At 64.1% G+C, this 57,671-nt stretch carries 46 protein-coding genes, 1 tRNA gene and 2 rRNA genes (1 of these 49 running past the window's edge); 18 read left to right on the top strand and 31 right to left on the bottom strand.

The annotated features are described in order from the left end of the window. The 9 genes from ispB to DOD19_RS00970 all read left to right on the top strand — a co-directional run. Window positions 1-731 carry the 3' portion of an octaprenyl diphosphate synthase gene (ispB, locus tag DOD19_RS01010; RefSeq protein WP_050775659.1) on the top strand. 199 nt of this gene lie to the left of the window's left edge, so 731 of the gene's 930 nt are visible here — the last part of the coding sequence; its start codon lies beyond the left edge, outside the window; its stop codon occupies window positions 729-731. Window positions 732-756: 25 nt separating this feature from the next. Then, a tRNA-Pro gene (locus DOD19_RS01005) sits at window positions 757-833 on the top strand. A 191-nt stretch (window positions 834-1,024) separates the two neighbouring features. Continuing rightward, the gene (locus DOD19_RS01000) at window positions 1,025-2,299 is read left to right on the top strand and encodes an HlyC/CorC family transporter (RefSeq protein WP_024979163.1); all 1,275 of its coding nucleotides are present in this window, start codon (window positions 1,025-1,027) and stop codon (window positions 2,297-2,299) included. A 259-nt stretch (window positions 2,300-2,558) separates the two neighbouring features. Beyond that, window positions 2,559-4,286 (top strand): type IV-A pilus assembly ATPase PilB, encoded by a 1,728-nt coding sequence (gene pilB, locus DOD19_RS00995; protein WP_112183596.1) that lies wholly within the window; start codon window positions 2,559-2,561, stop codon window positions 4,284-4,286. Between the two features lie 44 nt (window positions 4,287-4,330). Beyond that, window positions 4,331-5,596 carry a type II secretion system F family protein gene (locus DOD19_RS00990; protein ID WP_024979165.1) on the top strand — a complete coding sequence of 422 codons (1,266 nt, stop codon included), beginning with the start codon at window positions 4,331-4,333 and terminating at the stop codon, window positions 5,594-5,596. A gap of 4 nt (window positions 5,597-5,600) precedes the next feature. After that, on the top strand, window positions 5,601-6,482 hold the full coding sequence (locus tag DOD19_RS00985) for an A24 family peptidase (RefSeq protein ID WP_112183594.1): 882 nt from the start codon (window positions 5,601-5,603) through the stop codon (window positions 6,480-6,482). Between the two features lie 13 nt (window positions 6,483-6,495). Then, a complete protein-coding gene (gene coaE / locus DOD19_RS00980) occupies window positions 6,496-7,110 on the top strand; it encodes a dephospho-CoA kinase (protein ID WP_112183592.1) in 615 nt (204 codons plus the stop codon). Between the two features lie 135 nt (window positions 7,111-7,245). Next, window positions 7,246-8,004 (top strand): cell division protein ZapD, encoded by a 759-nt coding sequence (gene zapD / locus DOD19_RS00975; RefSeq protein ID WP_004633038.1) that lies wholly within the window; start codon window positions 7,246-7,248, stop codon window positions 8,002-8,004. An 8-nt stretch (window positions 8,005-8,012) separates the two neighbouring features. After that, window positions 8,013-8,216 carry a DNA gyrase inhibitor YacG gene (locus tag DOD19_RS00970; RefSeq protein ID WP_112183590.1) on the top strand — a complete coding sequence of 68 codons (204 nt, stop codon included), beginning with the start codon at window positions 8,013-8,015 and terminating at the stop codon, window positions 8,214-8,216. Here DOD19_RS00970 and DOD19_RS00965 read toward each other — a convergent pair. The 5 genes from DOD19_RS00965 to DOD19_RS00945 form a co-directional block, all read right to left on the bottom strand. Beyond that, on the bottom strand, window positions 8,209-8,658 hold the full coding sequence (locus DOD19_RS00965; protein WP_024979169.1) for an NUDIX domain-containing protein: 450 nt from the start codon (window positions 8,656-8,658) through the stop codon (window positions 8,209-8,211). The genes DOD19_RS00970 and DOD19_RS00965 overlap by 8 nt on opposite strands. After that, window positions 8,648-9,532, bottom strand: coding sequence for an ATP-binding protein (locus DOD19_RS00960; RefSeq protein WP_112183588.1), 885 nt, complete (start codon window positions 9,530-9,532; stop codon window positions 8,648-8,650). The genes DOD19_RS00965 and DOD19_RS00960 overlap by 11 nt, the downstream gene beginning before the upstream one ends. A gap of 16 nt (window positions 9,533-9,548) precedes the next feature. Continuing rightward, window positions 9,549-10,778: a bifunctional glutamate N-acetyltransferase/amino-acid acetyltransferase ArgJ gene (argJ, locus tag DOD19_RS00955; RefSeq protein ID WP_112183586.1), complete on the bottom strand. Its 1,230-nt coding sequence runs from the start codon at window positions 10,776-10,778 to the stop codon at window positions 9,549-9,551. A gap of 74 nt (window positions 10,779-10,852) precedes the next feature. Further along, window positions 10,853-13,657 carry a preprotein translocase subunit SecA gene (secA, locus tag DOD19_RS00950; protein ID WP_024979172.1) on the bottom strand — a complete coding sequence of 935 codons (2,805 nt, stop codon included), beginning with the start codon at window positions 13,655-13,657 and terminating at the stop codon, window positions 10,853-10,855. Between the two features lie 240 nt (window positions 13,658-13,897). After that, on the bottom strand, window positions 13,898-14,863 hold the full coding sequence (locus tag DOD19_RS00945) for a M23 family metallopeptidase (RefSeq protein ID WP_112183584.1): 966 nt from the start codon (window positions 14,861-14,863) through the stop codon (window positions 13,898-13,900). 69 nt (window positions 14,864-14,932) lie between these two features. Here DOD19_RS00945 and DOD19_RS00940 point away from each other — a divergent pair, with 69 nt between their 5' ends. After that, on the top strand, window positions 14,933-15,454 hold the full coding sequence (locus DOD19_RS00940; protein ID WP_024979174.1) for a DciA family protein: 522 nt from the start codon (window positions 14,933-14,935) through the stop codon (window positions 15,452-15,454). A gap of 49 nt (window positions 15,455-15,503) precedes the next feature. Here DOD19_RS00940 and lpxC read toward each other — a convergent pair whose 3' ends face one another. The 18 genes from lpxC to coq7 form a co-directional block, all read right to left on the bottom strand. Then, complete coding sequence (gene lpxC / locus DOD19_RS00935; protein ID WP_024979175.1) at window positions 15,504-16,421, bottom strand: UDP-3-O-acyl-N-acetylglucosamine deacetylase; 918 nt, start codon at window positions 16,419-16,421, stop codon at window positions 15,504-15,506. A gap of 245 nt (window positions 16,422-16,666) precedes the next feature. Further along, window positions 16,667-17,167, bottom strand: a complete 501-nt coding sequence (locus DOD19_RS00930) for a peroxiredoxin (protein WP_112183701.1) — start codon at window positions 17,165-17,167, stop codon at window positions 16,667-16,669. 389 nt (window positions 17,168-17,556) lie between these two features. After that, window positions 17,557-18,756 carry a cell division protein FtsZ gene (gene ftsZ, locus DOD19_RS00925; RefSeq protein ID WP_024979177.1) on the bottom strand — a complete coding sequence of 400 codons (1,200 nt, stop codon included), beginning with the start codon at window positions 18,754-18,756 and terminating at the stop codon, window positions 17,557-17,559. Between the two features lie 140 nt (window positions 18,757-18,896). After that, the gene (gene ftsA, locus DOD19_RS00920) at window positions 18,897-20,129 is read right to left on the bottom strand and encodes a cell division protein FtsA (RefSeq protein WP_024979178.1); all 1,233 of its coding nucleotides are present in this window, start codon (window positions 20,127-20,129) and stop codon (window positions 18,897-18,899) included. Further along, window positions 20,126-21,037 (bottom strand): cell division protein FtsQ/DivIB, encoded by a 912-nt coding sequence (locus DOD19_RS00915; RefSeq protein ID WP_024979179.1) that lies wholly within the window; start codon window positions 21,035-21,037, stop codon window positions 20,126-20,128. Before DOD19_RS00915 ends, ftsA begins: the two co-directional genes overlap by 4 nt. Window positions 21,038-21,074: 37 nt before the next feature. Further along, entirely contained in the window at window positions 21,075-22,070 is a 996-nt protein-coding gene (locus tag DOD19_RS00910) for a D-alanine--D-alanine ligase (RefSeq protein ID WP_045204764.1), read from the bottom strand. Further along, window positions 22,067-23,518, bottom strand: a complete 1,452-nt coding sequence (gene murC / locus DOD19_RS00905; RefSeq protein ID WP_112183582.1) for a UDP-N-acetylmuramate--L-alanine ligase — start codon at window positions 23,516-23,518, stop codon at window positions 22,067-22,069. Before murC ends, DOD19_RS00910 begins: the two co-directional genes overlap by 4 nt. Before the next feature lie 14 nt (window positions 23,519-23,532). Then, on the bottom strand, window positions 23,533-24,633 hold the full coding sequence (gene murG, locus DOD19_RS00900) for an undecaprenyldiphospho-muramoylpentapeptide beta-N-acetylglucosaminyltransferase (protein WP_112183580.1): 1,101 nt from the start codon (window positions 24,631-24,633) through the stop codon (window positions 23,533-23,535). Then, window positions 24,630-25,871 (bottom strand): putative lipid II flippase FtsW, encoded by a 1,242-nt coding sequence (gene ftsW / locus DOD19_RS00895; protein WP_112183578.1) that lies wholly within the window; start codon window positions 25,869-25,871, stop codon window positions 24,630-24,632. Before ftsW ends, murG begins: the two co-directional genes overlap by 4 nt. Next, on the bottom strand, window positions 25,868-27,367 hold the full coding sequence (gene murD / locus DOD19_RS00890; RefSeq protein ID WP_204360016.1) for a UDP-N-acetylmuramoyl-L-alanine--D-glutamate ligase: 1,500 nt from the start codon (window positions 27,365-27,367) through the stop codon (window positions 25,868-25,870). The genes ftsW and murD overlap by 4 nt, the downstream gene beginning before the upstream one ends. Window positions 27,368-27,510: 143 nt before the next feature. After that, on the bottom strand, window positions 27,511-28,680 hold the full coding sequence (gene mraY, locus DOD19_RS00885) for a phospho-N-acetylmuramoyl-pentapeptide-transferase (protein WP_024979185.1): 1,170 nt from the start codon (window positions 28,678-28,680) through the stop codon (window positions 27,511-27,513). Window positions 28,681-28,695: 15 nt separating this feature from the next. Further along, window positions 28,696-30,132: a UDP-N-acetylmuramoyl-tripeptide--D-alanyl-D-alanine ligase gene (gene murF / locus DOD19_RS00880; protein ID WP_112183574.1), complete on the bottom strand. Its 1,437-nt coding sequence runs from the start codon at window positions 30,130-30,132 to the stop codon at window positions 28,696-28,698. Further along, the gene (locus DOD19_RS00875) at window positions 30,129-31,673 is read right to left on the bottom strand and encodes a UDP-N-acetylmuramoyl-L-alanyl-D-glutamate--2,6-diaminopimelate ligase (protein ID WP_112183572.1); all 1,545 of its coding nucleotides are present in this window, start codon (window positions 31,671-31,673) and stop codon (window positions 30,129-30,131) included. Before DOD19_RS00875 ends, murF begins: the two co-directional genes overlap by 4 nt. Then, window positions 31,670-33,457, bottom strand: a complete 1,788-nt coding sequence (locus tag DOD19_RS00870) for a penicillin-binding protein 2 (protein WP_112183570.1) — start codon at window positions 33,455-33,457, stop codon at window positions 31,670-31,672. The genes DOD19_RS00875 and DOD19_RS00870 overlap by 4 nt, the downstream gene beginning before the upstream one ends. Next, the gene (gene ftsL, locus DOD19_RS00865) at window positions 33,454-33,798 is read right to left on the bottom strand and encodes a cell division protein FtsL (protein ID WP_112183569.1); all 345 of its coding nucleotides are present in this window, start codon (window positions 33,796-33,798) and stop codon (window positions 33,454-33,456) included. Before ftsL ends, DOD19_RS00870 begins: the two co-directional genes overlap by 4 nt. A gap of 19 nt (window positions 33,799-33,817) precedes the next feature. Then, window positions 33,818-34,777, bottom strand: coding sequence for a 16S rRNA (cytosine(1402)-N(4))-methyltransferase RsmH (gene rsmH, locus DOD19_RS00860; RefSeq protein ID WP_112183567.1), 960 nt, complete (start codon window positions 34,775-34,777; stop codon window positions 33,818-33,820). 9 nt (window positions 34,778-34,786) lie between these two features. Beyond that, entirely contained in the window at window positions 34,787-35,215 is a 429-nt protein-coding gene (gene mraZ, locus DOD19_RS00855) for a division/cell wall cluster transcriptional repressor MraZ (RefSeq protein WP_024979191.1), read from the bottom strand. Between the two features lie 382 nt (window positions 35,216-35,597). Further along, window positions 35,598-36,248 carry a 2-polyprenyl-3-methyl-6-methoxy-1,4-benzoquinone monooxygenase gene (coq7, locus tag DOD19_RS00850; RefSeq protein WP_112183564.1) on the bottom strand — a complete coding sequence of 217 codons (651 nt, stop codon included), beginning with the start codon at window positions 36,246-36,248 and terminating at the stop codon, window positions 35,598-35,600. A 380-nt stretch (window positions 36,249-36,628) separates the two neighbouring features. Between coq7 and DOD19_RS00845 the strand changes: the two genes are divergently transcribed. Then, window positions 36,629-37,810 carry a porin gene (locus tag DOD19_RS00845; RefSeq protein ID WP_024979193.1) on the top strand — a complete coding sequence of 394 codons (1,182 nt, stop codon included), beginning with the start codon at window positions 36,629-36,631 and terminating at the stop codon, window positions 37,808-37,810. Window positions 37,811-37,996: 186 nt separating this feature from the next. Further along, the gene (locus tag DOD19_RS00840) at window positions 37,997-39,313 is read left to right on the top strand and encodes an MFS transporter (RefSeq protein ID WP_112183562.1); all 1,317 of its coding nucleotides are present in this window, start codon (window positions 37,997-37,999) and stop codon (window positions 39,311-39,313) included. Window positions 39,314-39,334: 21 nt separating this feature from the next. On the opposite strand, the gene arfB is transcribed toward DOD19_RS00840, so the two are convergent. Continuing rightward, complete coding sequence (gene arfB, locus DOD19_RS00835; protein ID WP_009241618.1) at window positions 39,335-39,769, bottom strand: alternative ribosome rescue aminoacyl-tRNA hydrolase ArfB; 435 nt, start codon at window positions 39,767-39,769, stop codon at window positions 39,335-39,337. A gap of 43 nt (window positions 39,770-39,812) precedes the next feature. On the opposite strand from arfB, the gene DOD19_RS00830 reads away from it, so the two are divergent. Beyond that, complete coding sequence (locus DOD19_RS00830; protein WP_024979196.1) at window positions 39,813-40,430, top strand: hemolysin III family protein; 618 nt, start codon at window positions 39,813-39,815, stop codon at window positions 40,428-40,430. A gap of 56 nt (window positions 40,431-40,486) precedes the next feature. Here DOD19_RS00830 and DOD19_RS00825 read toward each other — a convergent pair whose 3' ends face one another. From DOD19_RS00825 to DOD19_RS00810, 4 genes are all read right to left on the bottom strand, one after another. Beyond that, entirely contained in the window at window positions 40,487-42,196 is a 1,710-nt protein-coding gene (locus DOD19_RS00825; protein ID WP_024979197.1) for a long-chain fatty acid--CoA ligase, read from the bottom strand. Between the two features lie 150 nt (window positions 42,197-42,346). Continuing rightward, entirely contained in the window at window positions 42,347-43,444 is a 1,098-nt protein-coding gene (locus DOD19_RS00820) for an aminopeptidase (protein ID WP_112183560.1), read from the bottom strand. A gap of 10 nt (window positions 43,445-43,454) precedes the next feature. Then, window positions 43,455-45,551 carry a molybdopterin oxidoreductase family protein gene (locus DOD19_RS00815; RefSeq protein WP_112183558.1) on the bottom strand — a complete coding sequence of 699 codons (2,097 nt, stop codon included), beginning with the start codon at window positions 45,549-45,551 and terminating at the stop codon, window positions 43,455-43,457. A gap of 82 nt (window positions 45,552-45,633) precedes the next feature. Beyond that, entirely contained in the window at window positions 45,634-46,629 is a 996-nt protein-coding gene (locus DOD19_RS00810; RefSeq protein ID WP_112183556.1) for a LacI family DNA-binding transcriptional regulator, read from the bottom strand. Window positions 46,630-46,845: 216 nt separating this feature from the next. Between DOD19_RS00810 and ptsP the strand changes: the two genes are divergently transcribed. From ptsP to DOD19_RS00790, 4 genes are all read left to right on the top strand, one after another. Beyond that, window positions 46,846-49,386, top strand: a complete 2,541-nt coding sequence (ptsP, locus tag DOD19_RS00805; protein ID WP_112183554.1) for a phosphoenolpyruvate--protein phosphotransferase — start codon at window positions 46,846-46,848, stop codon at window positions 49,384-49,386. Then, complete coding sequence (gene pfkB, locus DOD19_RS00800; RefSeq protein WP_112183552.1) at window positions 49,383-50,339, top strand: 1-phosphofructokinase; 957 nt, start codon at window positions 49,383-49,385, stop codon at window positions 50,337-50,339. The genes ptsP and pfkB overlap by 4 nt, the downstream gene beginning before the upstream one ends. 50 nt (window positions 50,340-50,389) lie before the next feature. Further along, window positions 50,390-52,105 carry a fructose-specific PTS transporter subunit EIIC gene (locus DOD19_RS00795; RefSeq protein WP_112183550.1) on the top strand — a complete coding sequence of 572 codons (1,716 nt, stop codon included), beginning with the start codon at window positions 50,390-50,392 and terminating at the stop codon, window positions 52,103-52,105. Between the two features lie 148 nt (window positions 52,106-52,253). Then, window positions 52,254-53,411, top strand: coding sequence for an ABC transporter substrate-binding protein (locus tag DOD19_RS00790; protein WP_112183548.1), 1,158 nt, complete (start codon window positions 52,254-52,256; stop codon window positions 53,409-53,411). A gap of 53 nt (window positions 53,412-53,464) precedes the next feature. On the opposite strand, the gene argE is transcribed toward DOD19_RS00790, so the two are convergent. Further along, window positions 53,465-54,661, bottom strand: coding sequence for an acetylornithine deacetylase (argE, locus tag DOD19_RS00785; RefSeq protein ID WP_024979205.1), 1,197 nt, complete (start codon window positions 54,659-54,661; stop codon window positions 53,465-53,467). Between the two features lie 267 nt (window positions 54,662-54,928). On the opposite strand from argE, the gene DOD19_RS00780 reads away from it, so the two are divergent. Next, entirely contained in the window at window positions 54,929-56,119 is a 1,191-nt protein-coding gene (locus DOD19_RS00780) for a M20 aminoacylase family protein (RefSeq protein WP_112183699.1), read from the top strand. Between the two features lie 179 nt (window positions 56,120-56,298). Here the strand turns inward: DOD19_RS00780 and rrf are convergent. Both rrf and DOD19_RS00770 read right to left on the bottom strand, forming a co-directional pair. Beyond that, window positions 56,299-56,411 (bottom strand): 5S ribosomal RNA (gene rrf, locus DOD19_RS00775). A gap of 117 nt (window positions 56,412-56,528) precedes the next feature. Then, a 23S ribosomal RNA gene (locus DOD19_RS00770) occupies window positions 56,529-57,671 on the bottom strand; the annotation flags it as partial.

Below are 57,671 nucleotides of genomic sequence, written 5' to 3'. Positions count from 1 at the left end.
CGCTGCTGCACGACGACGTGGTTGACGAATCCGACTTGCGCCGCGGCCGAAAGACCGCCAACGCCGTGTTCGGCAATGCGGCCAGCGTGCTGGTGGGCGACTTCCTGTATTCGCGCGCCTTCCAGATGATGGTGCAGGCCAACAGCATGCGCATCATGCAGATCCTGGCCGACGCAACCAACATCATTTCCGAAGGCGAGGTTCTGCAGCTGCTGAACATGCACGACCCGGACGTGACGGAAGAGCGCTACCTGCAGGTCATTCGCTACAAGACCGCCAAGCTTTTCGAGGCGGCCGCACAGATTGGCGCAGTGCTCTCAGGCGCAGACGCCGCCACCGAAGAAGCCGCCGCCGAATACGGCCGCCGCATCGGCACCGCGTTCCAGATCGTCGATGACCTGCTCGACTACACTTCCACCGCGGATCAAATGGGCAAGAACGCCGGCGACGACCTGCGCGAGGGCAAGCCAACCCTGCCGCTCATCCACCTGCTATCGAATGGCACGGAAGAACAACGCGCACTGGTGCGCCAAGCCATCGAGCAAGGCGGCACGGAACATTTCGATGCGATCTTCGCCGCCATTCAGGCTTCCGGCGCATTGGAGTACACGCGCCAAGCCGCCGAGCGCGAAGCCGCCGCAGCTGAAGCAGCAGCAAACGCATTACCCCCTTCCCTTTTCCGCCAGACGCTGATAGACTTGTGTGCTTTCTCGCTGCAACGTCAGTCCTGACACGCACGAGACTGCGAAGAAGCATCGGGGTGTAGCTTAGCCTGGTAGAGCGCTACGTTCGGGACGTAGAGGCCGGAGGTTCGAATCCTCTCACCCCGACCAGTTTCTCGTATTCAAGTCATTCCTGCGGCACGGTTTTCAGCATCGCCGCACAGCAATTCCCAGGCATTTTCCGCATCGCGTCCGCTCAATCAAGCGGGGTGTTGCGCTGTCCGCGCGGCCAATGGCCGTGTGCGCAGAAGCGGCAAACCCCTCTGTTATAGTGGGCGCTTCGCCGCCCTTCCCCTCCCGCTTTGGACTCTTGGCCGCTCTGGGCACAAATCGGCGCCGTCGTGCTGCTGTTGTGCTGCTCCGCCTTCTTCTCGATTTCCGAAACCGCGATGATGGCGCTCAACCGCCATCGCCTGCGGCATCTTGCCAAGTCCAACGTATCGGGCGCGCGCAATACGCAGCAGTTGCTCGGTCAGACCGACAAGCTGCTTTCACTCATCCTGATCGGCAACAATCTGATCAACACCGCCGTGCCGGTGCTGATCACCACCTTGGCCATCCACTACTTCGGCAACAACGGAACGACGCTGTCGATTGCCACGGCCATCGTCGCGTTTCTTATCATCGTATTCGCCGAGATTGCCCCCAAGATCGTGGGCGCGACCTACCCCGAACGCGTGGCCTTCCCGGCCAGCTTCATCATCAAGCCGCTGCTGCAGATTTCGACGCCGCTGGTCGCGGTGGTCAACGCGTTTGCCATGGGTGTGCTGCGATTGGTGCGCATCAACACGCGTAAGGCGCCAGAGCAGCGCATGTCGACCGAGGAACTGCGCACGCTGGTGCTGGAATCAGGCAACTTCATTCCGCACAAGCACCGCAGCATCCTGCTCAACCTGTTCGATCTTGACGTCATCACCGTGGACGACGTGATGACGCCGCGCGCGCGGGTTGAATCGCTCGATCTGTCGCGCCCGATTGAAGAAGTCATCCAGCAGCTCGAGACCTGCTATCACAACAAGCTGCCGGTGTTCGAGCAGGACAGCGATCAGGTGATCGGCATCCTGCATGTGCGCAAGGCGCTGTCGCTGCTCGGGCACACCGAACTTACGCACGACGATTTCCGCGGCCTGCTGGCCGAGCCTTACTTTGTACCGAGCGGCACGCCCGTTTTCCGTCAACTGCAGTACTTTCAGGAGAATCGCCGCCGCATCGGTCTGATCGTCAATGAGTATGGCGACATGCTGGGGCTGGTGACGCTCGAAGACATCATCGAAGAGATGATCGGCGAGTTCACCACCACGCTGCCCAACGCCGGCAAGCTGGCCTGGGACAAGGAAGGCACTTATCTTGCGGATGCGGGAATGTCATTGCGCGATCTGAACCGGCGCCTCGGCCTGAGCCTGCCGACCGACGGCCCGAAGACGCTCAACGGGCTGGTACTGGAAGTGCTGGAAGAGATTCCCGAGGCGACGGTCAGTGTGAAGATTGCGGGCTGCGTGATGGATATCGTCCAGATGGACAGCCAGTCGATCCGCACGGTGCGGCTGCATCAGCCGCCGCAGCCAAAGCGCAGTTGACGCCACACTCGAGAGCAAACGCTTCAGTTGGGGCGGTTTTCTGCCGATATGGCACAAATGCAAGCTGCGCTTTGATGTGCGCTTTACAAATACAGGGGCGGTCGGCAAACTGCCCCGGTTCCGGACACCACCCCCCACGAATGGGTGGGGCACCGGCTGCAGAACATAAAACAATCGCCTTGGGGGGCGAGCGCACGCTGGAGGCGGTGGGGCCCGGCGCACGCTGAAATGGTCAGCTTCAGCCTGACGGACTGGACTCATGACACTCGGACTCGCTCTAGCGCAGAGCCGGCGGATCGCGCCGACGTTACTCACCCAGCTCGAACAGAGCGCGCGTGAAAAACGCACGCAGTTGATCGACGAACTGGTGAGCAGCGGGATCATGAGTGCGCACGACCTTGCCGTGTTTGTCGCCGGCAAGTATCAGATGCCGCTGCTGGACCTGGCGCAGTACAAGCTCGACACCGTACCGGCCGTGCTGTCGGCCAACAAGCACTTTGCTCAGTTGCGCCTGTTGCCGCTGGGCCGTCGCGAAAACCGTCTCATCCTGGCCACGTCAGACCCGAGCGATCCGAAGCCAATCGAAGAGCTGCGTCAGAAGATGAACGTGGCCATCGAAACGGTCATCGTGGAGCACGACAAGCTGGTGCGGCAACTGAGCATCGCCAATGAAGCGCCGGCCGAGATCAAGTCGCTCTTCCCCAAGCAGGAAGCTACGCAGATCGAGTACGACCCGGGCGCTGCTGCCGCCACGCGTCGCACCACCACCGATGGCATCGACGATGCCCCCGTGGTGCGCTTCCTGCAGAAGCTCTTCACCGAGGCCCTGTTGCGCGGCGCGTCGGACTTGCATTTCGAGCCCTTTGAAACGTTTTACCGCGTGCGTTTCCGTATTGACGGCATCCTCGCGCAGGTCGCGCAGCCGCCGCTGGATATCCGGGACAAGATCGCCACCCGCATCAAGGTGCTCTCGCGCCTCGACATCTCGGAAAAGCGCGTGCCGCAAGACGGCCGCATGAAGCTGCTCATCACCGTCCCGAAAGACCGCAAGGACAAGGACAACAAAGAGATGATCGAGCGCGCCATCGACTTCCGGGTGTCGACGCTGCCGACGCTGTTCGGCGAGAAGATCGTGATCCGGATTCTGGAGTCGTCCACCGAGCGGCTCGATATCGACCAGCTCGGCTACGAGCCGGAGCAAAAGCAGTTGCTGCTCGACGTGATCAAGCGCCCGTATGGCATGGTGCTCGTGACGGGACCAACCGGCTCAGGCAAGACGGTGTCGCTGTACACTTTCCTGAACAGGCTGAACCAAGGCGACATCAATATCTCTACCGCCGAAGATCCGGCGGAAATCCAGTTGCCCGGCATCAACCAAGTCAACGTGAATGACAAGGCGGGCCTGACCTTTGCGGCGGCGCTGAAGTCGTTCCTGCGGCAGGATCCAGACATCATCATGGTGGGCGAAATCCGGGATCTGGAAACGGCCGACATTTCGATCAAAGCCGCACAGACCGGTCACTTGGTGTTTTCCACGCTGCACACCAACGACGCCCCGACCACGCTGACCCGCCTGATGAACATGGGGGTGGCGCCGTTCAACATCGCGTCGTCGGTGCTGCTGATTACGGCGCAGCGTCTGGCACGCCGGTTGTGCAAGGATTGCAAGAAGCAGGGGCCGCTGCCCAAGGAAACGCTGCTCGACGCAGGCTTTACCGAAGCGGACGTCGACGGCTCCTGGCAGCCGTATCACCCGGTCGGTTGCGAGACCTGCAACGGCAGTGGCTACAAAGGCCGGGTCGGCATTTACCAGGTCATGCCGATCACCGAAGCGATCCAAGAGATCATTCTCACGCACGGCACGGCGCTGCAGATTGCCGAGCAGGCACGCAAGGACGGCGTGATGTCGCTGCGCGAATCGGGCTTGCGAAAAGTGAAGCAGGGGCTGACTTCCCTAGAGGAAGTGCTGGCCACAACGAACCAATAACCTTCTCGATCAATCGTTCCCATACCGGGGGGTAGGAACCAACCATGGCCACACGAGCACCTGCCGCGAATCGCGCGGCCGCCGCGCCAGCGCGAAAGACCGCCAAGACAAAGGCGCCCACGCAGTACATCTTCGAGTGGGAAGGCAAAGATCGCAAAGGCAAGATCTTCAAGGGCGAGATGCGCGCCGAGAGCATCACCGAGGTGAATGCCGTCCTGCGCAAGCAAGGCTTGTCGATCACCAAGTCCAAGCGCCGTCGTGCGGCCCGCGGCAAGAAGATCACGCCGAAGGACATCGCCTACTTCACGCGCCAGCTCTCGACCATGTTGAAGGCCGGCGTCCCGCTGCTTCAGTCGGTCGACATCATCGCGAAGGGCCACGCCAATCCGAATTTCACACAGCTGCTGACGGAAATCCGTTTCGACATCGAGTCGGGCAGCAGCATGGCGCAAGCCTTCCGCCGACATCCCAAGTACTTCGACACGCTGTACTGCAACCTGATCGACGCGGGCGAGCAAGGCGGTATTCTGGATGCGCTGCTCGAGCGGCTTTCGCTGTACATGGAGAAGTCGATCGCGCTGAAGGCACAGATCAAGTCGGCGATGATCTATCCGATCTCGGTGCTGACGGTGGCGTTTGCCGTGACCGTCGTCCTGATGATTTTTGTGGTGCCGTCGTTCAAGGGCGTGTTCTCCAGTTTCGGCGCCGATTTGCCGGCGCCGACGCTGTTCGTCATTGCAATATCGGATTTCTTCGTCAAGTGGTGGATACCCATCGTGCTGGGCCCCATCGCCGGCATCGCGCTGTTTTCACGCGCATTCAAGCGATCCGAAAACGTCCAGCGTTCGACGCATCGCGTTATCCTAAATATCCCCATCTTTGGCGACATCATTCGCAAAGCGACCATTGCTCGCTGGACTCGCACGCTGGCGACAATGTTCGCAGCGGGCACACCGTTGGTGGAATCGATGGAGTCGGTCGCCGGTGCCGCCGGCAACTGGATCTACCATGATGCAACCCTGGAGGTTCAGCAAGCGGTACGTATCGGCACAAGTCTCACCAACGCCATGCAGGCCACGCATGTGTTCGACAACATGGTTCTGCAGATGACGCAAATCGGTGAAGAGTCTGGTGCCCTGGACAACATGCTGCTCAAGGTGGCCGAGTTCTACGAGCGTGAGGTGGACGATGCGGTCGCCAACATCTCGACTTTGATCGAGCCAATCATCATCGTCTTCCTCGGTGTGATGATCGGTGGCATGGTTGTGGCGATGTATTTACCGATCTTCAAACTTGGTACGGTGGTCTGACGCAATGCCCGAGATGTTCATCATCTCCACGCTGGCGCAACTGCCGGCGTGGTTCGTGATTGCCGCCGGCGGACTGGTGGGCTTGCTGGTCGGCAGCTTCCTCAACGTGGTGATCCACCGCCTGCCGCGCATGATCGAGCGAGAGGAGGCCAACTACATCGCCGAGCTTCGCGAAGAGCCACTGCCTCATCCCGACGCATACAACCTGATCGTGCCGCGCTCGGCGTGCCCGTCGTGCGGTCATCAGATCAAGGCGATCGAGAACGTCCCCGTGTTGAGCTGGCTTGCGCTGCGCGGCCGGTGCAGTGCCTGCAAAACGCCCATCTCGTGGCGATATCCCGCGGTGGAACTGGTCACCGGTCTGCTGACGGCGGCCTGCCTGTGGCACTTCGGCCCGACGTGGGTGGCAATTGCGTCGGCGGTGCTGCTTTGGTTCCTGATCGCCGGCACGATGATCGACGCCGACACGCAGCTGTTGCCCGACGCCATCACGCAGCCCCTGCTCTGGCTTGGGCTGGGCGTGAACCTGTTCGGCATGTTCACGCACCTGCCCGATGCGGTGATTGGCGCGATGGCCGGCTACCTGTTCCTGTGGTCGATCTACTGGGCCTACAAGCTGCTGCGCGGCCGTGAGGGCATGGGCTACGGCGACTTCAAGCTGATGGCCGCACTCGGCGCGTGGTTCGGCTGGCAGGCGCTGCCACTGGTGGTGCTGCTCTCGTCGGTCGTGGGGCTAGTGTTTGGGCTCGTGCGCATTGCGCGTGGTGCGAAGAGCGAATCGCCGTTCTCGTTCGGGCCGTTCATTGCCGGGGCCGGCGTGATCGCACTGCTGGCCGGCCCGCAATTGCTGATGATGACAGGCCTCGGTCCCCTGTTTGCGCCATAAGGGCACAGCGAACATGCGCGTGATCGGCTTGACCGGCGGCATCGGCAGCGGCAAAAGCTACGTGGCAGACCGCCTGGCGGAGCGCGGTGCCGCCATTGTCGACACCGACGCCATCGCCCACGAGATCACCGCACCGGGCGGTGCCGCCATCGCCAAGCTGGTCGAGACTTTCGGCGCCGGTATCCTGCGCGCCGACGGCGCGATGGACCGCGATGCCATGCGCGCGCTCGCCTTCTCCGATGCCACCGCCAAATCGCGGTTGGAGCAGATCACGCATCCGCTCATCCGCGAGATTGCGCTGTCACGTGGTGCCGCGGCGCGGGCGTCGGATGCGCATCCGTACCTCGTCTACGTGGTCCCCCTGTTGGTGGAGTCCCTCGCCGGGCATCACAGCTGGCGCACGCTGGTCGACCGCATTCTGGTGGTCGACTGCCCGGTTGAGACGCAGATCGCCCGCGTGATGGCCCGTAACGGGCTGCCGCGCGCGCAGGTGGAAGCCATCATCGCGCGCCAGGCCTCACGCGAAGCCCGCCTTGCTGCAGCCGACGACGTGATCGACAACAGCGGCGCGCTGGCCGACCTCCTGCCGCAGATCGACCGTCTGGACCTAACCTACAGGTCGAACTGAAACGATCTGAAAGCGGTCGTCACAGCCCTTTGCATTGTGATGAACGAGGGTCTCGCATAGAATGCGGGCAGATCGAGGCCAAATGGGCTTCGGGGCCGCATATGCCAGCGGGCCAGCACACCGGGCACCCAAGTTTTGATCCTGTACGAATATCCCTTCAACGAACGCATTCGGACGCTGCTGCGCCTCGAAGACTTGTTCGAGCGGCTGGATTTCTTTCTCGTGCAGGAACACCCGCTGCAGCACCATGTGGCGCTGACCACGTTGTTCGAAGTGGTGGACGTGGCAGGGCGCGCCGACCTCAAATCCGACCTGCTGAAGGAACTCGATCGCCAGCGCCAGACGCTCACCGCCCTGCGCGCCAATCCGCAGATCGACCAGGACGCGCTTGATGCCGTCATCAGCGAGCTGGAAACCGCCTCGGGCAATCTCACTGCCACGCATGGCAAAGCCGGCCAGCTTATCGCCGACAATGAATGGCTGACGAGCATCCGCAGCCGCGCGATCATCCCCGGCGGTACGTGCGAGTTTGATCTGCCGGCGTATTTTGCATGGCAGCATCATCCTGCCGAGCGCCGCCGCGCCGACATCATCAAATGGGCTCAACCGCTGGTGCCGCTGCGCGACGCCACGATGATCGTGCTGCGCCTGCTGCGCGAATCGGGCCAGAGTGGCAAGGTGATTGCTAACGCTGGTAGCTATCAGCAGATGCTGTCGGGCCGCGTGTACCAGCTGATGCAGGTGCGCTTGGATGAGTCGGCACTGGGGTTCATCCCCGAGATCAGTGCCAACAAGTACATGCTCTGGGTGCGCTTTACCCAGCAGGATGGCGACCTGCGACCCAAGCCGGTCGATGCGGATATCCCGTTCCAGCTGAAGCTCTGTAATTTCTGAGCCGCACCATGAATGTGAAGACCGTCAAATGCCCCAGCTGCGGCAAGCCCGTGCCTTGGGTACCTGAGAGCCGCTACCGCCCCTTCTGCTCCGAGCGCTGCAAGCAGATCGACCTGGGCGCCTGGGCCGCCGAGCAGTACACCATCCCCGTGGTCGAAGAAGACGACCTGCCCGACGCTCCTGGCGGCGATACGAGCGGCAAACTCAACTAGCCGTCGCTTCCTCGCGCATCCATTCGAAGACGGGCAACGTTGCCGGCAGCACCGGATCAACGCTGATCGGCAGCGTCTGCCAGGCGAAATCCTGGCCTTCCAGCGGGCGCAGTGTCCCGTCCCACGCCGTTACCTTGCAGAAGTGCAGACGCACGTACGCGTGTGGGTAGTCGTGCTCGATGGTGTGCCACGGCACGCAGGTGCGCAGCGTGACATCCAGCTCTTCCTTCAACTCACGCGTGAGCGCGGCTTCCACCGATTCGCCCGCTTCCAGCTTGCCGCCAGGGAATTCCCAGTAGCCCGCATACGGCTTGCCCTCGGGACGCTGCGCCAGCAAGAACTGGCCGTCCGACTGCACCAGCACGCCGACGGCCACTTCGGTGATCTTGCGGCCGTCTGGCGTGTGTGTCGGTGGCACTTGAGTCAGGTTGTCAGTCGACATGCTGCCGCCCATGCTTGCCGCCCCAGTCGCGGGCGAATTGCCAGGCCACGCGGCCCGAACGCGAACCACGCTCGAGCGCCCAGACCAGCGCATCGCCACGTGCGGCAGCGATGTCCTCCTCGCTGCAGCCGAAGTGCCGGAGCCAGTGGCCGACGATGGTCAGGTATTCGTCCTGCTTGGGCGGGTAGAACGACAGCCACAGCCCGAAGCGCTCCGATAGCGATATCTTCTCCTCCACCACCTCGCCCGGATGGATTTCGCCGTCCGATGTGTGCTGATAGGTCTCGTTGTCCTTCATGTACTCCGGCAGCAGATGGCGCCGGTTGGACGTCGCGTAGATCAGCACATTGTCCGACTGCGTTGCCACCGAGCCGTCCAGCGCGGACTTCAGCGCCTTGTAGCCCGATTCGCCCTCTTCGAACGAAAGGTCATCGCAGAAGATCGCGAAGCGCTCCGGACGCGTCGAAAGTTGCTCGACGATATCGCCCAGATCAGCCAGATCATCCTTGTCGACTTCAACAAGGCGCAGGCCTTCCTTCACGAATTCGTTCAGGCACGCCTTGATGAGCGATGACTTGCCGGTGCCCCGCGCACCCGTGAGCAGCACATTGTTGGCCGGCAACTTGCGCACGAACTGGCGGGTGTTGGCGACGATGGCGTCTTTCTGGCGCTCGATGTTGTGCAGATCGCTCAGGTGGATCGGCGGCAGCTGGCGGATCGGCGCGAGATAGCCGATGTTGCCGAACAGGCTCTGACGTTTGCGCCAGCGGAAGGCAACGGCCTCGTTCCAATCTGCCTCGGTCAGTTCGGGCGGCAGCCATTGCTCCAGCCGCCCGAGAAAGCGGTCGAGCCGTGCGGAAAGGTCGGACGACATAGCGGCGGACTCCGGATTACGAACGGTAGTCCGCGTTGATCGACACGTAGTCATGCGAGAAGTCGCACGTCCACACGGTGGCAGAGGCATGGCCGCGGCCGAGCGCGATGCGCACGGTGATCTCCGCCTGCTTCATCACGCGCTGACCGTCTTCTTCGCGGTATTCGGGGTTACGGCCACCGTCACGCGCGACCCACACGTCGTCGAGCCACAGGTTGACGCCGTTCACGTCGAGATCCGCCACGCCGGCGTAGCCGACGGCGGCCAGGATACGCCCCAGATTGGGGTCCGAAGCGTAGAACGCGGTCTTGACCAGCGGCGAGTGCGCGACCGCGTAGGCGATCAGGCGGCACTCCTCAACGTTCCGGCCGCCCTCGACCTGGATGGCCATGAACTTGGTCGCGCCCTCGCCGTCGCGCACGATCTTCTGCGCCAGCTCCTGTGCGAGGCCCGTCAACGCATCGCGCAACGCAGCATAGTCGGGGTGCGATTCGGAATCGATGCGCGGCGTGCCAGCGCGGCCCGTGGCGATGACGACGAACGAGTCGTTGGTCGACGTATCGCCGTCCACCGTCACGCTGTTGAACGAATGATCGGCGGCGTGGCGCACCAGACCTTGCAGCACGGCTTCATCCACATTGGCATCGGTGGCGATGAAGCCGAGCATCGTCGCCATGTTCGGACGGATCATGCCCGCCCCCTTGCTGATGCCCGACATGCGCACGGTCTTGCCTGACAGCGTGCACGTGGCGGACGCTGCTTTGGGTACGGTGTCAGTGGTCATGATGGCCTCAGCGGCGGCCAGCCAGTTGTCGGGCTTCGCGTTGGCCTGCGCAGCCGGCAGCCCTGCGACGATGCGATCGACGGGCAGCGGCTCCAGAATCACGCCCGTGGAGAACGGCAGCACCTGTTCCGCCGACACGCCCAGCAGCTTGGCCACGGCATCGCAGGTCTGGCGTGCATGCGCAAGGCCAGGTGCGCCCGTACCGGCGTTCGCGTTGCCCGTGTTCACAACGATCGCACGCGCGCCCTTGCCGCTCGCCAGATGCTCGCGGCACACCTGCACAGGTGCCGCGCAGAAACGGTTCTGCGTGAACACACCGGCCACCGTCGAGCCCTCGGCGATACGAACCAGCAGCACGTCCTTGCGATTGGCCTTGCGCACACCGGCCTCGGCCCAGCCCAGGTCCACACCGTCGATCGGCAACAGGGTGTCAGCGGCGGGCGCTACGAGATTCACAGCCATGGAGCACACCTTTCAAAATGAGGATGCCCGCATTGCGGGCATCGTGAATCAACAGAAAACAGGTCTAAACAGCGTCAGGCGAGCTTGCCGTGGCACTGCTTGTACTTCTTGCCCGAACCGCATGGGCACGGATCGTTGCGGCCAACTTTCGGCACTTCGCCAGCCAGTACGGCAGCAGCGGCAGATGCCGCCGAACGCGGTGCGGCCATGGCTGGCGTAGCGCCGTGGATCTCCGCATCACCCGCAGCCACTTCGGCCAGTTCGCTGAACTCGTCATGCTTGTACTGCAGGTTGGTCAGCGCGGAAAGATCTTCCTCGATCTGCTCGGAGGCCTGCTCCAGCTCTTCCTGCGACTGGATACGCACCGTGAAGACAATACGCGTGACCTCGTTGCGGATGGTATCGAGCAGGCGGCCGAACAGTTCGAACGACTCGCGCTTGTATTCCTGCTTCGGGTCCTTCTGTGCATAGCCGCGCAGATGGATGCCCTGGCGCAGCATGTCGAGCGCAGCCAGGTGTTCACGCCAGTGCGTATCGAGGCTTTGCAGCATCACCGAACGCTCGAAACCGGCGAAGGACTCGCGGCCAACCTGGGCCACCTTGCCTTCGTACACTGCTTCAGCGGCCTCCAGCACCATCTTGAGCAGATCTTCGTCTTCGATCGACTGTGCGTCTTCCAGCGTCTTCACCAGCGGCTGATCGACACCCCAGTCCTCGCGCAGAGCCTTTTCCAGGCCGGCGACATCCCACTGCTCTTCCATGGTCTCGGCCGGCACGTACGTGCGGAACAGCTCGGTGAACACGGACTCGCGCAGGTTCTTGACCAGATCGCCCACATCCTGCGCTTCGAGAATCTCGTTACGCAGCTTGTAGAGTTCCTTGCGCTGATCGTTGGAGACATCGTCGTACTGCAGCAGTTGCTTGCGGATATCGAAGTTGCGGCCTTCGACCTTGCGCTGCGCAGATTCGATCGAGCGTGTGACGATGCCGGCTTCGATCGGCTCGCCTTCGGGCATCTTCAGGCGGTCCATGATCGCGCGCACGCGGTCGCCCGCGAAGATGCGCAGCAGTTGGTCATCCAGCGACAGATAAAAACGCGACGAACCCGGGTCGCCCTGACGGCCGGCACGGCCACGCAGCTGGTTGTCGATCCGGCGCGACTCGTGGCGCTCGGTGCCGACGATATGCAGACCGCCGGCGGCCTTCACCTGCTCGTGCAGCGATTGCCATTCGTCCTGGAGCGTCTTCACGCGCGAGGCCTTCTCAGCGTCGGAGAGCGACTCGTCGGCCATCACGAAGCCGGACTGCTTCTCCACATTGCCGCCCAGCACGATGTCGGTACCACGGCCAGCCATGTTGGTGGCAATGGTGATCATCTTCGGACGACCGGCCTGCGCGATGATCTCGGCTTCGCGTTCGTGCTGCTTCGCGTTGAGCACCTGGTGCGGCAGCTTCGCCTGGTCCAGCAGGTTCGACAGCAGTTCGGAGTTTTCGATGGACGTCGTGCCCACCAGCACCGGCTGGCCACGCTCGTAGCAATCGCGAATATCGCGAATGACGGCGTCGTAGCGCTCCTTCGAGGTCTTGTAGATCTGATCCTGCAAGTCCTTGCGCTGCGGCGTGCGGTTAGTCGGGATCACCACGGTTTCCAGGCCGTAGATCTCCTGGAATTCATACGCTTCCGTGTCCGCCGTGCCAGTCATGCCCGACAGCTTGTTGTACATGCGGAAGTAGTTCTGGAAGGTGATGGTCGCCAGCGTCTGGTTTTCCTGCTGGATCTGCACGCCTTCCTTGGCTTCCACGGCCTGATGCAGACCGTCGGACCAGCGGCGGCCCGCCATCAGCCGGCCCGTGAATTCATCGACGATCACCACTTCACCGTTCTGCACCACGTAGTGCTGATCGCGGAAGAACAGGCTGTGCGCACGCAGGGCGGCGTACAGGTGGTGCATCAGCGTGATGTTCTGCGGCGCGTAGAGCGATTCGCCCTCGCCGATCAAGCCGGCTTGCAGCATGATCTGCTCGGCTTTCTCGTGCCCCGATTCGGTCAGGTAGACCTGGTGCGATTTTTCGTCGACGTAGTAGTCGCCCGGCTTCTCGACGCCCGTGCCATCCGACTTCTCTTCACCGATCTGGCGCGTGAGCTGCGCCGGAATGCCGTTCATGCGGCGGTACAGGTCGGTGTGGTCTTCGGCCTGGCCGGAGATGATCAGCGGGGTCCGCGCCTCATCGATCAGGATCGAGTCGACTTCATCGACGATCGCGTAGTTCAGCGGACGCTGCACGCGCTGACCGGCGTCGTACACCATGTTGTCACGCAGGTAGTCGAAGCCGAACTCGTTGTTGGTGCCGTAGGTGATGTCCGACGCGTAGGCGGCCTGCTTCTGGTCGTGGTCCATGGTGGTCAGGTTGACCCCCACCGACAGGCCCAGCCAGTTGTACAGGCGGCCCATCCACTCGGCGTCGCGCTGGGCGAGGTAATCGTTGACCGTCACCACGTGCACGCCCTGACCCGAAATGGCGTTCAGATACACAGCCAGCGTTGCGGTCAGCGTCTTGCCTTCACCCGTGCGCATTTCGGCGATCTTGCCGTCGTGCAGGACCATGCCGCCGACAAGCTGCACGTCGAAGTGCCGCATCTTCATCACGCGCTTGCTGGCCTCGCGGCACACGGCGAACGCTTCGGGCAACAGCGCGTCCAGCGTCTCGCCCTTGGCAAAGCGTTGGCGGAATTCTTCGGTCTTGGCCTGCAGCTCGGCATCGGAGAGCGCTTCGAACTTGGGCTCGAGCGCATTGATCTGCGCCACCTTGCGGCGGTACTGTTTGATCAGCCGTTCATTACGGCTGCCGAAAATCTTCTTGAGAAGGCCCGTGATCATCGATGGCTAGGGCTGGTGAGCCGCCCGGAAAACGCGTCGGAGAGACCGCGAAACACAGGCAGCACAACGGCCCAGAAAGGGTTGGCGCAAAGGCGGGAGTTTAGCATGTGCAAAACACCCGCTTGATGGCGGCAGAACCGCCGGATGTGGCAGGGACGCCGCACTTTAGGGCCGCACGAACGCCGTCCGCACACTCACGCTGAACTGGGGACGGGCGCCCCGATTGCAACCCGCGCTAGATCAATGGCCGGCCGCCGCCATGCTCTTTCCGATATCGGCCGCCGCAACCTTCGGCGCGGGGGCCTTGTTGGCCGCCATCTTGGGCTGGCCGGCGTTCTCCAGGAAAGCTACCGGATTCTGCGGGACATCGTTGACGTGCACCTCGAAGTGCAGATGCGGCCCAGTGGCGCGGCCGGTACGGCCGATCAGCGCGATGCGCTCGCCCGCCTTCACGATGTCGCCGACCTTCACAAATACCTTGGACGCATGCGCATAGCGCGTCTTCAGGCCGTTGCCGTGGTCGATATCGATCATGTTGCCGTATTCGTGGTGGAACTCGCTGGCCACCACCACGCCACCGGCAGCCGCCACGATGGGCGTGCCAACCGGGCCGACAAAGTCGACGCCGTCATGCTGCGTGCGCCGGCCCGTGAACGGATCGATTCGCGTGCCAAAGCCCGAAGAATCGTAGCCCGTGGCCACCGGGCGCACGGTGGGCATCATCTTGGCGTGGATCTGCCGGTCCATCAGGGTGCTCTCGAGCACGCTGAGATAATCGTTGCGTTGGTCGGCCGAGCGCGTCAGGCGATTCAGCTCGGACTGAATTTCCGGCATCGACATCGGCCGAGAGAATGCACCCTCCGGGCCGCCGCGGCTCGGTTGCGATTTGAAATCGAACTCGCGGGGCTGCACACCCGCCAGGCCCGACACACGGGCGCCCAGCGCGTCCAGGCGGGCGATCTGCGCCTGCATTTCGCCAATGCGCGCGGCCATCAGGTTGAGGTTTTCGCGGGTGACACGCTGGTCTGCGCCGACAACCGCAGAAGCGGCCGCCCCCGGCAGCAGGCCTTGCTTGGCCGCCAGCCACGTACCGCCGACGGACAGGGTCGCCACGGCCAGCAGCGCCGCGCCGATAGCCACAAAGACGCCGCGTCGCGACAGGTGCGTTGCACCGGCCTTGCGCGGGTGAATCAGGATGATTTGCATCGCTCGTTTTCCGGACAAAAAAGCTGCCCACCGGCACGAAAGCGCGACGAAGCGCCCTACAATGCCGGCATGCGAATCTTTGTTCATCCCGCTCTCAAGACGCCTGTGGCAAAACCCGTCCAGGACTGGCTCTCGGGTGCCGGTTCGGTCGGCCCGCTGATGCAGGCGGCCAGGCAATTGGCGTCGTTGGAAGCGGAGGTGTTGTCGCTGTTGCCGCCCGGCTTGGGCGGCGGCGTGGCGATCGGTGGCATCAAGAACGATGCGCGCGATAGCCGGGAAGCGACTCTGGTGTTGCTCGCCGCACATAGTGCGGCTGCGGCGCGCTTACGGCAGGTGGTACCCACCTTGCTGGAGCGTCTGCAGCGCCGGGGATCGCAGATTACCGCAATTCGGGTGAGGGTACAACCGCAGGGCGGCAGCGACAGTTTGTGGCCACAAGAGACCGAAAAGCCGCCTAAACGCGCCAAGATGACGGCAGTTGGTGTCAACAGCCTGGCGGCGCTCGCCAACGAACTGCCCGATTCACCGCTGCGCCAAGCGTTGGCGGAAATGATCGCCCGGCACGTTCCGCCTGCCGCACGGCCCAAATAAAAAGCGCCCCGCGGGGCGCTTCTTTCATGCAGACGGCCGCGTCAGCCGGTCAAGAAAACGCAGGTTGCAACTGGGGCAGGAACGCGCGCGGCGCCTCTTCCGCCTTGTCGAACGTCACGATCTCGTAGGCCGTTTCATCGGCCAGCAGCGCGCGCAGCAGCGCGTTGTTCAGGCCGTGGCCCGATTTGTGCGCCGTGTACGCAGCAATCAGCGGGTGGCCGACCACATACAGATCGCCAATCGCATCGAGAATCTTGTGACGGACGAACTCATCGCCGTAGCGCAGTTCGTCGTTGTTCAGCATGCGGTGCTCGTCGAGCACGATGGCGTTGTCGAGACTGCCGCCGCGTGCCAGACCGACCTCGCGCAGCATTTCAACTTCATGCGCGAAACCGAACGTACGGGCGCGGGCGATTTCGCGCGTGTAGCTGGTGTCGGCAAAGTCGATCTCGAACGTCTGGCCGGTCTTGTCGACGGCCGGGTGGCGGAATTCGATCGTGAACGACAGCTTGAAGCCGAAGTATGGGTCGAGGCGAGCAAGCTTGTCGCCCTCGCGGATTTCCACCGGCTTGATCACACGGATGAACTGCTTGGCCGCGCCCTGCTCTTCGATGCCAGCCGATTGCAACAGAAATACGAACGAGGCCGCGCTGCCATCCATGATGGGGATTTCTTCGGCGTCCACGTCGACATAGAGATTGTCGATGCCAAGGCCAGCGCAGGCGGACATCAAATGCTCGACGGTCGACACACGGGCGCCGTCCTTCTGCAGCACGGACGCTAGGCGGGTGTCGCCGATGGCGCTGGCGGTGGCGGGAATCTCGACGGCCGGGTCGAGGTCAACGCGTGTGAAGACGATGCCGGTGCCTGCGGCTGCCGGGCGCAACGTCAACGTCACCTTACGGCCCGAGTGCAACCCGATGCCGACGGTCTTGACGAGGGACTTGATGGTGCGTTGTTTCAACATGGCCGCCCTCAACTCACGAAATTTCTACGATTGTTTTTATCTATGCGGTCTGCATAGGTGATAACCCTAATCATACCATTTTCACGTCCCTGCCTTCAAAACGACTTTTGTATCGGGATGTTAGGGGTGCCCACACTTTGCTCAACCTCAGTGCACGCAGATTCGGCGCCACGGTCTCGTCGGCCTTGAGGCGGGGCGGGATAGCGGGCGGTACTCCGCCATTTGGGGGAGCCGCTGGCGTGGCGTCAGAGTATCGCCAGGATCGATTCGGCGCTGCTGACGGCGAACTGCCCGGGCGCTTCCACCTGTAGCGCTGTTACCACACCGTCCTTCACGACCATCGCGTAGCGCTGCGAGCGCACGCCCATGCCGCGCTTGGAGAGGTCCTGGTCAAGGCCGAGCTTGCTGGTGAACTCTGCGCTGCCGTCGCCCAGCATGCGGATTTTGTCGTCGGTGCCTTGCGCGCGAGCCCAGGCGCCCATCACGAAGGCGTCGTTGACGGACACACACCAGATCTCGTCGACGCCCTTGGCGCGCAGCGCGTCGAAGTGAGCGAGATAGCCAGGCACATGACGCGCCGAACAGGTCGGCGTGAACGCACCGGGCAGCCCAAAGATGACGATCGTCTTGCCCTCGGCCAGATGCTGGACGGAAAACGCATTGGGGCCGAGCGCGCAGCCGTCCTTTTCCAGTTCAAAGAACTCGTAGAGCGTCGCATCGGGAAGCGGTTGACCAGGCTGGATCATGATCGTCAAGGAGCGTGAGCGGATATCGCGATCATAGAACTTGCCGCGCGACCGCGCAGCACGTTCCTAAAACAAGACCGCCCGCGTGAACGAATCACGCGGGCGGTCTTGGGAGACAACACCATCAGGCCGCTTGGGTCGGAACGCACCGTGCGCGGCACAACGAACGGATACACCCGCCGGGCGGGGTGAACCCTTCCGGGGAGGCGGCCAGAGGCCAACCTGCCCGGCGGCAACGACTGTGTCCGGTTCGTCGAGCGCTGTCGACTTGCGAGCAGCGGGCCATCACACAACGGCGATCACGGGAGGGGAGCCGTGAACCGCGCGCGGCGTGCGGTGCCGCAGGCAGTCGGTCGTGCGCGAGCGCTATCGAACCAATGCGGGCCCGATCAGTCCGCCTGCTTGCGCAGGAATGCCGGAATGTCGTACGTGTCGACGCCCTTCTCTTGCAGTGCTGCCACGTGAGCCGATGCCGACTCACGCGAGCTGCGCCACACGGCGGGGGTGTCGAAATTGCTGTAGTCCGGCGCAGCTGCCACCGAGTGACCGGCGCTACCGCCGAACGCCACCGGCTGGTTGTCGGTACCGGTCTTCAGCAGCGTCATCGTCTGTTGCTGTTGCTGCTTGTTGCGAGCAGCGCGGCCCAGGCCCGTCGCAACCACGGTCACACGCAGTGCGTCGCCCATGGCGTCGTCGTAGACCGTACCGAAAATGACGGTGGCATCTTCCGCGGCATAGCTGCGGATGGTGTTCATCACTTCCTTGGTCTCGGACAGCTTCAGCGAGCGGCTGGCCGTGATGTTGACCAGCACGCCGCGCGCACCCGACAGGTCCACGCCTTCCAGCAGCGGGCTTGCCACGGCTTGCTCAGCGGCCAGACGTGCACGGTCGACGCCGGACACGGTGGCCGTGCCCATCATCGCCTTGCCTTGTTCGCCCATCACGGTCTTCACGTCTTCGAAGTCGACGTTCACCAGACCATCGACGTTGATGATTTCCGCAATGCCGGCAACCGCGTTGTGCAGCACGTCGTCGGCGCACTGGAAGCACTTGTCCATCTCGGCATCATCGCCCATGACTTCGAAGAGCTTTTCGTTGAGCACGACGATCAGCGAATCGACGTTGCCCTCGAGGTCGTTCGCGCCGTGCTCGCCAACCTTCGAGCGGCGTGCGCCTTCGAATTCGAACGGCTTGGACACCACGCCCACGGTCAGGATGCCCATTTCTTTGGCGACCTGTGCAACCACCGGTGCTGCGCCCGTGCCCGTACCGCCGCCCATGCCGGCGGTGATGAAGACCATGTGCGCGCCGCGCAGTGCGTCGGCGATCTGCTCGCGGGCTTCCTCTGCGCAGTGCTTGCCCACTTCCGGCTTGGCGCCAGCGCCAAGGCCCGTGCTGCCGAGCTGCAGCACGCGCGATGCGGTCGAGCGCTTGAGCGCCTGCGCATCAGTGTTCATGCAGATGAATTCCACGCCTTGCACGCCGCGGTTGATCATGTGCTGCACGGCATTACCGCCCGCGCCGCCGACGCCGACCACCTTGATGATGGTGCCGTCCTGCATTTCCGTTTCAATCATGTCGAAGTCCATCATTGCCTCCAGAAGTGATCAGTCCCAGACGATGCAGCCTCCCCGCCGCAACTCCTGGTTCCTGAACAAAAAACATCAAAACAAGAAACTCAACTTGCTCCCCCCAGGGAGCACATCGTCAACACCCAGCACACACGTGCTTAGAAGTTGCCGATGAACCATTCCTTCATGCGCGTCCAGATCTGCTTGGCCGACCCTGACTGCACGACGACCTTGCGTCCGCGCACGCGCTGCACGCGACCTTCCTGCAGCAAGCCCATCACCGTGGCGTAACGCGGGCTCTTCACCACCTCGTGCAGGTTGCCGCGGTACTCAGGCACGCCCACGCGTACTGGCTTCAAGAACATGTCTTCACCCAGCTCGACCATGCCCGGCATCATTGCGGTACCGCCAGTCAGGACCACGCCGCTGGAGAGCAGTTCCTCGTAGCCGGATTCGCGCACCACCTGATGCACCAGCGAGAACAGCTCTTCCACACGCGGCTCAATCACAGCGGCCAGCGCCTGGCGCGAGAGCGTGCGCGGGCCGCGATCACCGACGCCTGGCACGTCGATCATCTCGTCCGGATCGGCCAACACCTGCTTGGCGATGCCGTACTGGATCTTGATGTCTTCTGCATCCGGCGTTGGCGTGCGCAGAGCCATGGCGATGTCGTTGGTGATCTGGTCACCGGCGATGGGAATCACGGCCGTGTGGCGGATCGCACCTTCACTGAAGATGGCGATGTCGGTCGTGCCGCTGCCGATGTCGACCAGCACCACACCGAGTTCCTTCTCGTCTTCGGTCAGCACCGCCAGGCTTGAAGCCAGCGGCTGCAGGATCAGGTCATGCACTTCCAGCCCGCAGCGGCGCACGCACTTGACGATGTTCTGCGCTGCGCTGACGGCGCCCGTCACGATGTGCACCTTCACCTCAAGCCGGATGCCGCTCATGCCGATCGGCTCGCGCACGTCTTCCTGGCCGTCGATGATGAATTCCTGCGTGAGGATGTGCAGGATCTGCTGATCGGTCGGGATGTTGACGGCCTTGGCGGTCTCGATCACGCGCGCCACGTCGGTGGAGGTGACTTCCTTGTCCTTGATCGCAACCATGCCGCTCGAGTTGAAGCTGCGGATGTGGCTGCCCGCGATGCCGGTGAAGACCTCGCTGATCTTGCAGTCGGCCATCAGCTCCGCTTCTTCGAGCGCTTTCTGGATCGACTGGACGGTCGCCTCGATGTTGACAACCACGCCCTTTTTCAGCCCCTTCGATTCGGTCTGGCCCATACCGATGACCTCGTAGGCGCCGTCAGGACGCAGCTCGGCCACCACCGCCACCACCTTGGAGGTGCCGATGTCCAGCCCGACCAGAAGATCCTTGTATTCCTTGCTCATCGCGTTTTCTCTGTGCTTCGCGTTGCTTTGTTGTTGGCCGCCGGCTTACCCCCCAGCGTGGCTTTCGGCTTTGCAGCACCGCTGGTGCCATTCGCGGTGCCGGGCAACTTGCCCCCCTTGGCCAGCACCGCGGCCTGCGCATCGGTCAGGAAGCGCACACCCGCCGCCCGAACTGCGAATCCGTTCGGATACCGCAGATCGGCGTATTCGATCTGACCGCCCCAGCGCTTCGTCACCTCGGGCCACGCACGCACAAAACGGCGGGCACGCGCGGCCAGCGCTGTGCGGTCATCGTCATTCAGTTCGCGGCCCAGCTCGATGACCGTGCCGTTGGACAACCGCGCGCGCCAGGCGTAGCGGTCGGTAAGGGTCACGCTCAACGGCTCGACATTCATCGGCTTGAACCACTCGGTCATGGTCTCCAGCTTGTCGACCACGTCCTGTTCAGTACCTTCGGGACCGGCCAGCGCAACGAGGTCGGTGTCGTCTTCGGCTTCAGCCAGGTTGGCCACGAAGACTTCGCCATACGTGTTGACCAGCTTGCCGGACTCATTGCCGCCCCAGGTGCCCAGGGCTTCGTGTTCCTGCACTTCGACCAGCAGCCCGTTGGGCCACACGCGGCGCACGCTCGCACGTCGCACCCACGGCACGGATTCGAACGCGGCGCGCGCATCGTCCAGATTCAACGAGAAGAAATTGCCGCGCAGCTTGGCCAGCGCGTTGGCGCGCAGACTGGGCACATTCACGTGGCGCAACTCGCTGCCGGCCATCGGCATCACACGCACCTGTTGCAGCTGGAACATCGGTCGCTGCATCAGCCAGACCGCCCCAACACCCAACGCACCAAGCGCAAGCAGCGCATATAGCGCGCTCGCGACGGCGTTGAGGAGACGGGTGTTGTGCCACATAACGTTGTGTTGTCCGGTTTCGCTGACGTTGCGTTGATTACTCTGGTTTCCAGTCGGTGCTCGCGTGCAGCTCCAGCGATGCACTCGCCGCCAGTTGCAACACGAAATCTTCATAGCTGATACCAGCAGCGCGTGCGCCCATCGGCACCAGCGAATGGCCAGTCATGCCCGGCGACGTGTTCATTTCCAGCAGGAACGGCGCGTTGTCGGACTTGCGCAGCATGATGTCGGCGCGGCCCCAGCCGCGGCAGCCCAGCCCGCGATATGCCTGCACCACCAGCGCCTGCACGCGGGCGGCCACGTCGGCGGGAATCGGTGCCGGGCATTCGTAGCGCGTGTCGTCGGTGAAGTACTTGTTCTGGTAGTCGTAGTTGGCCTGCGGCGCGACGATGCGAATGAGCGGCAATGCGGTGGCGCTCTCGCCCTCGCCGATGATCGGGCAGGTCAGCTCGTCGCCTTCGATGAACTGCTCGGCCATCACGTCGCGGTCCAGGCGCGCGGCCTTTTCGTAGGCGGCGGGCAGCTCGGCGGCGCTCGTGACCTTGGTCAGACCGATCGACGAACCTTCGCGCGCCGGCTTGACGATCAGCGGCAGGCCAAGGCGGTCGGCCACGGCTTGCCAGTCGGCACCGGCATGCAACATCACGAAATCGGGCGTGGGCAGGCCGTGGGTCTGCCATTGGCGCTTGGTGGCTTCCTTGTCCATCGCCAGCGCAGACGCGAGTACGCCGCTGCCGGTGTACGGAATGCCGAATTGCTCGAGCAGGCCCTGGATCGTGCCGTCTTCGCCAAAGCGGCCATGCAGCGAGATCACCACGCGGTCGAACCCTTGCTTGGCCAGATCGGCCACGGCCTGCAGGCCCGGGTCGAACGGGTGCGCATCGACGCCGCGCGCGCGCAGCGCAGCCAGCACGCCGTTGCCGGACATCAGCGAGATTTCGCGCTCGGCGGACCGGCCGCCCATGAGCACGCCCACCTTGCCGAGGGACTTCGGGTCGATCGTCGGATTCGGAACAAACGGACCGGTCGTCATGCTGCGGCGCCTCCGTTCAGATCCACGACGTTTGCCGTGCGCGCCTGCGCCTGCAACGCAACCACTTGACCGGGCACCTGCCCGATCGATCCCGCACCCATGGTGATCACCACGTCGCCGTCCTGCGCTGCATCCAGAATCGCTTGCGGCATGTCTTCGATCTGCTCCACGAAGACCGGCTCGATCTTGTTGGCCACGCGCAGCGCACGCGTCAGCGCGCGGCCGTCGGCGGCGACGATGGACGGTTCACCGGCGGCGTACACCTCGGCCAGCAGCAGCGCATCTACGGTGCCGAGCACCTTCACAAAATCTTCGAAGCAATCGCGCGTGCGGGTAAAGCGGTGCGGCTGGAACGACAGCACGAGGCGGCGACCGGGGAACGCACCGCGCGCTGCGGCCAGCGTGGCGGCCATCTCGACGGGGTGGTGGCCGTAGTCGTCGATGAGCGTGAAGCGGCCCTTGCCGTCAGCGGTCGGCACTTCGCCGTAACGCTGGAAGCGGCGGCCCACGCCGTTGAACTCGGCCAGCGCCTTGACGATGGCCTCGTCCGGCACTTCCAGTTCGGTGGCGATTGCAATGGCGGCCAGCGCGTTCTGCACGTTGTGCATGCCCGGCAAGTTCAGCGTGATCGACAGCGGCGGCTCGGCATGGCCGTTGAGCTGGCGGATCACGGTGAATTCCATCCGGCCATCGACGGCGCGCGCATTGACGGCACGCACTTGCGCATCTTCGGCAAAGCCGTAGCGCACAACAGGCTTGGAGACGAACGGCAGAATTTCGCGCACGTTCGGGTCGTCCACGCACAGCACGGCAATGCCGTAGAACGGCAGCCGTTGCGTGAACTCGATGAAGGCCTGCTTCAGGCGCGCGAAGTCGTGCCCGTAGGTGTCCATGTGATCGGCATCGATATTGGTGATGACCTCGATCACGGGGAACAGGTTGAGGAACGACGCGTCGGATTCGTCCGCCTCAGCGACGATGAAATCGCCCGTGCCCAGCCGCGCGTTGGCGCCGGCCGAGTTCAGGCGGCCGCCGATCACGAAGGTCGGGTCCAGGCCGCCTTCGGCCAGCACGGAGGCGACCAGGCTGGTGGTCGTCGTCTTGCCGTGCGTGCCGGCAATGGCGATGCCCTGCTTCAGGCGCATCAGCTCAGCCAGCATCACCGCACGCGGCACGATGGGGATGCGCTTGGCGCGCGCGGCCAGCACTTCCGGGTTGTCGCCGCGCACGGCGGTGGAGACGACCACGGCATTGGCCCCGATTACGTGCTCCGGCGCATGGCCCTGCATGATCGTCGCGCCGAGCGTTGCCAGGCGCTGCGTGGTCGCGCTGCTGCCCAGATCCGAGCCTGTCACGCGGTAGCCCAGATTCAGCAGCACCTCGGCGATGCCGCTCATGCCTGCGCCGCCGATGCCTACAAAATGGATGTTCTTGACGATGTGCTTCATATCGATTCGATTCCCTATGCCCGTGCCACCGCTACACACACGTCGGCGACACGCTCGGCCGCTTCGGGCCGTGCCTGCTCACGTGCTTTAGCCGCCATATCGGCCAATTGAGCACGCGTCAGGGACGCGAGTGTATCTGCCAGCGATGCCGGACCCAGTTCCTGCTGCGACACCAACAGCGCCGCACCGCGTTCGGAGAGGAAGCGCGCGTTGGTGGTCTGGTGATCGTCCACGGCATGCGGGAACGGCACGAACAGCGCCGCGACACCAGCCGCGGCCACTTCTGAAACAGTCATTGCGCCCGCACGGCAGATCACGAGATCGGCGTGCGCATACGCGGCCGCCATGTCGTCGATGAAGGGCACGGGCTGCGCGTGGGTATCGTCAATGCCGGCGGCTGCATAGTTGGCGCGCAGCGTGTCGATCTGCTTGGCGCCCGCCTGGTGGATGACGATCGGGCGCGTATCGGCCGGCAGCAACGCCAGCGCCTTGGGCACCACATCGTTGAGCGCCGCCGCGCCCAGACTGCCGCCCACGACCAGCACGCGCAGCGGACCGGTTCGCTCGGCGTAGCGCGCTTGCGGCGAAGCCAGCATGGCCAAGTCGGCGCGAATCGGGTTGCCGACCCACTCGGCGCCGGACAGCGCATTCGGAAACGCGCAGAGCACGCGATCGGCCACGCGCGCGAGCACGCGGTTGGCCAGACCTGCGATGGAATTCTGTTCGTGCAGCACCAGCGGGCGCCCCAGCAGCACGCTCATCATGCCGCCCGGGAACGTGATATAGCCGCCCATGCCCAGCACCACGTTCGGACGCACACGGCGCACCACGCCGAGGCTCTGCCAGAACGCGCGCAACAGGTTGAGTGGCAACAGAAACTTGGTGAGGAGGCCCTTGCCGCGCACACCACCAAACTGCACCGACTCCAGAGGGAACCCGTGCTTGGGCACCAGTTGCCCTTCCATGCCGTTCGCGTTGCCGAGCCACACCACCCTCCAGCCGCGCGCCGCCAGCAGCTTGGCCACTGCAAGTGCGGGGAAGATGTGACCGCCTGTACCGCCGGCCATGACGAGGAGCGTGCGCGGCGACAGATCGGCCGAAATGCCTGCCGTCATACCTTGCCTCCACGCATCAGCACGCGGTTTTCATAGTCGATACGCAGCAACAGCGCGAGCGCCACGCAGTTCATCAGGATGCCCGAACCACCGTAGCTGACCATCGGCAGCGTCAGGCCCTTGGTCGGCAGCAGGCCGAGGTTCACACCCATGTTGATGAAGGCCTGCCAGCCGATCCAGATACCCAGGCCCTTGGCGACCAGACCGGCGAACGTGCGGTCGAGCTGCAACGCGGTGCGGCCGATCTCGAACGAGCGACGCACCATCCAGTAGAACAGCAGGATCACGATCAGCACACCGACAAAGCCCAGTTCCTCGCCGATCACAGCCAGGATGAAGTCGGTGTGCGCCTCAGGCAGGTAGTGAAGCTTTTCGATGCTGCCGCCCAGGCCGACGCCGGTCCACTCGCCACGGCCGAACGCGATGAGCGAGTGCGTGAGCTGGTAAGCCTTGCCCTGTGCGTATTCTTCTTGCCAGGGGTTCAGGTACGCGAAGATCCGCTCGCGCCGCCAGGGCGACGCCACGATCAGCAGCGAGAAGGTCGAAATTGCCGTCAGTACCAGCCCGCCGAACAGCTTGCCGTTCACGCCGCCCAGAAACAGGATGCCCATGGCCACGGCCGCGATCACCAGGAACGCGCCCATGTCCGGCTCCAACAGCAGGAGCGAGCCGACAAACGCCACGGCCACGCCCATCGGCAGGAAGCCCTTGCGCACGCTCTGCATCCAGTCCTGCTTGCGCACGGTGTAGTTGGCGGCGTACAGCACCACCGCCAGCTTCATCAGCTCGGACGGCTGGAAGTTCATCACGCCCAGCGGCAGCCAGCGGCGCGCGCCGTTCACGCCCTTGCCCACGTGCGGGACGAGCACGATCACCAACAGCACCAGCGCGATGATGAATAGCTTCGGTGCGTACTTGTCCCAGAACTTGACCGGAATCTGGAATGCGACGATCGCGCCGATGAGCCCGATCACCAGCGAGAAAATGTGGCGAATCAGGAAGTGCCCGTTGCTGTAGTTGGCGTACTTGGGCGAATCCGGCAATGCGATCGACGCGGAATACACCATCACCAGCCCGAGGCCGAGCAGCACGATCGCCACCCACATCAGCGGCTGGTCGTACTCCATCATCTTCGAGCGCGTGGGCTTGACCCCCGAAACAGCATCGCGCAGGCCTTCCCACGCATTGCCGATGGTCGCGCCGATGAAGCCGCTGCGCTTGATCTGGGTGTCGCTCATAGGAGGACTCCTCGGTCTGCCGCCAACGCGGCCACGGCCTCGTGGAACACCTGGGCGCGGTGTTCATAGTTGCGGAACATGTCAAAGCTGGCACACGCCGGCGACAACAGCACGGCATCGCCCGGTTGCGCGTGCGCGGCGGCTTCCTGCACGGCGACTTCCAGCGTCGGGGCATCGACCAGCGTGACGCCGGTATTGGCCAGAGCCTCGCGAATCAGCGGCGCATCGCGGCCGATCAGCACGACGGCGCGCGCGTATTGCGCGACCGGCTCTGCCAGCGGCGAGAAATCCTGACCCTTGCCATCGCCACCCGCGATCAGCACGACGTGCTTGGACAAGCCCGAGAGTGCAGCTACCGTGGCGCCGACGTTGGTGCCCTTGCTATCGTCGAAGAATTCGATATCGTCAAACGCGGCGATCAGCTCGACGCGGTGCGGCTCGCCGGCGTAGTCGCGCAGGCCGTGCAGCAGCGCGCTCACCGGCAGGCCGATCGCCCGGCACAGTGCCAGCGCAGCCATCGCGTTGGTCGCGTTGTGCAAGCCACGGATGCGCAGTGCGTCGGCGGGCATCAGGCGCTTGAGGCGCACCGGCACCGGCGCGGCCGGCACGTTGTCGCTTTTCTTGCGGCGCGTGGGCTTGGGCAGATCGTCCTCATCGACTTCGGCCAATACGATCCAGGGCATGCCGCCATCGCGCAGCAGGCCGAGCGCATCGGGCGTGCCCGGCTCGTCGATACCGAACGTGATATCGCCGCCCTTCTTGCTGGCGAATGCCATCACGCCGGCGTCCTGACGGTTCAGCACACGCACGGTGTTGGCGCCGAAGATACGGCCCTTGGCTGCGGCATAGGCGTCCATCGTGCCGTGCCAGTCGAGGTGGTCCTGCGTGATGTTCAGGACGGTGGCGGCATCGGCGTCCAACGTGTGCGTGGTTTCGAGCTGGAAGCTGGAAAGCTCGAGCACCCACACGTCGGGCAGCGTGCCGGCGTCAACGCATTCGCCGAGCTTATCGAGCGCCGACGGGCTGATGTTGCCTGCCACGCCGACAGTCTTGCCGGCGCGCTCCACCAAGGCGCCCGTGAGCGCCGTGGTGGTCGTCTTGCCGTTGGTCCCGGTGATGGCCAGCACGCGCGGCGTGTAGCCTTGCGCGGCCTTGAGACCCGCCAACGCGCGGGCAAACAATTCGATCTCGCCCCACACCGGCACGCTGCGCGCATTGGCGGCGCTCAGCAGCGCGGCGACGTTGGCATCCAGCGGCGACAGCCCGGGGCTGATCGCCACCAGCGCCACATCGTCCAGCAGCGACACGACGAACGGACCGCTAACGAATTCGGCATCCGGCACGTGTGCACGCAGTGTCGGCAGGTTGGCCGGTGCCTCGCGCGTGTCCGCCACACGCACTCGCGCGCCATGACGGGCACACCAGCGCGCCATTGCCAAGCCGGACTCACCGAGACCGAGCACCAACACCACCGGCGAGTCGAAGTCGCCGAACATGCGCGGCGCCTGCGCGGTTTCAGCGGCGGGCATCGGCTCGGCAGAATCGAGCGTCGCAACAACGGCGTCCACGGCCGCTTCCGGCTGCGTGGCGTCCATGTCGTCCGGGCTGATCGATTCGGTCATGTCGGTCATGTCCGTGTTCACCGCAGCTTCAGGGTCGACAGGCCGATCAGCACCAACATCATGGTGATGACCCAGAAGCGCACGACCACTTGCGTTTCCTTCCAGCCGGAGAGCTCGAAATGGTGATGCAGCGGTGCCATGCGGAACAGGCGCCGGCCCTCTCCATAACGCTTCTTGGTGAACTTGAACCACGTGACCTGCAGCATCACGGAGACGGTCTCGGCTACGAAAATGCCGCCCATGATGAAGAGCACGATTTCCTGACGCACGATCACGGCGATCGTGCCCAGCGCGCCGCCAAGCGCCAGCGCGCCAACGTCACCCATGAACACCTGCGCCGGATGCGCGTTGAACCAAAGGAAGGCAAGCCCCGCCCCGGCCATCGCCGAGCAGAAGATCAGCAGCTCACCTGCGCCCGGAATGTGCGGGAACAGCAGGTACTTGCTGTAGACGGCACTGCCCATCACGTAGGCAAACACGCCCAACGCACTGCCCACCAGCACGACCGGCATGATGACCAGGCCATCGAGGCCATCGGTCAGGTTCACGGCATTGCTGGAACCGACGATCACGAGGTACGTCAGGATGATGAAACCGAACACGCCCAGCGGGTAGCTGATCTCTTTGAAGAACGGCACGATCAGGTGCGACTTGGCCGGCAGGTTCAGTGACAGGCCGCTGCGCACCCAATCCATGAACAGCTCAAGCACGCGCATGTTGCTCGTCTCGGACACCGAGAACGCCAGATAGGCCGCCGCAAACAGGCCGATCACGGTCTGCCAGAAGAACTTCTCGCGCGAAGACATACCCTTTGGATCGCGGTGCACGACTTTGCGGTAGTCATCCACCCAGCCGATCGCGCCATAGCCAAGCGTGACCAACAGCACGATCCAGATGAAGCGGTTACCCCAGTCCGCCCACAGCAGCGTCGACACGGCAATGCCGATGAGCACCAGCACACCGCCCATGGTGGGCGTGCCGGCCTTGACCAGGTGCGTCTGCGGACCGTAGCTGCGCACAGCCTGCCCGACTTTCAGTTCCGTCAGGCGACGAATCACAAACGGCCCGAACCCGAGGCCGATCACCAGCGCCGTGAGAGATGCCATCACGGCGCGGAACGTCAGATAGTTGAAGACGCGCAGGAAGCCGTAGTCGTTCTGCAACCATTGCGCCAATGCCAATAACATGGGTTCTTGCTTCCCTTAATGCTGCTGTTGTGTGCTGGAACCGGCCGACAAATCCGCAACCGGGTCTTTCAAGACCAGCGCTTCCACAATGCGTTCCATCCGCATGAAGCGCGAGCCCTTCACCAATACCGTCGCGGCCGGCGCAATGGCGGGCACGCCGTGTTCAATCAAGTCCTCCGCCGACGCAAAATGCTGCGCGCCTGCGCCGAATGCGTCGACCGTGTGGCGCGCAAGCTCGCCGGTTGCCAGCACTGCGTCGATGCCGTGCTCGCGCGCGTAAGCGCCGATTTCTTCGTGGAAAGCCGGGCCCTGCGAACCAACCTCGCCCATGTCACCCAGCACCAGCCAGCGCGGCGCCGGCAGCGTGACGAGCGCATCGATCGCCGCGCGCATCGAATCCGGGTTCGCGTTGTATGTGTCGTCGATGACGAGGCCGCCGTGCGTGCCCTGCTTGCGCTGCAGCCGCCCCTTGACCGGAGCAAAGTTGCCCAGCGCTTGTGCGATCACCTCGGGAGCGACACCGGCCGCCAGCGCGCATGCCGTCGCGGCCAGCGCATTGCGTGCGTTGTGCAGACCGAGCAGCGGCAAGGTGATGACGAAGCGCTGGCCAGGGGCCTGCACATGAATGCGTTGACCGTCGGCGGTGTCCACCACCGTGCCTGTCACAGCCCCGGCCTCGATACCGAAATCGAGCACGCGGCGCGCACCGGCCGCGGCCTGCCACACCGGCGCATATTCGCCACCGTTGGCCGCGTCGCGCGGGAACACCCCCACGCCATCGGCCGGCAACGCTGCCAGCACGGCGGCGTGTTCTTCAGCCACCGCTTCCACGCTGACCATGAATTCCTGGTGCTCGCGCTGGGCGTTGTTGATCATCGCCACGGTCGGCTGGGCAATGGCGGCCAGCACGGCCGTCTCGCCCGGATGATTCATCCCGAGTTCGAGCACGGCCAGCTTGTGTTGCGCGTTCAAGCGGAACAGCGTGAGCGGCAGGCCGATGTCGTTGTTGAAGTTGCCGGCGGTCGCCAGGCGGGCGTCTTCACCCACGGCCTGCGCGAAGACCGCGGAGATCATTTCCTTGACCGTGGTCTTGCCGTTGCTGCCTGTCACGGCGACGACGGGAATCGGGAACTGGCGGCGCCAGCCGGCGGCAAGTTGGCCCAGGCCGATGCGCGTATCTGCAACGGTCAGCACGGCCACGTTGGTCACATCCAGCGTGGCAGCAGGTGCGCGCGACACCAGCACGGCGGCAGCGCCACGCGCGACCACCTCGGGCAGGAAATCGTGCGCATCGAAACGCTCGCCGATCAGCGCGACGAACAGGTCGCCGGGCTGCACGGCTCGGCTGTCAGTCGTCACGCGCAGGATCGCCGCGTCGGGGCCAGCCAGATGGGCGCCGGCCATCCAGGCAGCGGCGTCGGTGGCATGCATCATCACGGTCTGGGCGCTCATGCATTCACCCCGCGAGCTGCAAGCGCCAGGCGCACATGCTCCTGATCGGAGAACGGTCGCTTGCGACCGGCAATCTCCTGCGTCGATTCATGCCCCTTGCCGGCCACGACGATCACGTCATGCGCATCGGCGTGCCGCACGGCATGCAGGATGGCAGCCGCGCGGTCTTCGATCTGGGTGGCGGCACGCGGGTTGTCCATGCCGTCGGCGATCTCGTCGAGGATGTGCTGAGGATCTTCGCTGCGCGGGTTGTCGGAGGTCAGCACAACGTGCGGCGCCAGGCGCTCGGCGATGGCGCCCATGTGCGGACGCTTGCCGGGGTCGCGGTCGCCGCCACAGCCGAACACGGCCCACAACTTGCCGCCGCGCGCCTCGGTAATCGGCCCAAGCGCACGCAGCGTCTGCTCCAGCGCGTCGGGCGTGTGGGCGTAATCGACCACCACCAGCGGACCGTCTTCGCCGCCGAAACGCTCCATGCGGCCGCTCACGGGTTGCAGCTTTTCCAGGCGCGCGATGGCGTCCTGCCACGGCACGCCAGCGGCCAGCAATGCGCCCAGCACACCGAGAAGATTCGATACGTTGAACAAACCCACCGTGGGCGCATGGACGGTTGCATGGCCAAAACTGCCGTCCACGTCGAATGTCGTTCCGGTGCGGTGCGCACGCACGTTGCTGGCGCGCAGCCATTGCTTGGCACCGTGCCGCGCAGCGGCTTCGCCGTCGATGCCGTATTCGATGGTTTCGACATCGGCTCGGGCGCTCTGCAGCAAGCGCACACCGGCTGCGTCGTCGCGGTTGATGACGGCTGCACGCAGGCCCGGCCAGCCGAACAGGCGCGCCTTGGCGAGTTCGTACTCGGCCATCGTGCCGTGGTAGTCGAGGTGATCCTGCGTGAGGTTGGTGAACACCGCGATGTCGAAGCAAGTGCCATCGACGCGGCCTTGCTCCAGACCATGCGACGACACTTCCATGGCGATGGCGCGGGCACCCGCACGGTGCAGATCGGCGAGGCTGTGCTGCAGCTGGATGGCATCCGGCGTGGTAAAGCCGGTAGCGGCCAGCGCATCGACAAACCCGGTGCCGAGCGTACCCACCACTGCGCAACGCTGGCCGTGTTTGGTCAGCGCCTGCGCAATCCATTGCGAACAAGATGTCTTGCCGTTGGTGCCCGTCACGCCAATCACACGCAAGGCGTCCGGGCCCGGCACGCCGTACCACTGTGCCGCCAGCGGCCCGGCCAGTTCAGCCAGACCGTCTACGGGCAGGATGCGCACGGGCGCGTCTGCGGGCATTGCATAGCCATGGGCTTCGGCCAGCACGGCGGAAGCGCCAGCCTCGATCGCCTGCGGAATATGCGGACGGCCATCGCCGCGCTGGCGCACATTGCCGAGCACGTAGGCGACGAACACGTCGCCGGTCTTGAGCTTGCGCGTGTCGCTGGTGAGGTCGGCACCCGCCGGCGCCTGGGCGCGCAGCCAATCCACCACGGGCGCGAGGCGCGCGGCGATGGTCGGGCGGTCAGAGGTGGGCTTGGTTGTCATTGCAGCCCCCCCACCGGCTCTTCCGGCACGTCCGGGGTCATCACGAGTTGTCGCACCGGCGAATCCGGCGGCACGTTCAACGCGCGCAGGGTGCCACCCACGATTTGGGAGAACACGGGGCCGGCCGCGCCGCCGCCATAGCGGTTACCCACGGTGGGCTCGTCCACGCTCACCGCCACGATGATGCGCGGGTTCGACATCGGCGCCAGGCCGATAAACGAGGCGCGATACTTCGAGCGGTCATAGCCGCGCCCGGTGTGCTTCCACGCTGTGCCGGTTTTGCCGCCGACGCGGTAGCCCATCACCTGGGCCTGCGGTGCGGTGCCGCCGGGCGCCGTCACGGTCTCAAGCATCTGACGGACCTGCCGCGCCACCTCCGGCGAAATCACGCGCTCGCCCTGCGGCGGCTGGCCATCAGTGCGGTACATCGTGATCGGGATCAGCTCGCCATCGTGCGCGAAGATGGTGTACGCATGTGCAATCTGGAACAGCGACACCGACAGGCCGTAGCCGTACGACATGGTCGCCTGCTCGATGCGGCGCCATTTGTTTGCCGGTCGCAGCCGCCCTGCCACCGCGCCCGGAAAGCCGATCTTCGGCGCCTGCCCCAAGCCAACGCTGGTGAACATGTCCCACATTTCCTGCGGCTTGAGCATCATCGCGATCTTGGTCGTACCGATGTTGCTGGAGTGCTGGATCACTTGCGCGACCGTCAGCGTGCCGTAGTTGCCGGTATCGGAAATGGTCGCGCCTTCAAAGCTGTATTTGCCGTTGGTTTGTACCAGCGTGGTGGGCGTCACGCGCTTGAGCTGCAGCGCCAGGCTGATGGTGATCGGCTTCATCATCGAGCCGGGCTCGAAGGTGTCGGTCAGCACGCGGTTGCGCAGTTGCTCGCCCGAGAGGCGGCTTCGGTCGTTCGGGTTGTAGGTCGGATAGTTGGCGAGCGCCAGCACCTCGCCGGTCTGCGCATCCAGCACGATCGCACTGGCGGCCTTTGCGCGGGTACGCTCAATGGCGGCCTTCAGTTCGTTGAACGTCAGGTACTGGATCTTGGCGTCGATCGACAGCGTCTGATCATGCCCATCACGCGGGGCCTTGAGCACCCCCACGTCTTCCACCACGCGGCCCAGCCGATCCTTGATCACCTGACGCTGGCCGGCGGCACCCGCGAGGTCGGACTCGCGCGCCAACTCCATGCCTTCCTGGCCTTTGTCCTCGACGTTGGTGAACCCGACGATGTGCGCCATCGCCTCGCCTTCCGGATAGAAGCGCTTGTACTCACGCGTCTGATAGATGCCTTCGATCTTCAGCGCGGCGATTTGGTCGGCCACCTCGGGCAGCACCTGGCGCTTGAGGTAGACAAAGCCTTTGTCTTCCCCCAGCTTGCCCGAAAGCTCCTTGTTGTTCATGTCAAGCAGCTTGGCGAGCTTCTTCATTTCTTCGCCAGGCACGTTGTTGGGCACGTCTTCCGGCACGGCCCAGATGGCCTTCACCGGCAGACTCGTGGCCAGCACCAGACCATTGCGATCGAGAATCTTGCCGCGCGTGGCCGGCAATTCCAGCGTGCGCTGGAAGCGCTTCTTGCCCTCGACTTCATAGAAGCGGTTGCCAGGACCTTGAATCCACAGCGCGCGGCCGATCAGTGCCAAGAACGCCGCGAACATCAGGAACACGACCAGCTTCGAGCGCCACATCGGCAGGCGCAGGCCAAGCACAGGGCTGGCAGAGAACTGGCCCAGGCGCGCGCGCGCCGTGGTGCCGTTGGACTTGCGTGCGCCGCTCATGGCTGTACTCCGGAAGCCGTGGGCGCGCTCGCCGCTGCCGAGGAAGCCCCGGAGCCCCCCCCTGCTGCCGGCAGATCGGCAAACCCCTGCAGATACTGCGTGCGACCCGCCTGCGCGGGCGACATCTTCAATTGCTTGCTCGCGATGTCGGCAATGCGAGCGCTCTTGCCCAGCGCGCTCTGCTCATACTGCAAGCGCGACCAGTCGGTGTTGAGTTGCTTCTCTTCCGCCTGCGCGCGATCCAGCGCGACAAACAGTTGCCGCGCCTGATGCTGTGCGTTGACCAGCGACAGCGCGCACAGCACCAGCGCAGTCAGCAGGAACATGTTCAGGCGGTTCATGGCGTGCGTCTCCGTCGGCTCAGCAACGCTCGGCCACGCGCATGATGGCCGAGCGCGCACGCGGGTTGGCCGACACCTCGGCCTCCGACGGCTTCACGCGGCCAAGCAGGCGCAACTGCGGCGCCGGCAGCTCATGCGCACGCAGCGGCGCCCGACGCAGTTCCGGCGCGGCGGATTGCTCCGGGCGCGCCAGGGCCTGCATAAAGCGCTTGACGATGCGGTCTTCCAGCGAATGGAAGCTGATCACGACGAGACGTCCCCCCTGCTCCAGGCGTTCAAAGGCGGCCTTCAGACCGGTTTCGAGGTCCGCAAGCTCTTGATTGACGTGAATCCGTAAAGCTTGAAAGGTGCGGGTCGCAGGGTCTTGGCCCTTCTCGCGTGTTTTGACGGCTTGCGCCACGAGCGCGGCAAGCTCGGATGTGCGATCGAGAGGACCTCGATCCCCGGATTGGCCCCGGCGAGCAACAATCGCCTTTGCAATCTGTACAGCAAACCGTTCTTCCCCATAGTCCCGTATCACCCTCGCAATGTCGCGCTCATCAGCCTCGGCCAGCCATTGGGCTGCGGTGATGCCGCGCGTGGTGTCCATCCGCATGTCGAGCGGGCCATCCATCCGGAACGAGAAGCCACGTGCGCCTTCGTCGATCTGCGGCGAGCTGATGCCGAGATCGAGCAGCACGCCGGCCACCCGTTCAATGCCGCGCGCATCCAGAGCCGAGGCCATCTGCGCGAAGCTGTCATGCTCAATAGCGAAGCGGGCATCCTCTACGGTGCCCGCTTCGGTGATTGCTGCCGGGTCCTTGTCGAAGGCGACAAGTCTGCCGCCGGGCCCCAGCCGTTCCAGGATGAGCCGGCTGTGCCCGCCTCTCCCGAAGGTTCCATCGATATAGATGCCGTCGTCGCGCCAGATGAGCGCATCGACCGCTTCGTCTAAGAGCACCGTCTGATGGCGCAGTCCCGTACTGGCTTGGGTTGTCATCGTGCGTCATCAAAAGGAGAAATTCTTGAGGGCGTCGGGCATGCCTTGCGCCATGGCGGCTTGCTCCTTCGCGGTGTACGTGGCGGCGTCCCAGACTTCGAAGTGGCTGCCCATGCCGAGCAGCATCACGTCACGTTCAAGGGAGGCAGCCGTGCGCAGTTCTGGGGTGATGAGGACGCGGCCGGCGGTATCGAGTTCGACATCGGCGGCGCTGCCCAGGAAGATCCGTTTCCACCAGTGGGCTTCCATCGGGAGCGCGGCGATGCGCTCGCGAAAGCGTTCCCACTCGGGGCGCGGAAACAGCATGAGGCAACCGTCCGGGTGCTTGGTCACAGTCACCCGGCCCTCGGCCTGCAGCTGGAGCGCTTCGCGGTGCCGCGACGGAATGGACATCCGCCCCTTGGCATCCAGCGTCAGCGCCGACGCACCCTGGAACACGTTGGTTTCTCTCTCCGTGTGGCGATTCGATCGCCACTCACCTTGCCGTCAACTGGCCTGCAAACAGCCTCTTTAAACCACAAAACTACACTTTCTGACACTGTTTCCCACTTTAGAGGAACGACTTTAGGCGGTCAAGGCTTGCGGAGGGCTGCGAGACGGAAAATTTGCAATCAGAACAATGACTTAGCGCACCCTCCCGGAGGAGACAAGTCACTTTTCCCAATCAAATGAAGGAGATAGCGTGGTTTATGCAGAAACCACGTGAGCGAATGGCGAGCGACCGCGCCCTCATACGAGGGCACAGACCGCAGGCGGCAAAGCTCGGGCGAATGGAGGAGCCAGCGCCGTGTCGTCGGGCCGTCGACCCGCCACACGCGCGTCAGATGCGATAGGCGGCGGTGGTCATGACGCGTGACGCGGCACGCATGGCTTGGCGGATCGGCGCAGGCAGATCAATGCCACCGGCCTGGCGCGCATTGTCGCCGTGGCGGATTTCGTCGTCGCGCATCTGGGCGACGATGGCGCGCGAGCGGGTGTCCTGCTCGGGCAATGCATCGAGATGGCCGTCGAGGTGATGCTCGACCTGGCGCTCGGTCTCGGCGACGAAACCAAGGCTGATCTTGTCGCCGAGGCGTCCGGCCACCGCGCCGATGGCGAACGCGCCGGCATACCACAGCGGGTTGAGCAGGCTTGGGCGGTCGTTCAGTTCCTGCAGGCGCTGGGCGCACCAGGCGAGATGGTCTTCTTCTTCGCGTGCGGCTTCGTCGAGCTGGGCCCGGATGACCGGGTCCCGGGCAAACAGCGCTTGCCCTTGGTACAGGGCCTGCGCGCAGACCTCGCCGACATGGTTCACGCGCATCAGGCCGGCAGCATGGCGGCGGTCGGCCTCAGAAGGCTTGGTCGCGTTATCGGTCCTGTCCGCGGAGGAGGACACGATAACGGCGTCAGCAGGGTTCGGTCGGCTGGCGCGGGTGACGCCTGCCACAGCGCGCAAAGCGCGGTCGAATTCGGGGATGAAGCGGTCGAGCATAGGTACGGGCACCGCCGGCAATGGCGTGCGGCGCGATCGCCATTGTAAAGCCGGCACCGCGCGGCACATTGCGTCCGGTCAGAACCTGGTAGACCAAACACTACTGTACGGGATAACCCTGTTGGCGCGCGGATCGCATCTAAAACCGCAAGGAATCGAGCACGCCTATCGCCGATCTATTTCAAATTCGGAAACAGCCTGTTGCCGAGATCAGACAGCAAACGCGCGTTTACGAACATTCGTTCGCAAATTTCGACCGAGCCCAGTACCGCGTTGCTACATTAGTCAGCGACTTCGTTTGAAAGTCATGGGGCGGGAAGACGAGAACGGAGGGTCTGCCCGCCACTGAACTCAATAATTAAAGATCTGGAGACCGACCGATGAAGAAATCGCTGCTGGCATTGGCAGTGCTGGGCACGTTTGCGGGTGTTGCGCAGGCTCAGTCGAGTGTGACGCTGTATGGCGTGGTCGACGCGAACGTCGAATACGTCAACCATGAGCAGGCCGTGACTGCGGCGGGGGTTGCCATTCCGGGCAGCAGCGGATCGCGCCTTGCGATGCAGGCGGGCGGCCTGTCTTCAAACCGCTGGGGCTTGCGCGGCGTTGAAGACATCGGCGGTGGGCTCAAGGGCCTGTTCGTGCTGGAATCGGGCTTCGGTATGGACACCGGCACGCTGCAGCAAGGTGGCCGTCTGTTCGGCCGGCAGGCGTTTGTGGGCTTGCAGGGCAACTGGGGCAAGATCACTCTGGGTCGTCAGTACACGACGATCTTCGACATGATGGCGAACTTCTCGCCGAGCGGTTATGCCACGCAGTGGGAGCCGGTGGTCGGCCTGCTGGGTGCGAACTTCCGCGAAGACAACATGATCAAGTACGGCGCTGCATTCGGTCCGCTGACGGTCGAAGCCCACTGGGCGTTCGGCGAGCGCACGGGCAGCAACACGGCCAACTCGGCCTACGGCGCCGGCGCGAACTACTTCGCTGGCCCGTTTGGCTTGGGCGTCGCGTATGACGAAGTGAAGGTGCTGACGGCCGCAGAAGCCCTGGGTCTGTCGGGCGGCAACGAATATGCCCGCGACAAGCGCGCTGCCATTGCAGCCAGCTACACCACGGGCCCGATCAAGGTGATGGCAGGCTTCCGCTATGGCAACACCGAAGCGCCCTCCAGCGGCGCCACAGCAGCACTGACGCCGCACCGCGACGACCTCTACTGGCTGGGCGTGAACTACCAGGCCACCCCGGCACTCGGCCTGACGCTGTCGTACTACTACGACAACATCAAGGAAGCGACCATCGGCGGCGCCACGATCAACCCGCGCAATCCGCAGCAGTGGAACTTCATTGCTGATTACAACTTCTCGAAGCGCACCGACGTGTACCTGACGGCCGCGTATTCGCGCAATGGCTCGCTGAACTGGGATTCGATCGGCTACGTGACCAACCCGGCAACGGGCGCACAAACGTCGGTAGGCTATCTGCCGGCTGCATCGCAGACGTACTTCATCACGCCGAACTCGGATAACCAGGTCGGTGTGGCCGTGGGTGTGCGCCACAAGTTCTGACGCACGCTTTGGTTTTTGCCCGCCGCCCCTCTCCTTGGCGGGCGCAGGAAGGCACCTTCGGGTGCCTTTTTGCATGGCCGCGCGCTATGCTCCTGCGTTCGAGCCCGCCGCCGGACAGCAAGACGGCAACACAACAGCGAGCGGCGCTTCATAACGACAACAACGCGAACCTTACCGGAGACCCGCATGTCCTCTTCGACATCTCCAACCATGGCGCCCGCCGCCCCCGGCGCGGCCGCCGACGCCAGCCGCTCGCGCATCGTCTTTGCGAGCTTCATCGGCACGGCCATCGAGTTCTACGATTTCTATGTCTATGCGACAGCCGCGGCGCTGGTGATCGGCCCCGTGTTCTTTCCGCATGGGTCTGCCACAGCCCAAGCGCTGTCGGCGTTCGTCACGTTCGGCATCGCGTTTATCGCGCGGCCGATCGGCTCGTTCCTGTTCGGCCACTTTGGCGATCGCATCGGGCGCAAGTCGACGCTGGTGGCGTCGCTGCTGGTGATGGGCATTTCGACCACGCTGATCGGGCTGGTGCCGGGATACGACAGCATCGGCACGCTCGCACCGATCCTGCTATGCGTGCTGCGCTTCGGGCAGGGCATCGGCCTGGGCGGTGAATGGGGCGGCGCAGCGCTGCTGGCCACGGAAAATGCGCCGGCCGGCAAGCGCGCGTGGTTCGGCATGTTTCCTCAGCTCGGCCCGTCGGTCGGTTTCCTGGCATCGAACGGCCTCTTCTTCGGGCTGGCGATCGCACTGTCGGACGAGCAGTTCCGCAGCTGGGGCTGGCGCGTGCCGTTCTTGGTCAGCGCAGTGCTCGTGGCGCTGGGCTTGTATGTGCGATTGAAGATCGCCGAGACCCCGGCCTTCCAGGCCGCCATCGATCGGCAGGAGCGCGTGAAGGTGCCCGTGGCCGAACTGCTGGCGCACCATTGGTGGCCGACGCTGCTGGGCGCGCTGGCCATGGTGGTCTGCTACACGCTGTTCTATATCTCGACGGTGTTCTCGCTGTCGTACGGCGTGGGCACGCTGCACTTCTCGCGCCCGAGCTTCCTGGGACTGCTGTGCCTGGCGGTGGTGTTCATGGGGCTGGCGACGCCACTGTCGGCGTGGGCGTCGGACCGCTTCGGGCGCAAGCCGGTGCTGATCGTCGGCATCATCGCGGCCATTCTGTCGGGCTTTACGATGGCGCCGCTGCTGGGTAGTGGCCAGACGCCGCTGGTAGCGCTATTCCTCATCATCGAGCTGTTCCTGATGGGCGTGACCTTCGCGCCGATGGGTGCGCTGCTGCCAGAACTGTTTCCGACCAACGTGCGCTACACGGGCGCCGGCGTGTCGTACAACCTCGGCGGCATCCTGGGCGCGTCGATTGCGCCGTATATCGCGCAGAAGCTTGCCGAGCAAGGTGGCCTGAGCTGGGTGGGCATGTATGTGTCGGCGGCCGCGGTGGTCAGCCTGATCGGTGTGCTCTGCATGCGCGAGACGCGCGATACCCGGCTGATGTAAGGACCCCCCATAGCAACGCGCTTAATCCCACGAGTGGCGGCCCGAGCGACCACGCTTGACGTCGCCACGCGCGCGCTTGCCTTCCAGACGGCGCGTCTTGGAAGCGCGCGTAGGCTTGGTGGCGATGCGCGACTTCGGCACCGAAAGCCCCGTCGCAATGAATGCGGCCAGACGTTCACGGGCGTCCTGGCGATTGCGGTCCTGCGTGCGAAACCGTTGCGCATCGATCACAATCACGCCTTCATCGGTCAAGCGCCGGTCGCGCTTTCCCAACAGGCGAGCCCGCAATGCCTCCGGCAACGACGGCGATTGGGCGATGTCAAAGCGCAACTCCACCGCCGTCGATACCTTGTTAATGTTTTGCCCCCCCGCCCCGCTTGCGCGCACAAAGCGCTCGACCAGCTCGGACTCCGGAATGGACAATTGGGGAGTGATTTTGAGATCGGTGCCGGGCATTGGGGCATTGTAGGAAAAACCGGGTTTTTCTGGAGATCAGCGTATGTATCGCGGAGAACGTTTTAACGGCTTCAGCCACCTGGCCGGAGCCATCCTTGCCGCCGGGGGCATGGCCGTTCTGGTAACGTCATCCGCCCTGCACCACGACGCGTGGAAGGTCGTTAGCTCCGTGGTCTACGGCACCACGCTCGTCCTGCTCTACACAATCTCCACGCTGTATCACAGCCTGCGCGGCCCCGCCAAAAGCATCTTCCAGCGGCTGGACTATTGCGCCATCTACCTGTTGATCGCCGGTAGCTACACACCGTTTGCGCTAGTGACGCTGCGCGGCCCCTGGGGCTGGGCGCTGTTCGGCATCAACTGGGTGCTGGCAGCCATCGGCATTGCACAGGAACTCTGGATCGGCCACCGCACGCGCCTGTTCTCACTGCTGATCTACGTGGTGATGGGCTGGCTGGTGCTGATTGCCATGGGGCCGCTGGCAGCCGCGCTGCCTGCGCCGGGCCTGTGGTGGCTGGTAGCGGGTGGCGCGCTTTATACGACGGGCATCGGCTTCTTTCTCTTTGACGAGAAGGTGCGGCACTTCCACGGCATCTGGCACCTGTTCGTGCTGGCCGGCAGTGCGTGCCAGTTCGTCAGCATCCTGCTGTACGTCGGTTGATACGCTATGAAAAAAGCCGCGACGAATCGCGGCTTTTTCTTTACAGCTACGCAGACTCAGGCACGCTTTTTCATCGCTTCGTCGCGCAGTTCACGGCGCAGGATCTTGCCGACGTTGGTCTTCGGCAGTTCATTGCGGAACTCGATGAACTTCGGACGCTTGTAGCCGGTGAGCTGTTCCTTACAGAACTCCTGCAGCTTCTGCTCCGTGAGCGTCGGATCGCGACGCACCACGAACAGCTTCACCACTTCGCCGGAATGCACGTCGGGCACGCCCACGGCGGCCACTTCCAGCACGCCCGGGCACATCGCCACCACGCCTTCGATCTCGTTCGGGTACACGTTGAAGCCCGATACCAGGATCATGTCCTTCTTGCGATCGACGATCTTGGTGTAGCCGCGCTCGTCCATCACGCCTACGTCGCCGGTCTTGAAGAAGCCGTCGGCGTACATGACCTTGGCGGTCTCGTCCGGGCGCTTCCAGTAACCGGCCATGACCTGCGGGCCTCGGATGCAGATTTCGCCCGGCTGGCCGATCGGCTGATCGCGGCCTTCGTCGTCGCGAATGGCGATTTCAGTGCCCGGAATCGGCAACCCCACGGTGCCCGAAAACTTGTCGGTATCGGTCGGGTTGCAGATGGCCGACGGCGAGGTTTCCGACAGACCATAGCCTTCGATGATCGGGCAGCCCGTCACCTCGAGCCACTTTTTGGCAACGGCTTCCTGCACCGCCATGCCGCCGCCGTTGGCCACGCGCAGGTTGGAGCAATCGACGTCCTTGAACTCGGGGTTGTTCAGCAGCGCGTTGTACAGCGTGTTCACGGCTGGGAACATGTGGAAGCGGTACTGCTTGAGCACCTTGATGAAGCCGGGGATGTCGCGCGGGTTCGGGATCAACACCGCCAGCCCGCCCTTGCGCATCGACAGCAGGCAGCACACCGTCAGCGCAAAGATGTGATACAGCGGCAGCGCCGTGATGGTGATGATCTCTTCGTCGGCAGCCAGCATGCGGCCGTCGCGGCCGGGCTTGGTGAGCGCCGGGTTCATCCACGCCTCCGATTGCAGCACGTTGGCAACGATGTTCCGGTGCAGCAGCGTCGCGCCCTTCGACACGCCGGTCGTGCCGCCTGTGTATTGCAGGAAGGCCACGTCGTCGGGCCCGACGGAGGTCGGCTTGAGCGTCTGCTTGGTGCCCTCTTGCAGCGCGGTGTTGAAGCGGATGCAGCTGGGCAGTTCCCACGCCGGCACCATCTTCTTGACGCTGCGCACGACGAAATTGACCAGCATGCCCTTGAGCCCGCCAAGCATGTCGCCCATGCTGGCCACCACGATGTGCTTGATCGGTGTATTGGGCAGCACCTGCTGTAGCGTCGTCGCGAAGTTCTCCAGGATGATGATGGCCTCGGCGCCACTGTCCTTGAGCTGGTGTTCCAGTTCGCGCGGGGTGTAAAGCGGATTGACGTTGACGACCACATAGCCGGCGCGCAGCACGGCGGCTAGAGCCACCGGGTACTGCAGTACGTTCGGCATCATCAGCGCAACACGTGCACCAGGCGCCAGGCCACGCGATTGCAGCCACGCCGCAAGTTGGCGCGAGAGCGTATCCAGCTCGCCGTAGGTCAGCACCTTGCCCATGCATTCAAACGCACGGCGGTTGCGGTTCTTCTGGAAAGAATCCTCAAGCAGATGGGCCAGTGATCGATACTGCGATGCATCGATCTCGGCCGGCACCCCAGCGGGGTACTGCTTCAGCCACGGCTTATCCATGGGTGTGTCTCCTGGCGATTGTCGATTTTTTCGAATGGTCGTTCGTTTTTTTCGGCATCCTACGCGGATGTCTGTGTCAAAACAATAACTTAGACAGTTCCCTCAGCCGGTCCAGGCTGCTTGAAACCGGTGCAGAAAACGATCTTGGCATCACTTTTGCGTGATGCCCTCCGACTTGGCCATCGCCGCAGGCGCGAGCACCCGCAGTGCTGCCTCGCGCTGTTGTTTGGATTCGCGCGCCATGGCTTTGACGTCGGCATAGAAGCGCGCCCAGTCGCCGCCGTCGCGGTGGTACAGCGCCGTGAACGCCGGCACCCATTCCAGGTAGCTCGCGACCGCGCCCAGGTGCGCATTCGACAGCGGCTGCGCAAACCAGCGGTCGTAACCGGTATAACCGCCCCAGCTTGCTTTGAGCTTGGCGTAATCCGCCTGCAGGCTCGCGAAGATGGCGCGTTTTCCGGCGCGTTTCTCATCGTCTGAGACGGGGCTCGCATACAGCGCCTCGAGCCGGTTGCGGTACTCCAGCAGCAGGGCGCGGAATTGTACGCGCCGGGCGTCGTACGTAGCGTATTCCGCGCGAATTTCCGGGGTGGCGGCATCGGCCAGCCAGCGTTCGACGCCAATGGTCTCGACGGTGGTAGCAAACGATTCGTTGAACGCCGTATCGCCCTTGGCGTAGACGATCTGATGCGCCAGCTCATGAAAAATCAGCCGCGCCAGCTCGCCTTCGGGCAGGCCGACGAAGGTGTTGAGCAATGGATCGTCGAAATAACCCAGTGTGGAATACGCAGGAATGCCGGCCACATCCACGTCAAGGCCTTGGGCGCGCAAGGTATCGGCGTAGGCCATGGCGGCGTTGCGGTCGTAATACCCGCGATAGGTCACGCAGCCGACGACAAGAAAGCACCATTCCTTGAGCTTGACCGACAGTTCGGGTGCGGCAAATACGTTCCACACCGCAAAGGGGCGCTTGAGATTGGCGTAGACGCGATAGCTGCCGTTGTCGGGCAAGCCCAGCTCGCGCGAGGCATAGATGCGAATGCTGCGCGCATCTTCCAAGCGCTTGGCGAGCTTGTCGTTGTGGGCCTGCCGCGCGTTGTCGATGGCTTGGTCGATCGACTCGCGCTGCGCCATCAGCGAGAGATGTCCGCTGACCGACTGGTAGTAATAGCCAACGGTGTCGCAGCCGGCCAGCAACGCCGAACCGGCAAGCGACAGCGCAAGGCACAGCGCGCGTGCGGCACGCATGATGGCCTCGTCAGGCGGCCTGTGCCAACGGCGCGACCTCGACCAGGCAATCGTAGAACGTAGGCGCACGCCCCATGTCGGTCAGCCGCTGACTGGTCAGCTCGTTCGCGTTGGTGCCATCGGGTGCGAGCTTTTTCCACCAGATCGACAGGCCGACGACCACGCCGCGCCGCGCACGGTCGGTCACGCGGGCGCGCGCCTGCATGGTGCCGCGATCGTTGAAGATGCGGACCAGTTCGCCATCGACGACACCGCGTGCATTCGCGTCGTCTGGGTGGATGTCGAGATGCGGCTCGCCTTCGGTGTTGCGCAGGCTGTCGACGTTGACGAAGGTGGAGTTCAGGAAATTGCGCGCCGGCGGTGAGATCATCGACAGCGGATAACGCTTGGCCAGCTCTGGCGTGCTGATCGCCGACTCATGCGGCGGCACATAGCCGGGCAGCGGGTCGAGTCCGTCTTTGGCCATCTGTTCGGAATAGAACTCGCAGCGGCCGGACGGCGTGCGATAGCCGCCACGTGCCAGCGGCGCGGCCGGGTGCGCCAGCTTCTGCCAACCCTCGCGCTTAAGCGTGGCCCAGTCGATGTGCGCGGCGGCTGGGTCGTCACGGCGAACGGCCTGGGCGGCGATGTCGTCGTCGGAATCGGCAAAGCAGGTGTCGTTAAAACCCATGCGTTGCGCGAGACGGCGAAAAATCTCGGTGTTCGGCAGCGACTGGCCCATTGGCGCAATGGCAGCGTTGTTGGCCAGCACGTAGGTGTGGCCATAAGCCTTGTGCACATCGACGTGTTCGAGCTGCGTGGTCGCGGGCAGCACGATGTCGGCGTAGTCGGCCGTGTCGGTCTGGAAATGCTCGAGCACCACGGTGAAAAGGTCTTCGCGTGCAAAGCCCGCGGCGACCTTGCGCGAGTCCGGCGCCACCGCCACCGGGTTGCTGTTGTAGACCACCACCGCCTCGACCTTCGGCCCGAACGACGCATCGCCTGCATGCAGCAGCGCATCGCCGATGGTGCTCATGTTGATCGTGCGCGGCATGCTTGGCCACGTCGGCAGCAAGTCAGGGCGCTGCAGCTTCGCATTGTCGATAGGGAAGAAGCCGGACGTCGACAGTTGCAGGCCGCCCGCCGCATCGCGCCACGCGCCCACCAGCGACGGCAGGCATGCGACCGCGCGCACGCCCTGCCCGCCGCCATGCGCGCGCTGCATGCCGTAGTTCAGGCGAATCGCCACCGGTTGCTTGTCGCGCACGACGGTCGTGCCGTACAGCTTGGCGAGCCACTCGATATCCGCCGCGGCCACGCCGCACAGCGTGGCCGCATATTCCGGCGTGTATTGCTGCGCGCGCTCACGCAGCGCATCGAAGCCCAGCGTATGGTTGGCGATGTACTCGTGGTCGAGCAGGTCATCACGGATCAACACGTGGATCATCGCCAGCGCCAGCGCCGCATCTGTACCGGGGCGCACCGCCAGATGGTGATGGCACTTCTCTGCCGTCAGCGAGCGATACGGATCGATGGCGACGAGCGTGGCGCCGCGCCGTTTCGCTTCCTGCGCGCGTGTCCAGAAATGCAGGTTCGACGCGATCGGATTGGCGCCCCAGATCAGGATGAGCTTGGCATCCTGCACGTGCTCGATGTCCATGCCAAGGCTTGCGCCATACGTGTAACGCAGCGCCGTCGCGCCGGCCGATGCACAGATCGTGCGATCGAGCAGCGACGCCCCGAGCTTATGGAAGAAGCGCGCGGCCATGCTCTCGCCCTGCACCAGGCCCATCGTGCCGGCATAGCTGTACGGAAGGATGGCCTCCGGATTGCGCGCCGCGATGTCGCCCAGGCGCGTGGCGATGGTGTCGATGGCCTCGTCCCACGAGATCGGTTCGAACTTGCCCTCGCCCTTGGCGCCCACGCGCTTCATCGGCGTCAGCAGGCGGTTCGGATGGTACGTGCGCTCTGCATACCGATTGACCTTGGTGCACAGCACGCCGGCCGTCGTCGGGTGGTCCGGATCGCCCTGCACGCGGGTGGCACGGCCGTCCTCGACGGTGACGAGCAAGGCGCAGGTGTCGGGGCAGTCGTGCGGGCAGGCGGCACGGATGACTTGGGTGGACATCAAGGGGCTCCGGATTGGGTGGCGGCTGGCGCATGTCGGTGTCATCGCCCAGCCGCAGGTATCCGGAAATTGTAATCGCCCGCTAGGGGCTTCGCAGCGGTGTGGAGCCGCGCGTGACGAGCCGCCCCGTGAGCAACACGCGACGCGTCGGCAAGGCCGGCTGCGCGAGGCGGTCCTGCAACATCGCCATTGCCATGCGGCCGATGTCGTAGACCGGCTGTTCGATCACGGTGATGCCCGGGCCGGCGAGTTCCGTCCAAGGCTCATTGTCAAAGCCCGCCACGGCGATGTCGCGAGGCACATCCAGCGAAAGCCGCCGCAACGCACGCAGCACGCCGAGCAGCGATTGCGCGTTACTCGCAACCAGCGCGTCGGGCCGCTCACGTTCTGCGCCGGACAGCCAGGCCAGCGTCTCGGCCTCCGCCGCCTCGGCAGTGGGCAGGATGAAGCGTGCCTCGGCGGTCATGCCGTGGCGCGCCAGCGCCGTCGCAAATCCGGCCTGACGCTCAGCGCCCGTGCTGCTGGTCCGCCCGAACAAGCCGCCGATACGCCGGTAACCCTGCGCGGCGAGATGCTCGGCCAGCGCTTGCGCGGCCTGCTGGTTGTCGAGCACCACGGCATCGGTCCCACAGGCCGGGCCCGCTCGGTCGATCAGCACGACCGGGTAGCCGAGGTGCACCGGTTGCTGCGCTTCGGCAATGCCGCGCGTCGGCGAGAGGATGACGCCGGTCACGCGCTCCTCTTCCATCAGGCGCAGGTACATCGCCTCCTTCTCAGGGTCTTCGTCGGAATTGCAGAGGATGACGCGCAGGCCGGCGGCATAGGCCGCGTCTTCCACCGCCCGGCTGACGCTGGTGAAGAACGGGTTGCGGATGTCCGACACGATCAGCCCGACGGTCTGCGCCTGCTGCGAGCGCAGCCGCCGCGCCGACAGGTTCGGCCGATACCCGGACGCTGCCACCGCCGCATCGACACGCCGGCGCAGTTCTGCGCTCACGGGGCCGCCGGCGAGCGCGCGTGACACCGTTGCCACCGACACCCCCGCCGCCGCCGCTACGTCCTTGATTCGAACCGTCATGCTGAAATCGTTTCCAAAGAAAGCGTCATCATAGCGAATGACCGCATTACCTCCAATCTCTCGCTCTCCTAGGGAAAACCCCGTAAATACTGGGATGAGCGTCACTTTGTGTGGCGCCGCACATTGACACTCGCACTGTAATCGATTTCAATTCGCGATCATCGACGACACGCATGCCGGGCCTTGGAGCACGGCAGCCGCAGGAGACCCCGCCGCATGGCTTCCGCCCTGATCTGCGCCGAACGCATCCGTCTGCAACAACGCGCCACCGACAAGGAAAGCGCCATCCGCGCCGCCGGCCAATTGCTGGCCGACGCCGGCTGCATCGACCCCGCCTATATCGACAGCCTGCTGCGCCGCGAGACCGTGGCCAACACCTTTCTCGGTCACGGCGTCGCCATTCCTCACGGCATGGGCGAGGACCGCCACCTGATCCGCCAGACGGGCATTGCGGTGCTGCAATTTCCCGAGGGGCTGGAGTGGCACCCAGGGCAGACCACGCACCTCGTGTTTGCCATTGCCGCGCAGTCGGACGAGCACATCACGCTGCTGCGCCGGCTGACGCGGCTGCTGAATGACGACGCACGCCTGCGGCAGCTCTTCACCACGCAGAACGCCGAAGAGCTTGTTGCCGCGCTCTCTAGCGACGCACCCGCGCCCGCCACCAGCACGCCCGGTGCCGACCTCGCCGAGCAGCGCACCTTGACGCTGGAATACCCGAGTGGCCTGCACGCCCGCCCGGCCGCGCAGTGGGTGGAAACCGCTCGCCGCTTTGCCGCGCGCGTGCAAGTGCGCCATGGCAACGAAACCGCCGACGCAAAGAACCTGGTGGCGTTGCTGCAACTGGGGCTTGCAGTTGGCGCCAAGCTCACCCTCTCCGCGGAAGGCCCCGACGCCGGTGCCGCGCTCGACGCCCTCCAGCAAACCATCCGCGGCCTGACGGCACAGGAACGTGCCCAGGTCGCACGCGACACGCAAGCAGCCCGCACGCGCCAGACCGCGCACGGGTGGCAAGCCGACGCGGCGTTGCCGGCCATCGGCGGCATTGCGGCGAGTCCCGGGCTGGCGATCGGCCCCATCCACGTGCTCCAGCACGGCGCGTCGACCGTGCCTGATCACCCGGTCGCACTGACCACCGGCGGCGATCTGCTCGATCAGGCGCTGGCCAGCACGCGCGCCGAGCTGCAAGCCCTAGCACGCGACACCGCCGCCCGCCTGGGCGAAGCGGAAGCGGGTATCTTCAAGGCCCAGGCCGAACTGCTGGGCGATACCGACCTCATGACGCTGACGTGTCAGGCCATGGTCGAGGGGCATGGCGTGGCGTGGTCCTGGCATCAGGCCGTCGAACGCTTGGCCGAGCGGCTGGGCGCGCTCGGCAACCCGCTCCTGGCAGCGCGCGCGGCGGATTTGCGCGACGTGGGGCGGCGCGTGCTCGGCCATATCGATCCGTCGCTGCGCAGTGCAGCGCAGACACTGCCGGACACGCCCTGCATCCTGGTTGCGGCGGATCTCTCTCCCTCGGATACGGCGGCACTCGATACGCGACGCATCATCGGCATCGTCACTGCGCAAGGCGGTCCGACCTCGCACACGGCCATCCTGACGCGCACGCTGGGCATCCCGGCCGTCGTGGCCGCCGGCCCTGCAGTACTCGATGTGGCCACGGGCACGCAAGCCATCATCGACGGCACCGGCGGCCGTCTGGTGCTGGATCCCGATGCCGCCAGCATCGCCAGCGCCCGCGCCTGGCTGCAGGAAGACGCCGCCCGTGTGCAGCGTGAGCAGGCAGAGCGCGGCTTGCCCGGCCGCACACGTGACGGCCACACGGTCGAGATCGCCGCCAACGTCAACCTGCCCGCGCAGGCGGTCGAAGCCATCACGCTCGGCGCGGAAGGCGTTGGCCTGATGCGCACCGAATTCCTGTTCCTCGAACGCGATCACGCGCCCGACGAAGACACGCAATACGCCGTCTACGCCGATATGCTCAACGCCCTCGGCGGCCGCCCGCTGATCGTGCGCGCGCTGGACATCGGCGGCGACAAGCAGGTCCCGCATCTGAACCTGCCGACGGAAGACAACCCGTTCCTCGGTGTGCGCGGTGCGCGGCTGCTGTTGCGCCGGCCCGACCTCATGGAGCCGCAACTCCGAGCGCTGTATCGTGCCGCCCGCGATGCTGGCGAGGCGACTGCGTTGTCGATCATGTTTCCGATGATCACCTCATTGGAAGAAGTGACGTCACTGCGGGCCGCATGCGAGCGCATCCGCGCTGAACTCGACGCGCCGGTGGTGCCGCTGGGCATCATGGTGGAGGTACCAGCCGCCGCGCTGCTGGCCGATCGACTGGCCGAGCATGTCGACTTCTTCTCCATCGGAACAAACGACCTCACGCAATACACGCTGGCGATCGATCGCCAGCATCCTGACTTGGCGGCCGAGGCCGACAGCCTGCACCCGACGGTGCTGCGCCTGATTCAGCAGACCGTGCAAGGCGCCGCACACCACGGGCGCTGGGTGGGCGTATGTGGCGGCTTGGCGGGAGACCCGTTCGGCGCGCTGCTGCTCACCGGGCTTGGCGTGCATGAACTGTCGATGAGCCCGCGCGATATTGCCCCGGTCAAGGCGCGGCTGCGTGAGGCGCACATCCGCGCGCTGTCGCAGCTCGCCGAACGGGCGTTGGCGTGTGCGTCCGCCCAGGAGGTGCGTGCCCTGGAGACCACGTTGCCGATGCAAGCCGGTGGTAAGGAGATGGCCGCATGAGCAAGCAGCCGCGCATCGTCACCGTCACGCTCAACCCGGCCATCGACATGACCATCGGTCTGGAGCGCCTTGAACGCGGCCGCGTCAACATCGGCCGCAGCGTCACGCAACAGGCCGGCGGCAAAGGTGTCAACGTCGCAGCCTGTCTGGCCGATTGGCGGGTGCCGGTGATCGCCACGGGCCTCCTCGGGGACGCCAATGCCGAGCTGTTCGAAGCGCTGTTTGCGCGCAAGGGCGTGCTTGATGGCTTCTGCCGCGTGCCCGGCACCAATCGCACCAACATCAAGATCAGCGACCAGGCAGACGGGCAGACCACCGACATCAATCTGCCAGGCATCGACGCCACGTCCGCCGAGTTCGACGCGCTGTGCGACCGCATCGACGCATTCGCCGACATTGCGGGCGCGGCGCTGTGCGGCAGCCTGGCCGGGGGCTTGCAGCCCGATAGCTACCTGAGATTGCTGGCCCGGCTGAACCGCCGCGGTGTCCCCACCTTGCTCGATACGAGCGGCGCCCCGCTGGCGCAGGTGCTGGCCGCGCCGCGCGAGGCGCTGCCGACGGCCATCAAGCCCAACCGGCACGAACTGGAACTGTGGGCAGGCACAGCGCTGCCCACGCTGGCTGAAACGGTGGACGTGGCGCGCGCCATCCATGCGCTTGGCGTGGCGCAGGTCATCGTTTCACTGGGCGAGGACGGCGCGCTGTTCGTCACAGAGGAAGGCACGTGGCAAGCAAGCCTGCCGCCGGTACGCGCCGCCAGTACCGTCGGCGCGGGTGACGCCATGGTCGCCGGCGTGCTGGCCAGTTGGCATGCCGGTGCTGGCATGGAAGAGACCGTGCGCCTTTCGGTGGCCTTTGCCGCATGCAAGTTGCAACGCCTGGGCCCGCACCTCCCGGCCCCGGGGCAGGTACGCGAACGCGCGGCCGCCGTCCAGATGCAGCGCGTGGCCTGACGCCGCGTACATCGCATCGCCACACGCTCAACGCATTCAAGGAGCCGATCATGGCAAACCTGCTGGCAATTCTCGGTGCGGATGGCCGCACCACCCGCGCGATGCTCGCCGGTGCGGCACTGCGCCATGCGGCGCGCGAATCGGGCTACAAGCTCGACGTGGACGTGCGCGGCCCGGACGCCGCCTCGGTCGTCGACACGGCGGCGCTCACCACCGCCGAGGCCGTCGTCTGGGCTGGTCTCTCGCCCAATGAGGCGGCTCGCCACGCCAATCCGCGCATGCTTGAAGTCACGCTGGACGAAGTGCTGGCCGATGCCCGGGCCGTGCTGGCGCGCATGATGCACAACGCCCCGCCCGCACAGAAAGCCGGCGTGCAAGCTCAACGCATCGTCGCCATCACATCGTGCCCGACCGGAATCGCCCATACCTTCATGGCCGCCGAGGCGCTCACGCAGGCGGCCGGCGCGCTTGGTCACACGATCCACGTAGAAACGCAGGGCTCGGTGGGCGCACAGAACACGTTGTCGGCCGATGCCATCGCGAGTGCGGATCTCGTGCTGATCGCCGCCGACACGCAGGTAGACCTGTCACGCTTTGTCGGCAAGCGCGTCTTCCGCGCCGGCACGAAGGCCGCCATTCACGATGGGCAAGCGCTGATCCGCCGCGCCTTGGAAGAGGCGTCCGTGGAAGGCAGCGGAACAGCGCAATCAGGAGGCACCGCTGCCGCCGCTGCCGAACAGCAGCGCACCGGCCCTTACAAGCACCTGATGACCGGCGTGTCGTTCATGCTGCCCTTCGTGGTGGCGGGGGGCATTCTGATTGCGCTAGCGTTTGCCCTGGGCGGCATCTACGTGACGGACCCTTCGTCCAGCCACACGCTGGGCGGCGCGCTGTTCCAGATCGGTGCCAAATCGGCGTTTGCCTTGATGGTGCCTGTGCTTGCCGGATACATCGCCTATTCGATCGCCAGCCGGCCGGGTATTGCCCCCGGGATGGTCGGCGGCATGCTGGCCGCCAGCCTCGGGGCCGGGTTTCTTGGCGGCATCGTGGCCGGGTTCGTCGCCGGCTATGGCACCGAGGCGCTCAACCGTTGGCTGAAGTTGCCGCGCAATCTGGAAGGGCTGAAACCGGTGCTGATTCTGCCGGTGCTCGGCTGCCTGCTGACGGGCCTGGTGATGCTGTATGTGGTCGGTGCGCCAGTCGCCGCGCTCCTCGCCTCCCTCACGAGCTGGCTGCGGGGCATGCAAGGCGCCAACGCCGTACCGCTGGGCGCACTTCTGGGCGGCATGATGGCCTTTGACATGGGCGGCCCCATCAACAAGGCCGCGTATGCCTTCAGCACGGGGCTGATCGGCGCACAGGTCTACACGCCGATGGCGGCCACCATGGCGGCAGGTATGACGCCACCGCTGGGCATCGCTCTGGCGGCATGGCTGTTCCCCTCGCGGTTCACCCGAGACGAACGCCAGGCGGCAAGGGCCACCGCCGTGCTCGGCCTCGCCTTCATCAGCGAGGGGGCGATCCCATATGCGGCCCGGGACCCATTCCGGGTCATTCCCGCACTTGTGGTGGGCTCCGCCTGCGCGGGCGCCCTATCGATGCTGTTCGGGGTGGAACTGCGCGTGCCGCACGGCGGGGCATTCGTGCTGCCGATCCCGAACGCGGTGACGCACCTGGGGGGCTATGTGGTGGCGCTGGTGGCCGGCACCGTTGTTACCGCCGTGTTGCTTGCAGTGATGAAGCGCCGGGTGACTGAAGCCGCCTGAAACGGCGCCCCGTGTGAAGGAAGCCGTGCACATCGTGCGGCTTCTTTGTCTCAAAAACGCTCAAAAGCGACGCTGGCCGCCCGATTCTGTTTGCCTCCCCAGCCCGTTTAGCTATGATGCCGGGCAAATCAACTCTCGGGGGAGAGCAATGCAATCTCGCAGAATCACCGAACTGATGGCCATGTTCGCAGCGGGCATCATCGGCATAGCGTCAAGCGGCGCGAGCGCCGAGACGGGCGTGAGCAACGACGCGATCATCGTCGGCCAATCGGCGCCGATGAGCGGGCCGGCGGCGCAACTCGGTCAACAGATGAACCGCGGCGCTCAGCTTTACTTCAATGCCGTCAACGCGGCAGGCGGCGTCAACGGACGCAAGATCGAGCTGAAGGTGCTCGACGATTTCTACGAACCCGATGCGGCTGCCCGCAACACAAAGACGCTGATCGAAGACACCAAGGTCTTCGCCCTGTTCGGCTATGTTGGCACGCCTACGAGCCTGGCAGCGCTGAAGATCGCCAACCCGGCCGGCGTGCCTTTCTTTGCGCCCTACTCCGGCGCCTCGGCGCTGCGCGAGCCCTTCGCACGCAATGTGTTCCACGTGCGCGCCAGCTACAACGATGAAACCGCCGCCATCGTCCAGCAGGTCCACACTACGGGGCTGAAGCGCATTGCCGTGGTCTATAACGACGATGCCTACGGCAAGGCCGGCCTGGACGGTGTGCAACGCGCGCTTAAGCTTCCCGCCAACCAGGGTGTGTCGCTGGCGGCACAGGCCAGCGTGACGCGCAACACCACCGACGTGAAGGGTGCAATCGGCACCGTGCTTGCACAAAAGCCGGACGCCATCGTCGTCATCAGCGCTTACCAAACGGTGGCGGCGTTGGTCAAAGGGGCGCAGGAACAGGGCTACGCTGGTCAGTTCTACAACGTATCGTTCGTCGGCACCAAGGCGCTGGCCAATACGCTGGGCAAGGCCGGCGGCGGCGTGATCATCTCGCAGGTGATGCCGTATCCGTATAGCGGTGCATCGCCCGTGGTGCGCGACTACCAGAAGCTGCTTAAATCCGACGGCATTACCGATTTCGACTACGGAAGCATCGAGGGCTATGTCGCGGCGCGCGTCTTTGTTGAAGGTCTCAAGCGTGCTGGCCGCGACCTGACTCGCGAGAAGTTCATCGGTGCGCTGGAGTCGATGGGCAACTACGACGTGGGCGGCTTCAACGTGAACTTCTCGCCCTCCAACCACGTGGGCTCCAAGTTTGTTGAGATGACGATCATCAACTCGAACGGTCAAGTGATCCGCTGAACGCGCATCGTCCATAAGCAAAAAGCCGGGCCACATGCCCGGTTTTTTTTCGCTCAAGCCGGCTGTGTCTGCCGCTGCGCGAGCCGCCGCATGAACGCCTCGCACTGCGCAATCTGCGCGAGTTCGATGTACTCGTTAGGCTTGTGCGCCTGCTCGATATTGCCCGGACCGCACACCACAGTCGGGATGCCCGCGCGCGAGAACAGTCCGGCTTCTGTCCCATAGTCGACCTTGCCGACCGTGCCCCGGCTATCAGCCAACGCTTGCGCCAGCGTCACCAGCTCGTGCGACGGCGCAATCGACAGGCCCGGCGTGTTCGCCTTCATGGCGAAGCTGATGTCAGCATCGGCAGAAATCTCGCGCATCTGCGGCAGCAACGTCTGTTGCGCATAGCGCTCGACCTCGCCGAAAAGCCAATCCGGATCGGTACCCGGGAGATAGCGGAAATCGAAGGTAAATTCGCAATCGCGCGGCACCACGTTGGTGGCAATGCCGCCCTTGATCGTGCCCGTGTTCAAGGTGGTGTGCGGCACGACAAAGGCGACATCGCGTGCCTCTTCCGCCGCCAGACGCGCGGCTAGCGAGCGAATATGCGCAATCAGCAGCGCCGCAAACTCGATGGCATTCACGCCCTGCGGCGTCAACGCGGAATGCGCTTCCTTGCCGCGCACGCAGCATCGATATTCGCGCTTGCCCTTGTGCGCAATGATGGCGCGCATCGACGTGGGTTCGCCGACGATGCACCCCGCAGGCTGAATGCCGCTGGCCTCCAGATCACGCAGCAGGCTGCGCACGCCCACGCAGCCGATCTCTTCGTCGTACGACAGCGAGAGATGAAAGCTGGCATCGCCCTCCACCGCCATGAACGCGGGCACATTCGCGAGCGCCACGGCAATGAAGCTCTTCATGTCGGCCGTGCCGCGCCCGTACAGGCGGCCATCGCGGATCTGAGCATCGAATGGGTTCGTCTCCCACGACTGGCCATCGACGGGCACCACATCGGTATGCCCAGACAGCACCAGCCCTGGCTTGCTGCCTGGTGATAGCGTTGCAAACAGGTTCGCCTTGCCGCCCGTTGCGTCATACGTGAGTCTGCAGTCCGCCCCCTGGGCTTGCAGGCGATCGCGCACCCACTCGATCAGGCCAAGATTGGAGTTGCGGCTGACCGTATCGAACGCCACCAGGGTGCGAATCAATTGCAGAACTTCGTCGGAAGGGTGCGGTGCGGCAGCGATGGCGTCGGCAGACATGATGGGGTTCGGGTCGTTCACGTAGCGCTCGAGAACTGCGGCGGGCGGGGGGGATATCGGCGGCGCGCCGTTAATTGGCGAACCTCCAGTGTAGGCGTTTCAGCCGCTCGGCTTTGACTGTAAGCGAGGGCGCACAAGCCATCGCGTGAAGAATCCATACGAAACTGCATGGACAGATCAAGCAATTGGCTGATGGCCGGTCGGAAATCGCCCTTCGGCGTATCATCGAACGTGATTCCGAACTTTCAGCCAGAACACGAGCATCTCATGAAGCTGATCCCAGAAATCCAAGCCGCGCAGCCCGAGATCCAAGCGCTGCGACGCGACATCCATGCGCACCCCGAACTCTGCTTCGAAGAGCAGCGCACTTCCGATCTGGTCGCCGCGAAGCTCGCCGAATGGGGCATCGAAGTGCATCGGGGCCTGGGCAAGACCGGCTTGGTTGGCGTTATCCGCAACGGTGAGGGCAAGAGCATCGGCCTGCGCGCCGATATGGACGCACTACCGCTCGCCGAGGCCAACCAGTTCGAGCATCGCTCCAAACACGACGGCAAGATGCACGCGTGCGGCCACGACGGCCACACGGCAATGCTGCTCGGCGCTGCACATTACCTGTCCAAGCACCGCAATTTCAGCGGCACCGCAAACCTGATCTTCCAACCCGCCGAAGAAGGCGGCGGCGGCGCACGCGAGATGATCAAGGACGGCCTGTTCGATCGCTTCCCGTGCGACGCCGTCTTTGGCTTGCACAACTGGCCGGGCGTGCCGGTCGGCGCATTCGGCACACGCGCCGGCGCGCTAATGGCATCGAGCAACGAGTTCCGCATCACGATCAAGGGAAAGGGCGCGCACGCCGCGCTACCGCACAACGGCAACGATCCGGTGTTTGTCGGGGCTCAGGTGGTATCGGCACTGCAAGGCATCATCACGCGCAACAAGCGCCCGATCGACACCGCAGTCCTCTCCGTCACACAGTTCCATGCCGGTGACGCGACCAACATCATTCCGAACGAAGCTTGGATAGGCGGCACGGTACGCACCTTCTCCACCGAAGTCCTCGACTTGATCGAGCGCCGCATGGAAGAAGTCTCTAGGGGCATCGCCGCCGCATACGGTTGCACGATCGACTTCGTCTTCCACCGCAACTACCCCCCGACTGTGAACACGGAAAATGAAACGCAGTTTGCGGCGGCTGTGATGCGAGAGCTGGTGGGCGCAGATAACGTGGAAGCCAATATCGATCCGACCATGGGCGCCGAAGATTTCTCGTTCATGCTGATCGAGAAGCCTGGCTGCTTCGCCTTCATTGGCAACGGCGACGGCGACCACCGCGAGCAAGGCCACGGTCTGGGCCCGTGTATGCTGCACAATCCAAGCTACGACTTCAATGACGAGTTGCTGCCGCTGGGCGCGACATATTGGGTTCGCCTAGTCGAGAAATTCTTGGCACGTAGCTAATAAGCCCGCTGGTGTGACCGTAAAAGCCTCCGTTGGGAGGCGTTTTGTTTTTGGGGAGAGGCGGAGGGGAGTGTTGCTGGGATCTGTCTGGCGGATCAATGCAGCAAGCCGGGTGCGAGCCGATTGCGCAAAGGCAAACACCCCAGCTCTAAGGTAGAGCTGGGGTGTTGTATGGGAGAGCCTGGCGATGACCTACTTTCACACGGGAATCCGCACTATCATCGGCGCGGAGTCGTTTCACGGTCCTGTTCGGGATGGGAAGGGGTGGTACCGACTCGCTATGGTCACCAGGCTATGACTTGTCGTCCCGTTGACGAGGTCAACGGGACCAATATGGGAATGTAGATTTTGGGTTGTGAGTTGTGTGTATCAGGCACAAGGCGGACCCAGCCGGAAACATACCGGTTATAGGATCAAGCCGCACGGGCAATTAGTACTGGTTAGCTGAACGCATTACTGCGCTTCCACACCCAGCCTATCAACGTCCTGGTCTCGAACGACCCTTCAGGGAGATCAAGTCTCCAGGGAATCCTCATCTTCAGGCAAGTTTCCCGCTTAGATGCTTTCAGCGGTTATCTCTTCCGTACATAGCTACCCTGCGATGCCTCTGGCGAGACAACAGGTACACCAGCGGTACGTCCACTCCGGTCCTCTCGTACTAGGAGCAGCCCCCGTCAAGATTCCAACGCCCACGGCAGATAGGGACCAAACTGTCTCACGACGTTTTAAACCCAGCTCACGTACCTCTTTAAATGGCGAACAGCCATACCCTTGGGACCGGCTACAGCCCCAGGATGAGATGAGCCGACATCGAGGTGCCAAACACCGCCGTCGATATGAACTCTTGGGCGGTATCAGCCTGTTATCCCCAGAGTACCTTTTATCCGTTGAGCGATGGCCCTTCCATACAGAACCACCGGATCACTATGTCCTGCTTTCGCACCTGCTCGACTTGTCGGTCTCGCAGTTAAGCACGCTTTTGCCATTGCACTTTAGGTACGATGTCCGACCGTACCAAGCGTACCTTCGAACTCCTCCGTTACACTTTGGGAGGAGACCGCCCCAGTCAAACTGCCTACCATGCACTGTCCCCGACCCGGATTCACGGGCCAAGGTTAGAACCTCAAACAAACCAGGGTGGTATTTCAAGGTCGGCTCCACCGAAACTAGCGTCCCGGTTTCAAAGCCTCCCACCTATCCTACACAGATCGGTTCAAAGTCCAATGCAAAGCTACAGTAAAGGTTCATGGGGTCTTTCCGTCTAGCCGCGGGGAGATTGCATCATCACAAACACTTCAACTTCGCTGAGTCTCGGGAGGAGACAGTGTGGCCATCGTTACGCCATTCGTGCAGGTCGGAACTTACCCGACAAGGAATTTCGCTACCTTAGGACCGTTATAGTTACGGCCGCCGTTTACCGGGACTTCAATCAAGAGCTTGCACCCCATCATTTAATCTTCCGGCACCGGGCAGGCGTCACACCCTATACGTCCACTTTCGTGTTTGCAGAGTGCTGTGTTTTTATTAAACAGTCGCAGCCACCATTTTATTG

The organism is Ralstonia sp. GX3-BWBA (assembly GCF_003290055.1).
Lineage (GTDB): Bacteria > Pseudomonadota > Gammaproteobacteria > Burkholderiales > Burkholderiaceae > Ralstonia > Ralstonia holmesii.
Note: the sequence above shows the minus strand (reverse complement) of the source record. Positions and strands in the feature narration are given on the sequence as shown.

Coding starts and splice junctions, on each gene's coding strand:
- rsmH (WP_112183567.1), bottom strand. CDS start 34,777: ATGACAACCCAAGCCAGTACGGGACTGCGCCATCAGACGGTGCTCTTA.
- argJ (WP_112183586.1), bottom strand. CDS start 10,778: ATGGCTGTGAATCTCGTAGCGCCCGCCGCTGACACCCTGTTGCCGATC.
- pfkB (WP_112183552.1), top strand. CDS start 49,383: ATGAGCAAGCAGCCGCGCATCGTCACCGTCACGCTCAACCCGGCCATC.
- arfB (WP_009241618.1), bottom strand. CDS start 39,769: ATGCCCGGCACCGATCTCAAAATCACTCCCCAATTGTCCATTCCGGAG.
- DOD19_RS00960 (WP_112183588.1), bottom strand. CDS start 9,532: ATGTCGTCCGACCTTTCCGCACGGCTCGACCGCTTTCTCGGGCGGCTG.
- DOD19_RS00810 (WP_112183556.1), bottom strand. CDS start 46,629: ATGACGGTTCGAATCAAGGACGTAGCGGCGGCGGCGGGGGTGTCGGTG.
- DOD19_RS00965 (WP_024979169.1), bottom strand. CDS start 8,658: ATGTCGACTGACAACCTGACTCAAGTGCCACCGACACACACGCCAGAC.
- ftsZ (WP_024979177.1), bottom strand. CDS start 18,756: ATGGACTTCGACATGATTGAAACGGAAATGCAGGACGGCACCATCATC.
- coaE (WP_112183592.1), top strand. CDS start 6,496: ATGCGCGTGATCGGCTTGACCGGCGGCATCGGCAGCGGCAAAAGCTAC.
- ftsL (WP_112183569.1), bottom strand. CDS start 33,798: ATGAACCGCCTGAACATGTTCCTGCTGACTGCGCTGGTGCTGTGCGCG.
- DOD19_RS00985 (WP_112183594.1), top strand. CDS start 5,601: ATGCCCGAGATGTTCATCATCTCCACGCTGGCGCAACTGCCGGCGTGG.
- DOD19_RS00915 (WP_024979179.1), bottom strand. CDS start 21,037: ATGTGGCACAACACCCGTCTCCTCAACGCCGTCGCGAGCGCGCTATAT.
- lpxC (WP_024979175.1), bottom strand. CDS start 16,421: ATGTTGAAACAACGCACCATCAAGTCCCTCGTCAAGACCGTCGGCATC.
- ftsW (WP_112183578.1), bottom strand. CDS start 25,871: ATGAGCGACACCCAGATCAAGCGCAGCGGCTTCATCGGCGCGACCATC.
- DOD19_RS00990 (WP_024979165.1), top strand. CDS start 4,331: ATGGCCACACGAGCACCTGCCGCGAATCGCGCGGCCGCCGCGCCAGCG.
- DOD19_RS00830 (WP_024979196.1), top strand. CDS start 39,813: ATGTATCGCGGAGAACGTTTTAACGGCTTCAGCCACCTGGCCGGAGCC.
- pilB (WP_112183596.1), top strand. CDS start 2,559: ATGACACTCGGACTCGCTCTAGCGCAGAGCCGGCGGATCGCGCCGACG.
- DOD19_RS00940 (WP_024979174.1), top strand. CDS start 14,933: ATGCGAATCTTTGTTCATCCCGCTCTCAAGACGCCTGTGGCAAAACCC.
- DOD19_RS00870 (WP_112183570.1), bottom strand. CDS start 33,457: ATGAGCGGCGCACGCAAGTCCAACGGCACCACGGCGCGCGCGCGCCTG.
- DOD19_RS00820 (WP_112183560.1), bottom strand. CDS start 43,444: ATGCGTGCCGCACGCGCGCTGTGCCTTGCGCTGTCGCTTGCCGGTTCG.
- murD (WP_204360016.1), bottom strand. CDS start 27,367: ATGTTCGGCGACTTCGACTCGCCGGTGGTGTTGGTGCTCGGTCTCGGT.
- DOD19_RS00970 (WP_112183590.1), top strand. CDS start 8,013: ATGAATGTGAAGACCGTCAAATGCCCCAGCTGCGGCAAGCCCGTGCCT.
- DOD19_RS00845 (WP_024979193.1), top strand. CDS start 36,629: ATGAAGAAATCGCTGCTGGCATTGGCAGTGCTGGGCACGTTTGCGGGT.
- DOD19_RS00780 (WP_112183699.1), top strand. CDS start 54,929: ATGAAGCTGATCCCAGAAATCCAAGCCGCGCAGCCCGAGATCCAAGCG.
- DOD19_RS00825 (WP_024979197.1), bottom strand. CDS start 42,196: ATGGATAAGCCGTGGCTGAAGCAGTACCCCGCTGGGGTGCCGGCCGAG.
- DOD19_RS00945 (WP_112183584.1), bottom strand. CDS start 14,863: ATGCAAATCATCCTGATTCACCCGCGCAAGGCCGGTGCAACGCACCTG.
- mraY (WP_024979185.1), bottom strand. CDS start 28,680: ATGTTATTGGCATTGGCGCAATGGTTGCAGAACGACTACGGCTTCCTG.
- DOD19_RS00840 (WP_112183562.1), top strand. CDS start 37,997: ATGTCCTCTTCGACATCTCCAACCATGGCGCCCGCCGCCCCCGGCGCG.
- DOD19_RS00795 (WP_112183550.1), top strand. CDS start 50,390: ATGGCAAACCTGCTGGCAATTCTCGGTGCGGATGGCCGCACCACCCGC.
- DOD19_RS00930 (WP_112183701.1), bottom strand. CDS start 17,167: ATGATCCAGCCTGGTCAACCGCTTCCCGATGCGACGCTCTACGAGTTC.
- DOD19_RS00815 (WP_112183558.1), bottom strand. CDS start 45,551: ATGTCCACCCAAGTCATCCGTGCCGCCTGCCCGCACGACTGCCCCGAC.
- murF (WP_112183574.1), bottom strand. CDS start 30,132: ATGAGCGCCCAGACCGTGATGATGCATGCCACCGACGCCGCTGCCTGG.
- murC (WP_112183582.1), bottom strand. CDS start 23,518: ATGAAGCACATCGTCAAGAACATCCATTTTGTAGGCATCGGCGGCGCA.
- murG (WP_112183580.1), bottom strand. CDS start 24,633: ATGACGGCAGGCATTTCGGCCGATCTGTCGCCGCGCACGCTCCTCGTC.
- coq7 (WP_112183564.1), bottom strand. CDS start 36,248: ATGCTCGACCGCTTCATCCCCGAATTCGACCGCGCTTTGCGCGCTGTG.
- ftsA (WP_024979178.1), bottom strand. CDS start 20,129: ATGAGCAAGGAATACAAGGATCTTCTGGTCGGGCTGGACATCGGCACC.
- argE (WP_024979205.1), bottom strand. CDS start 54,661: ATGTCTGCCGACGCCATCGCTGCCGCACCGCACCCTTCCGACGAAGTT.
- ptsP (WP_112183554.1), top strand. CDS start 46,846: ATGGCTTCCGCCCTGATCTGCGCCGAACGCATCCGTCTGCAACAACGC.
- DOD19_RS00790 (WP_112183548.1), top strand. CDS start 52,254: ATGCAATCTCGCAGAATCACCGAACTGATGGCCATGTTCGCAGCGGGC.
- DOD19_RS00875 (WP_112183572.1), bottom strand. CDS start 31,673: ATGACAACCAAGCCCACCTCTGACCGCCCGACCATCGCCGCGCGCCTC.
- DOD19_RS00910 (WP_045204764.1), bottom strand. CDS start 22,070: ATGACGACCGGTCCGTTTGTTCCGAATCCGACGATCGACCCGAAGTCC.
- secA (WP_024979172.1), bottom strand. CDS start 13,657: ATGATCACGGGCCTTCTCAAGAAGATTTTCGGCAGCCGTAATGAACGG.